The 43,573-nt window shown below is 72.0% G+C and carries 41 protein-coding genes and 1 pseudogene (1 of these 42 only partly in view); 27 read left to right on the plus strand and 15 right to left on the minus strand.

From position 1 onward, the window contains the following. The 10 genes from ACS5RC_RS19965 to ACS5RC_RS20010 all read right to left on the minus strand — a co-directional run. On the minus strand, positions 1-577 hold the 5' portion of the coding sequence (locus ACS5RC_RS19965; protein WP_478345649.1) for a GNAT family N-acetyltransferase. The gene continues 296 nt to the left of window position 1, outside the view; only the first 577 of its 873 coding nucleotides appear in the window; it begins with the start codon at positions 575-577; its stop codon lies off the left edge, out of view. Between the two features lie 457 nt (positions 578-1,034). Further along, positions 1,035-1,238, minus strand: a complete 204-nt coding sequence (locus ACS5RC_RS19970) for a hypothetical protein (RefSeq protein ID WP_478345650.1) — start codon at positions 1,236-1,238, stop codon at positions 1,035-1,037. A gap of 123 nt (positions 1,239-1,361) precedes the next feature. Continuing rightward, the gene (locus ACS5RC_RS19975) at positions 1,362-2,090 is read right to left on the minus strand and encodes a DUF3750 domain-containing protein (RefSeq protein WP_478345651.1); all 729 of its coding nucleotides are present in this window, start codon (positions 2,088-2,090) and stop codon (positions 1,362-1,364) included. A gap of 181 nt (positions 2,091-2,271) precedes the next feature. Then, the gene (locus ACS5RC_RS19980; protein WP_478345652.1) at positions 2,272-2,448 is read right to left on the minus strand and encodes a hypothetical protein; all 177 of its coding nucleotides are present in this window, start codon (positions 2,446-2,448) and stop codon (positions 2,272-2,274) included. A 77-nt stretch (positions 2,449-2,525) separates the two neighbouring features. Next, positions 2,526-4,250 carry an AMP-binding protein gene (locus ACS5RC_RS19985; protein ID WP_478345653.1) on the minus strand — a complete coding sequence of 575 codons (1,725 nt, stop codon included), beginning with the start codon at positions 4,248-4,250 and terminating at the stop codon, positions 2,526-2,528. A 95-nt stretch (positions 4,251-4,345) separates the two neighbouring features. Then, a complete protein-coding gene (locus tag ACS5RC_RS19990; protein WP_478345654.1) occupies positions 4,346-5,119 on the minus strand; it encodes an enoyl-CoA hydratase in 774 nt (257 codons plus the stop codon). After that, positions 5,119-6,018: a 3-hydroxyisobutyrate dehydrogenase gene (mmsB, locus tag ACS5RC_RS19995; protein WP_478345655.1), complete on the minus strand. Its 900-nt coding sequence runs from the start codon at positions 6,016-6,018 to the stop codon at positions 5,119-5,121. The genes ACS5RC_RS19990 and mmsB overlap by 1 nt, the downstream gene beginning before the upstream one ends. A gap of 79 nt (positions 6,019-6,097) precedes the next feature. Further along, positions 6,098-7,156, minus strand: a complete 1,059-nt coding sequence (locus tag ACS5RC_RS20000; RefSeq protein ID WP_478345656.1) for an enoyl-CoA hydratase/isomerase family protein — start codon at positions 7,154-7,156, stop codon at positions 6,098-6,100. Then, complete coding sequence (locus tag ACS5RC_RS20005; protein ID WP_478345657.1) at positions 7,156-8,298, minus strand: acyl-CoA dehydrogenase family protein; 1,143 nt, start codon at positions 8,296-8,298, stop codon at positions 7,156-7,158. Before ACS5RC_RS20005 ends, ACS5RC_RS20000 begins: the two co-directional genes overlap by 1 nt. A gap of 332 nt (positions 8,299-8,630) precedes the next feature. Beyond that, a complete protein-coding gene (locus ACS5RC_RS20010; protein WP_478345658.1) occupies positions 8,631-10,127 on the minus strand; it encodes a CoA-acylating methylmalonate-semialdehyde dehydrogenase in 1,497 nt (498 codons plus the stop codon). Between the two features lie 104 nt (positions 10,128-10,231). Between ACS5RC_RS20010 and ACS5RC_RS20015 the strand changes: the two genes are divergently transcribed. Continuing rightward, on the plus strand, positions 10,232-11,221 hold the full coding sequence (locus ACS5RC_RS20015) for a LysR family transcriptional regulator (protein WP_478345659.1): 990 nt from the start codon (positions 10,232-10,234) through the stop codon (positions 11,219-11,221). A 376-nt stretch (positions 11,222-11,597) separates the two neighbouring features. Continuing rightward, positions 11,598-12,761: an iron-containing alcohol dehydrogenase gene (locus tag ACS5RC_RS20020; RefSeq protein ID WP_478345660.1), complete on the plus strand. Its 1,164-nt coding sequence runs from the start codon at positions 11,598-11,600 to the stop codon at positions 12,759-12,761. A 42-nt stretch (positions 12,762-12,803) separates the two neighbouring features. Here ACS5RC_RS20020 and ACS5RC_RS20025 read toward each other — a convergent pair whose 3' ends face one another. Continuing rightward, positions 12,804-14,048: an ABC transporter substrate-binding protein gene (locus ACS5RC_RS20025; protein ID WP_478345661.1), complete on the minus strand. Its 1,245-nt coding sequence runs from the start codon at positions 14,046-14,048 to the stop codon at positions 12,804-12,806. A gap of 332 nt (positions 14,049-14,380) precedes the next feature. Here ACS5RC_RS20025 and ACS5RC_RS20030 point away from each other — a divergent pair, with 332 nt between their 5' ends. From ACS5RC_RS20030 to ACS5RC_RS20050, 5 genes are all read left to right on the plus strand, one after another. Continuing rightward, positions 14,381-15,034 (plus strand): protein-L-isoaspartate O-methyltransferase family protein, encoded by a 654-nt coding sequence (locus ACS5RC_RS20030; RefSeq protein ID WP_478345662.1) that lies wholly within the window; start codon positions 14,381-14,383, stop codon positions 15,032-15,034. A 377-nt stretch (positions 15,035-15,411) separates the two neighbouring features. Continuing rightward, positions 15,412-16,818, plus strand: coding sequence for a TolC family outer membrane protein (locus ACS5RC_RS20035; protein WP_478345663.1), 1,407 nt, complete (start codon positions 15,412-15,414; stop codon positions 16,816-16,818). A 130-nt stretch (positions 16,819-16,948) separates the two neighbouring features. Continuing rightward, the gene (locus tag ACS5RC_RS20040) at positions 16,949-17,563 is read left to right on the plus strand and encodes a PopZ family protein (RefSeq protein WP_478345664.1); all 615 of its coding nucleotides are present in this window, start codon (positions 16,949-16,951) and stop codon (positions 17,561-17,563) included. Positions 17,564-17,719: 156 nt separating this feature from the next. After that, a complete protein-coding gene (locus ACS5RC_RS20045; protein ID WP_478345665.1) occupies positions 17,720-20,434 on the plus strand; it encodes a valine--tRNA ligase in 2,715 nt (904 codons plus the stop codon). Beyond that, the gene (locus ACS5RC_RS20050) at positions 20,431-21,168 is read left to right on the plus strand and encodes a DUF2459 domain-containing protein (protein WP_478345700.1); all 738 of its coding nucleotides are present in this window, start codon (positions 20,431-20,433) and stop codon (positions 21,166-21,168) included. Before ACS5RC_RS20045 ends, ACS5RC_RS20050 begins: the two co-directional genes overlap by 4 nt. 60 nt (positions 21,169-21,228) lie before the next feature. Here ACS5RC_RS20050 and sugE read toward each other — a convergent pair whose 3' ends face one another. Beyond that, a complete protein-coding gene (gene sugE / locus ACS5RC_RS20055) occupies positions 21,229-21,543 on the minus strand; it encodes a quaternary ammonium compound efflux SMR transporter SugE (RefSeq protein WP_478345666.1) in 315 nt (104 codons plus the stop codon). Positions 21,544-21,738: 195 nt separating this feature from the next. Between sugE and ACS5RC_RS20060 the strand changes: the two genes are divergently transcribed. The 10 genes from ACS5RC_RS20060 (at position 21,739) to ACS5RC_RS20105 (ending at position 31,948) form a co-directional block, all read left to right on the plus strand. Further along, the gene (locus tag ACS5RC_RS20060) at positions 21,739-23,280 is read left to right on the plus strand and encodes a Do family serine endopeptidase (protein ID WP_478345667.1); all 1,542 of its coding nucleotides are present in this window, start codon (positions 21,739-21,741) and stop codon (positions 23,278-23,280) included. Positions 23,281-23,667: 387 nt separating this feature from the next. Further along, on the plus strand, positions 23,668-24,579 hold the full coding sequence (locus ACS5RC_RS20065) for an OmpA family protein (RefSeq protein ID WP_478345668.1): 912 nt from the start codon (positions 23,668-23,670) through the stop codon (positions 24,577-24,579). Next, entirely contained in the window at positions 24,576-25,850 is a 1,275-nt protein-coding gene (locus ACS5RC_RS20070) for a hypothetical protein (protein ID WP_478345669.1), read from the plus strand. Before ACS5RC_RS20065 ends, ACS5RC_RS20070 begins: the two co-directional genes overlap by 4 nt. Before the next feature lie 21 nt (positions 25,851-25,871). Next, positions 25,872-27,134, plus strand: coding sequence for a hypothetical protein (locus ACS5RC_RS20075; protein ID WP_478345670.1), 1,263 nt, complete (start codon positions 25,872-25,874; stop codon positions 27,132-27,134). A gap of 69 nt (positions 27,135-27,203) precedes the next feature. Next, entirely contained in the window at positions 27,204-27,698 is a 495-nt protein-coding gene (locus ACS5RC_RS20080; RefSeq protein ID WP_478345671.1) for a hypothetical protein, read from the plus strand. A 50-nt stretch (positions 27,699-27,748) separates the two neighbouring features. Further along, positions 27,749-28,246: a hypothetical protein gene (locus tag ACS5RC_RS20085; protein ID WP_478345701.1), complete on the plus strand. Its 498-nt coding sequence runs from the start codon at positions 27,749-27,751 to the stop codon at positions 28,244-28,246. A 9-nt stretch (positions 28,247-28,255) separates the two neighbouring features. Further along, entirely contained in the window at positions 28,256-29,110 is an 855-nt protein-coding gene (kdsA, locus tag ACS5RC_RS20090; protein WP_478345672.1) for a 3-deoxy-8-phosphooctulonate synthase, read from the plus strand. 98 nt (positions 29,111-29,208) lie between these two features. Continuing rightward, on the plus strand, positions 29,209-30,108 hold the full coding sequence (locus tag ACS5RC_RS20095; protein WP_478345673.1) for a LysR family transcriptional regulator: 900 nt from the start codon (positions 29,209-29,211) through the stop codon (positions 30,106-30,108). Positions 30,109-30,261: 153 nt separating this feature from the next. After that, positions 30,262-31,224, plus strand: coding sequence for an alpha/beta fold hydrolase (locus ACS5RC_RS20100; protein WP_478345674.1), 963 nt, complete (start codon positions 30,262-30,264; stop codon positions 31,222-31,224). A gap of 109 nt (positions 31,225-31,333) precedes the next feature. Next, entirely contained in the window at positions 31,334-31,948 is a 615-nt protein-coding gene (locus ACS5RC_RS20105) for a pyridoxamine 5'-phosphate oxidase family protein (protein WP_478345675.1), read from the plus strand. 27 nt (positions 31,949-31,975) lie between these two features. On the opposite strand, the gene ACS5RC_RS20110 is transcribed toward ACS5RC_RS20105, so the two are convergent. Together ACS5RC_RS20110 and ACS5RC_RS20115 are read right to left on the minus strand one after the other, a co-directional pair. Next, the gene (locus ACS5RC_RS20110; RefSeq protein ID WP_478345676.1) at positions 31,976-32,647 is read right to left on the minus strand and encodes a class I SAM-dependent methyltransferase; all 672 of its coding nucleotides are present in this window, start codon (positions 32,645-32,647) and stop codon (positions 31,976-31,978) included. Positions 32,648-32,705: 58 nt separating this feature from the next. Then, complete coding sequence (locus tag ACS5RC_RS20115; protein WP_478345677.1) at positions 32,706-33,464, minus strand: class I SAM-dependent methyltransferase; 759 nt, start codon at positions 33,462-33,464, stop codon at positions 32,706-32,708. A gap of 267 nt (positions 33,465-33,731) precedes the next feature. On the opposite strand from ACS5RC_RS20115, the gene ACS5RC_RS20120 reads away from it, so the two are divergent. Continuing rightward, a complete protein-coding gene (locus ACS5RC_RS20120; RefSeq protein ID WP_478345678.1) occupies positions 33,732-34,049 on the plus strand; it encodes a hypothetical protein in 318 nt (105 codons plus the stop codon). 107 nt (positions 34,050-34,156) lie between these two features. Here ACS5RC_RS20120 and queF read toward each other — a convergent pair whose 3' ends face one another. Further along, the gene (gene queF / locus ACS5RC_RS20125; protein ID WP_478345679.1) at positions 34,157-34,606 is read right to left on the minus strand and encodes a preQ(1) synthase; all 450 of its coding nucleotides are present in this window, start codon (positions 34,604-34,606) and stop codon (positions 34,157-34,159) included. 201 nt (positions 34,607-34,807) lie between these two features. On the opposite strand from queF, the gene eno reads away from it, so the two are divergent. From eno to ACS5RC_RS20170, 9 genes and pseudogenes are all read left to right on the plus strand, one after another. After that, positions 34,808-36,094 (plus strand): phosphopyruvate hydratase, encoded by a 1,287-nt coding sequence (gene eno, locus ACS5RC_RS20130; protein WP_478345680.1) that lies wholly within the window; start codon positions 34,808-34,810, stop codon positions 36,092-36,094. Positions 36,095-36,222: 128 nt separating this feature from the next. Further along, positions 36,223-36,540 carry a DUF3574 domain-containing protein gene (locus tag ACS5RC_RS20135; protein WP_478345681.1) on the plus strand — a complete coding sequence of 106 codons (318 nt, stop codon included), beginning with the start codon at positions 36,223-36,225 and terminating at the stop codon, positions 36,538-36,540. A 34-nt stretch (positions 36,541-36,574) separates the two neighbouring features. Next, positions 36,575-36,886, plus strand: a complete 312-nt coding sequence (locus ACS5RC_RS20140; protein ID WP_478345682.1) for an FtsB family cell division protein — start codon at positions 36,575-36,577, stop codon at positions 36,884-36,886. A 121-nt stretch (positions 36,887-37,007) separates the two neighbouring features. After that, entirely contained in the window at positions 37,008-38,069 is a 1,062-nt protein-coding gene (pdhA, locus tag ACS5RC_RS20145) for a pyruvate dehydrogenase (acetyl-transferring) E1 component subunit alpha (protein ID WP_478345683.1), read from the plus strand. 172 nt (positions 38,070-38,241) lie between these two features. After that, the gene (locus ACS5RC_RS20150) at positions 38,242-39,690 is read left to right on the plus strand and encodes a pyruvate dehydrogenase complex E1 component subunit beta (protein WP_478345684.1); all 1,449 of its coding nucleotides are present in this window, start codon (positions 38,242-38,244) and stop codon (positions 39,688-39,690) included. A gap of 70 nt (positions 39,691-39,760) precedes the next feature. Then, complete coding sequence (locus ACS5RC_RS20155) at positions 39,761-40,036, plus strand: DUF5076 domain-containing protein (protein ID WP_478345685.1); 276 nt, start codon at positions 39,761-39,763, stop codon at positions 40,034-40,036. Between the two features lie 58 nt (positions 40,037-40,094). Continuing rightward, entirely contained in the window at positions 40,095-41,501 is a 1,407-nt protein-coding gene (locus ACS5RC_RS20160) for a pyruvate dehydrogenase complex dihydrolipoamide acetyltransferase (protein ID WP_478345686.1), read from the plus strand. A 26-nt stretch (positions 41,502-41,527) separates the two neighbouring features. Next, positions 41,528-42,967: a dihydrolipoyl dehydrogenase gene (gene lpdA / locus ACS5RC_RS20165; RefSeq protein WP_478345687.1), complete on the plus strand. Its 1,440-nt coding sequence runs from the start codon at positions 41,528-41,530 to the stop codon at positions 42,965-42,967. A 270-nt stretch (positions 42,968-43,237) separates the two neighbouring features. Beyond that, positions 43,238-43,451 (plus strand): annotated as a pseudogene (locus ACS5RC_RS20170) (ISL3-like element ISMex26 family transposase); the annotation flags it as partial. Between the last annotated feature and the right edge of the window lie 122 nt (positions 43,452-43,573).

A 43,573-nucleotide genomic window follows, 5' to 3' on the forward strand; every position in this document is an offset into this window, starting at 1 on the left:
GGCTTCCGGCCGGCACACCCTGCGCCCGGCGCGGCGCGGCGCCGGCGAGAGCCGCGCTCGGCCGCGCGGCCTCGACGCGCGGGCCGGCGGGCGGGCGGCCGGCCGGAGCCGAATCGGAGAGCCCGAGGGGCCGGTCGAGGCAGGCGAGGCGGGTCCGGATCGCGATGAGGATCTCGACGGCGCGGTCGTGGTCGATCAGGGCGGGTGCCTGCGGCCCGTTCGGCTGCCAGGTGGCGGCGTGATCGCGACCGACGAGCGGATAGGCGATCGCCAGCGGCACGACACCCCGGAGGACCGGATGGTCCCCGCACCCGTCCCAGGCGAGGGCGAAGGCGATCTGACGCCCGGCGGATTGGTGACGCGCCGCGGTCAGGAGGTAATCGGGATCGCTGAACGGATCGACGATGCCGTTGCGGGTCATCAGGGCGCGCCAGGCGGCTATGGCCTCGGCATCGACGGCGCGCGCCGGATGCAGCTCGACCCGCCACGCCTGGGCCGGAGGCGCGGCGACCGGGCGCTCGGTGGCGGCCGCCTGTTCCGAGAGGCCACCCTGGATCAGTGTGAACCGACGCGTCATCGTTTCGTTACCGCTCCCCGACAGGTCCGTCCCGATCCGGGACGACGGCGCCCCCTCGGCGCGTCCTGCGGCGAGGCCGCTTCAAGGACGATGCCGGATCGCGAGGATCGGGGAGGCGGGCCGGGCACGGCATCCGCCCGGAGGACGGGCGGCCGGTCGTCGACCGCAGCGCCGCGTCGCCAGGGATGCGGCCGCCCGGACGCTCGACGCGCCGAGGGAGCGGGTTTGCGGGGCGGTTCGGGGCGGAGGACAAGGCGCCGCAGCGGGTCCGGCTCCGATCCGGGCGCCGCCGAGGGAAATTGGCGCGGTCGGCGGACTCGATCCGCGGGGGCAACGGCCCAGCGGCGACAGGGTCAGATCCGCCCGACCACCGGCCGTTCGGGGTGCCTGGGCGGGGTCGGGGCCGGCGCGGTCGCCCGTGACCCGGGGCTCCCGTGTCGGGCGGACGAACCCGGCCTCAGAGATAATGCCGGAAGACGACGCGGCTCTGCGAGGCGCCGGCGAACAGGGCGCTGAACTCGGCGGCCCCGCGCCAGGCCGTCAGCACGCCCGCAAGGATCAGGCAGACGGAGAGCAGCAGCGGGTTCGCCAGCGGAACGACGATCAGGCCGGCCGCGGCCAGCAGGGCCGAAAGGGTCCGGAACGGGTGTGCGAGCGTCATGGGGCGCCTCCGCGCTGCGATCGACCCGAACCCTGAGGCTCGACGGTTTCGCCCATGTTTCGTGCCCTGGCCCGGCGCGGAGGGGCGTGCGGGGGCGCACATGCGGGCCCTAGCCCCCGCTCTTCAGAGGCCGAGGCGTCCCACCGCGGGCAGTTTCAGGGCCGGGCGGCGCAGGTCGAAGCCGGCCACCGCGCCCAGGATGTTCAGCTCGACGCCCTCGACCCAGCCGACGGTCAGCCCGACATAGCCGCCGAGATTGATCCGGATCCCGGTGCCCGACGGCGTGGTGCCGTACCAGCGCCCGTCATACGGAAAGTCCTTGCCGATCGCGGTCGCCGGAAGGGTCGCGCGCATCTCCGGCACCGCCGCCATCACCGCCGCCACGAAGGTGTTCGAGTTCGGCCCCGGCCAGACGCTGTAATCGCCGGGCGCCGCGTAGCGGTAGCTCGCGATCACCCTTCGGATCCGCGGGATCAGGGGCGCGGCCTCGGCTCCGTCGGCGCTGAACACGGTCTCGGGCAGGCTGCCGAACCAGCGCCCGTCCGGGACGAAGCGGTCGGTCCAGATCGGGTTGCCCCAGGCGGTGTAGTCGAAGCGGCTGTAGGAGCGGGCGCCGGCCTCCTTCACCACGATCCAGCTGTGGGTCGCCAGGATCCCGCGCCAGCTGACGGTCCGCGCCGAGAAGATCCGGACCACGGCGGCCTCGTGCTGCCTCGGATCGGGGAGCAGCCCGGCGCTCGACCGATCCGCCGAGCGCCAGTCGCCGCGGGCGCGGGCCGCGTAGAGCAGGGCCGAGACGGCGATGGGTGCGAGATAGACGAGCAGGAGCGCGAGGATGACGAGTCTGAGCACGCGACGAAGGGATTGTCGGGGAGGGCCAGCCCGATATGGTCGATTGTGGGCCAGGCTTCCAGGGGCGCCGGCCCGCGTCGAAACGGCCCCCAGGCCAAGCCCGGATCATCGCTTCGGCAGGTGGATCCGGACTTTGCGCGCGTTGCGCAGGCTCGGCTGACCGAGATCCCGACCCGATCGATCAGGCCCGGATGTCGAGGCGCTGGCCCTGGCCCGGAGGGGCCGCGGGCACGCTCTGCGCCACGAGGTCGGCAACCGCGCGATCGGCGGCGATCTGCTGGCGCGCGACGGCGACGCCGATCTGCTGGGAGACGGCGGCGCCCGTCATCTGGACGGCGGTGGCGAGGGTCGCGGACATGCTGGAGCCTCGCAGCCGCGGATGAATCCCCGGTTACGCCGATCGCGCGGAATCGCGCGATCGGACGCAGTGGCGGTTCAGGCCGGTTTGCGCTCGCCGTCGTGGCGCAGTTCCGGAAAGTCCGTCTGCGCGAAGCTCCGGCCGCGATAGGGATCGTCAATCCGGCCGTCATGCTCCAGGCGGCGGAGCTGGACCCGGCGGATCTTGCCCGAGATGGTCTTGGGCAGCTCGGTCACGAACTCCACGCCGCGCAGGCGCTTGAAGGTGGCGAGCCGCGCATTGGTGAAGCGGAAGATGTCGAGGGCGGTCTCCGGGCTCGGCTCATACCCGGCGACCAGGGAGACGTAGGCCTTCGGCACGGTGTGGCGGATGGCGTCCGGCGCCGGGATCACCGCCGCCTCGGCGATGGCGGGGTGCTCGATCAGCACGCTCTCCAGCTCGAACGGGCTGATCCGGTAGCCCGAGGACTTGAACACGTCGTCGGCCCGCCCGACGAAGGTGAGGCGGCCGTCGGGGTCGACGAAGGCCACGTCGCCGCTGCGGTAGAGCGCGCCGTCGGCGCCCGAGAGGCGGCCGGTGCCGTCGTCGTAGCCCTGCATCAGCCCGGCCGGGCGCTCGCCGTCGAGGCGCAGGCAGACCTCGCCCTCGGTGGCCGGGTTGCCGTCGGGATCGAGCACCGCGATCGGGTAGCCCGGCAGCGGCCGCCCCATCGAGCCCGGCTGCACGGCCTCGCCGGGGCTGTTGGCCACCAGCGCGGTCGTCTCGGTCTGGCCGTAGCCGTCGCGGATGGTGACGCCCCAGGCGGCGGCGACCCGGTCGATCACTTCGGGATTGAGCGGCTCGCCCGCCGCGCAGACCTCGCGCAGCGCGAGGTCGTAGGCGCCGAGGTCCTCCTGGATCACCAGCCGCCAGACGGTCGGCGGGGCGCAGAGGGTGGTCACGCCGCAGCGCTGGATCACGCCGAGCAGCGCCGCGGCGCTGAACGGCGCCTGATTGACCACGAAGATGGTGGCCCCCGCGTTCCAGGGCGCGAAGAACGAGCTCCAGGCGTGCTTGGCCCAGCCGGGCGAGGAGACGTTGCAGTGGATGTCGCCGGGCTTGAGCCCCAGCCAGTACATGGTCGAGAGGGCGCCGACCGGATAGGAGCGGTGGCTGTGGCGCACCAGCTTCGGCTTCGCGGTGGTGCCGGAGGTGAAATAGAGGAGCAGCGGGTCGTCGGCCGCGGTCGCCGCATCCGGCGCGAACGCCTCGCTCGCCGCGAAGGCCTCGTCGTAGGCCCGCCAGCCGGCCGCCGCCGGCCCCGTGACGACGCGGACGATCCCGTCGGTGGCGAGCCCCTCGAAGCGGGCGATCTGCTCGGGCCCCGCCACGATGAGGCGGGGGCGCCCGCGCTCGAGCCGGTCGGCGAGCTCGTCGCCGGTGAGCAGCGTGGTCGCGGGGATCACCACGGCCCCGAGCTTCATCGCCGCCAGCATGGTCTCCCACAGGGCCGGGACGTTGCCGAGGAGCAGGAGCAGATGATCGCCGCGGGCGAGCCCCAGGCTCCGCAGGTGGTTGGCGACCTGATTCGAGCGCCGGCTCAGCTCGGAGAAGCTCAGCCGGGTCTCGGCGCCGGTGCCCGCCTCGACGATCCAGAGCGCGGTGCGGTCGCGGCTCTCGGGCGCGGCGGCGAGGTCGGCGTCGAACCAGTCGAGCGCCCAGTTGAACGGCACCGGATCGGGCCAGCGGAAGGCCGACACCGCCGCCGCGTGGTCGCTGCGGTGCGCGAGCAGCAGGTCGCGGGCCTCGCGGAAACTCGGCATCGGCGTCTCTCCCAACCCTTCTTCCTCCGTCCCCTCTGCGGGGGCGCGGCGGGCGATCTCATACCCTGCGTCGCGGCTGTCGAGCGAGGCCGGACTCAGCCGTTCCGGAACACGGGCGGCCGTTTCTCGACGAAGGCGGCCATGCCCTCCTTCTGGTCCTCGGTGGCGAACATGGCGTGGAAGACCCGGCGCTCGAAGCGCACGCCCTCGGTGAGGGTGGTCTCGTAGGACCGGTTCACCGCCTCCTTGGTCATCATGGCGATGGGCAACGACATCGACGCGATGGTCTCGGCCGTCCTGAGGGCCTCGTCGAGGAGACCGTCGGCCGGGATCACCCGCGCAACGAGGCCGGCGCGCTCGGCCTCGGCGGCGTCCATAGTGCGACCGGTCAGGCACATCTCCATCGCCTTCGACTTGCCGACGAAGCGGGTGAGGCGCTGGCTGCCGCCGATGCCCGGCATCACCCCGAGCTTGATCTCGGGCTGGCCGAACATGGCGGTGTCGGCGGCGAGGATGAAGTCGCACATCATGGCGAGCTCGCAGCCGCCGCCCAGCGCGTAGCCCGCCACGGCGGCGACGATCGGCGTCCGCACGGCCGTGAAGCGCTCCCAATCGGCGAAGCGGTCGCCCGCATACATCTCGGCGTAGGTCGCCGACTGCATCTCCTTGATGTCGGCGCCCGCCGCGAAGGCCCGGGCCGAGCCGGTGATCACGATGCAGCCGATCTGCGGGTCGGCATCGGCCTCCACCGCCGCCGCGATCAGCTCGGCGGTGAGCTGCCGGTTGATCGCGTTCAGGGCCTTGGGACGGTTCAGGGTGATGAGCCGGACGCGTCCGCGCGTCTCGGTGAGGATCGTCTCGGTGTCCATCAGGCCGCGTCTCCGCTCTCGCGCCCGCGCAGCATACGGATGATGCCGGAAAAGTCCTCTCCGCCGTGCCCGAGGGCGTCGAACAGGGCGTAGAGCTGCGCGGCCTCCGCGCCGAGCGGCGTCGTCGCGCCCGAGGCCGCCGCCGCGGCCTGGGCGAGGCGCAGGTCCTTCAGCATCAGGGCGGCGGCGAAGCCCGGGCGGTAATCGGCGTTGGCGGGCGAGGTCGGCACCGGGCCCGGCACCGGGCAGTAGGTCGTCAGCGACCAGCACTGGCCGGAGGAGACCGAGGCGACGTCGTAGAGCGCCTGCCGGGTCAGGCCGAGCTTCTCGCCGAGGGCGAAGGCCTCGCAGACGCCGATCATCGAGATGCCGAGGATCATGTTGTTGCAGATCTTGGCGGCCTGGCCGGCGCCCGCCTGCCCGCAATGGAACACCGACTTGCCCATCGCCTTGAGGATCGGCTCCGCCCGGGCGAAGGCCGCCTCGGCGCCGCCCGCCATGAAGGTGAGCGTGCCGGCCTTGGCACCCCCGGTGCCGCCGGAGACCGGCGCGTCGATCGCCGGGCAGCCCCGCGCCTCGGCGAGCGCGTGGGCGCGGCGCGCGCTCTCGACGTCGACGGTGGAGGAATCGATCAGGAGGGTGCCGGCGGGAACGGCTTCGGCGACCTGGGTCCAGACCTCGACGACGTGGCGCCCGGCCGGCAGCATGGTGATCACCACGTCGGCGCCCTCGGCCGCGGCGAGGGCCGAGTCCGCCACCGTCACGCCCGCCTCGCGCGCCGCGTCGAGGGAGGCGGGCACGAGGTCGAAGCCCCGGACCGCGTGCCCGGCCTTGACGAGGTTGGCCGCCATGGGCCCGCCCATGTTGCCGAGCCCGATGAATCCGATGGTCTGCGCCATGTGGCTTCTCCCCTGTCGCGCCGGGCCCTCACGGGGCCCGGTCCTGGTCTCGCTCGACGCCCCGGCGCGTCGCGATGGCTCACGCAAAGACGGGCTCGGCCCGGCGCTCGAGCCAGCGCGCGATGCGGGCCGGATCGACCGCATTCAGCGTGGCCGGCGACCAGCGCGGCTGGCGGTCCTTGTCGATCACCGCGGCACGCACGCCCTCGCGGAAATCGCCCTCGGCGAGCACGGCGAGCGAGGCGTGGAACTCGCGCTCCAGGCAGGTCTCGAGATCCGGCGCCGTGCGGCCGAGCCGCAGCAGGCAGAGGGTGAGGACGAGGCTGGCGGGCGCCTTCTCGCGGAGCGTCGCCGCGGTGCGGGCGGCGAAGTCCGAGCCGTCCGCGTCGAGCGCGGCCAGGATCTCCTCCACCATGTCGAAGCCGAAGCAGCGGTCGATCACCCCGCGGTCCCGGACGAGGGAGGCGGGGCCCGGCGCCTGCGCCAGCGCCTGGATCGCCACGGCGACGTCGTCGGAATCGGCGCCGGGCTCGAGGCCCTCCAGCGCCTCGGCCAGGCGGGGGAGGGCCGCGACCGGCACGAGGCTGTCGGCGAAGCCCGCGTAGAGCGCGTCGGCCGCGTCCATCGGCGCGCCGGTCAGCCCCAGATAGGTCCCGGTCTCGCCGGGGGCCCGCGGCAAGAGCCACGTTGCCCCGACATCCGGCAGGTAGCCGATGCCGGTCTCCGGCATGGCGACGCGGGAGCGCTCGGTGACGACGCGGTGGCGGGCATGGCCGGCGAGGCCGACGCCGCCCCCCATGGTGATGCCGTCCATCACCGCCACGACCGGCTTCCCGAACCGGGCGATGCGGGCGTCGAGGCGGTACTCGTCGCGCCAGAAGGTCTCGGCGAAGCCGGTGCCCGTGCTCTCGTAGAGCGAGCGCACGTCGCCGCCCGCGCAGAAGCCGCGCTCGCCCTCGCCGCTGAGCATCACGACGGCGATCGCCGGGTCGGCGGCGAAACGGTCGAGCGCGGCGTCGATGGCGCCGACCATGCCGTGCGTGAGGGCGTTGAGGGCCTTCGGACGGTCGAGGCGGATGCGTCCCAGGCCCCCCCGGGACTCGACGCGGATCTCGCCGCCTGCTTCGGGGCCGGCCATCAGCGCTCCCCGATGAGCTGCCGGGCGATGATCACCCGCATGATCTCGTTGGTGCCTTCGAGGATCTGGTGCACGCGCAGGTCGCGGACGATCTTCTCGATGCCGTACTCGGCGAGGTAGCCGTAGCCGCCGTGGAGCTGGAGCGCGTCGTTCGCCACCCGGAAGGCGGCATCGGTGACGTGGCGCTTGGCCATGGCGCAGAGTGTGGTGGCCTCCGGCGCCTTGGCGTCGAGCGCGCTCGCGGCGTGGCGCAGGAAGGCGCGAGCCACCTCGAGTTCCGTGCCCATGTCGGCCACGCGGAATTGCAGCGCCTGGAAGTCGGTGAGCACCCGCCCGAAGGCGCGCCGGTCGCGCATGTAGGCGAGCGTGCGGTCCAGGGCGTTCTGGGCGCCGCCGAGCGCGCAGGCCGCGATGTTGAGGCGCCCGCCGTCGAGCCCGGCCATCGCGATGCGGAAGCCCTGGCCCTCGGCGCCGATCCGGTTGGCGACGGGCACGCGCACGCCGTCGAAGCGCACCGCCCGGGTGGGCTGGGCGTTCCAGCCCATCTTGCGCTCGTTGGCGCCGAAGGAGAGACCGGGCGCGTCCTTCTCCACCAGCACCGCCGAGATGCCGTCGGGACCGGGACCGCCGGTGCGGACCATGCAGAGATAGAGGTCGCTTGCGCCCGCGCCCGAGATGAACTGCTTCTCGCCGGTGAGGACGTAATGGTCGCCGTCGCGCTCGGCGCGGGTGCGGAGCGCCGCCGCGTCGGAGCCCGAGCCGGGCTCGGTCAGGCAGTAGCTCGCGATCCGGTCCATCGTGGCGAGGCCCGGCAGCCAGGTCCGCCGCTGCGCGTCGCTGCCGAAGCGGTCGACGATCCAGGCGGTGAGATTGTGGATCGACAGGAAGGCCGCGACGGTGGGGCAGCCCTCGGCCAACGCCTCGAAGATGATGGCCGCGTCGACGCGGCTGAGCCCGGATCCGCCGACATCCTCCCCGACGGTGATCGCCGCCATGCCGAGCCCGGCCGCCGCCCGCAGGGTCTCGACCGGGAAGTGCTTGCGCTCGTCCCAGTCGAGGGCGTGCGGCGCGATGTGCTCGGCCGCGAAGCCCGCGGCCATCTCGCGGATGGCGGCCTGATCCTCGTTGAGTCCGAAGCGCATGGCGTGTCCTTCCGGTCTTTCTGGCCGCGGTCGCGCCCGCCATTCCTCTCACCGCTTGCGGGGAGAGGCCTGCCTGCACCCCGTCGTGCAGGCAGGAAGCGTAGGCGCAGCCGAAGCGGCGGTGAGGGGGCGCAAACGAGTCAGGCTCCTCCGTTCGCGCCCCCTCACCCGCGGCTGCCGCCTCGCCGCGCTCCCCGACGAGGGGGAGACGCGGCCCTCTCCCCGCAAGCGGGGAGAGGGGATAGCCCGCGCCCGCGATGTGTGGGTACTGCGGCCCGCAGAGGGGGAAAGAGCAGAGTTCGGCAGATCTCTGCGCGGACCGCGATCCCGCCCTACCGCATCGTCGGGATCGAGAACTCCGCGCCGCTCTTGATGCCCGAGGGCCAGCGCTGGGTCACGGTCTTGGTCTTGGTGTAGAAGCGGATCGAGTCCGGCCCGTGCTGGTTGAGGTCGCCGAAGCCCGAGCGCTTCCAGCCGCCGAAGGTGTGGTAGGCGATCGGAACCGGGATCGGCACGTTGACGCCGACCATGCCGACATTGACCCGCGCGGTGAAGTCCCGCGCCGCATCGCCGTCCTGGGTGAAGATGGCGACGCCGTTGCCGTACTGGTGGGTCGAGGGCAGGGCCAGCGCCTCCTCGTAGTCCTTGGCCCGCACCACCGAGAGCACGGGGCCGAAGATCTCGTCCTTGTAGATCGACATCTCGGGCGTCACCCGGTCGAACAGCGATCCGCCGAGGTAGAAGCCGTTCTCGTAGCCCTGAAGCGAGAAGCCGCGGCCGTCGACGGCGAGCTCAGCGCCCTCGCGGATCCCCGTCTCGATGTAGCCCTTCACCCGCTCCACCGCCTCGCGGGTGACGAGGGGGCCGTAATCGGCCGAGCCGTCGTGCGACGGGCCGATCTTGAGGGATTCGACGCGCGGGATCAGCCGCTCCATCAGCCGGTCCGCCGTGCCCTCGCCGACGGGCACCGCCACCGAGATCGCCATGCAGCGCTCGCCCGCCGAGCCGTAGCCCGCGCCGATCAGGGCATCGACCGCCTGACCCATGTCGGCGTCGGGCATCACGATCATGTGGTTCTTGGCGCCGCCGAAGCACTGGGCGCGCTTCCCCGTCTGGGCGGAGCGCACGTAGATGTACTCGGCGATCTGCGAGGAGCCGACGAAGCCGACCGCCCGGATGTCGTCGTCGTCCAGGATGGCGTCGACCGCCTCCTTGTCGCCGTTGACCACGTTGAGGATGCCCGGCGGCAGGCCGGCTTCGAGGAACAGCTCGGCGATGCGCATGGGCACGCCCGGATCGCGCTCGGACGGCTTCAGGATGAAGGCGTTGCCGCAGGCGATGGCCGGCGCGCATTTCCAGAGCGGGATCATCGCCGGGAAGTTGAAGGGCGTGATGCCCGCCACCACGCCGAGCGGCTGGCGCAGGGAATAGACGTCGATGCCGGGCCCCGCGCCCTCGGTGTACTCGCCCTTCAGGAGGTGCGGGATGCCGCAGGCGAATTCCACCACCTCGACGCCGCGCTGGATGTCGCCCTTGGCGTCCGGCACGGTCTTGCCGTGCTCGGAGGCGAGCAGCTCGGCCAGCGGCTGCATCTCGCCGCGGATCAGCTCGAGGAAGCGCATCATGACGCGGGCGCGCTTCTGCGGGTTCTGCGCCGCCCAGGCCGGCTGCGCGTCGCGGGCGTTCTCCACGGCCGCGCGCACTTCCGCTCGGCTCGCCAGCGCCACCCGGCCCTGGACCTCGCCGGTGGAGGGATGGAACACGTCGGCGAAGCGTCCGCTCTCGCCCGCGACGGTCTTGCCGCCGATGAAATGTCCGATGGTGCGCATGCGGCGCCTCCTGTCCGTTTCCTCGTGATTTTGGCGGGACCCTAGCGGCCCGCGTCTGCACGATAAAGTTGGACGGGCTCGCAGCCGTTGTGCATGGATGCACAATGTCACGGTGGCCGAGCAACCGCGGCGGCGCCCGGAGCAGGGCGGGCCGCAACTGGGACGACCTGCGCTTCTTCCTGGCGGTGGCGCGCACCGGCACGCTCACGGCCGCGGCCGAGCTGACCGGAACGGAGCACACCACCGTCGCCCGCCGGATCCAGGCGCTGGAGCAGGGCCTCGACCGCAGCCTGTTCCACCGGAGCAACCTCGGCTACGCGCTGACCGAGGCGGGGGAGGGGCTGCTCGCCGCGGCGGAGGCGATGGAGAGCGCGTTTCTCGGCGCCCACCTGCGCGCCGAGGATGGGGCCCGCCCGCTCTCCGGCACGGTGCGGATCGGCGCGCCGGACGGGTTCGGCAGCGTCTTCCTGGCCCCGCGGGTGCACCGGCTCGGCCGGCTGCATCCGGGCCTGCAGATCGAGATCATGGCGACCGCCCGGATCTTCAGCCTGTCGAAGCGCGAGGCCGACCTCGTCATCAGCCTGTCGAGCCCGCAGCAGGCGCGGGTGGTGGCGCGGCGCCTCACGGATTACCGGCTCTTCGTCTACGCCGCGCCGGCCTATCTCGCCGAGGCCGAGCCGATCCGCAGCGCCGCCGACCTGCGGCGCCACCCCTTCGTCGGCTATATCGAGGACATGCTGTTCGCGCGGGAGCTGAACTATCTCAGCGTGATCGGCCCCGAGACCCAGGCTCGCATCCGGAGCACGAACCTCCTGGCGCAGGTCCACGCGACCCTGGCGGGCGCCGGCCCCTGCATCCTCCCGGCCTTCATCGCCGCCGCCTATCCGGCCCTGGTGCCGGTCCTGCCCGAACAGGTCTCGCTGAGGCGGGCCTTCCACATGCACATCCACGAGGACCACCGCGACGCGGCCGAGATCCGCGCCGTCGCAGCCTTCATCGCCCGCGAGGTCGCCGAGTCGCGGGCCCTGTTCCAGGGCGGGCAGCCAGCGGGCGAGGGGGAGACCGGCGCGCCGCTGGCCGCCGGCAGATCCTGAGGCCCCGGAGCGGCGAAGAGAGGACCGCGGAGAACTCGAGGCGCGTCCTGACAGGCCGGACCCGGATCGCCCCGATCGAGCCGGGCCCGCCCCACCCGGATGACGGCCGGACCGAAAGACATCCGCCCGCTCCGTTCGCCGCTCCGATGCGACCGGACGCCTGCGCCCATCGGCTGGCGGATCGCCGCCGCCGAGACCGTCGGGGCCGTCGCCGACAAGTCCTCACGGGACCGGTCGGGATCGAGCCTCCGCCCGTGCCGGCCGAGCAAGGAGGGGCTCCGCTCCGCGACGAGCCCGCCGCGCGTTTTCAGCCGCGACCGCGACCGGCCTGTCGGGTTAGTCTGGCGGGGACCGGACATTCTGACGGACAATTATCATGATCGCCTCCATCGCCCTGCCACGCCTGATGCGGATCGGCGCCGGCGCCTCCGGCCTTCTGGCCGAGGTCCTGGCGCAGCTCGGCCTGTCGCGGCCCTTCATCGTCACCGACCCGTTCCTCGCCGGCAGCGGACGGGTTCAGGCCCTGACGGACGGGCTCGCCGCGGCGGGCATCGCGTCCGCCGTCTTCAGCGAGACCGTGCCCGACCCCACCGTCGCCGCGGTCGAGGCGGCGCTCGCCGCGCTCCGGGGGGGCGAGCACGATTGCGTCGTGGGCTTCGGCGGCGGCAGCCCGATGGACACCGCCAAGGCGGTCGCGGTGCTCGCCCGGCACGGGGGCCCGATGGCGCGCTACAAGGCGCCCCACCTCCAGGACGAGGCCGGGCTGCCGATCCTCGCCATCCCCACCACCGCGGGCACCGGCTCGGAAGCCACCCGCTTCACCATCGTCACCGACGAGGCCAGCGACGAGAAGATGCTCTGCATCGGGCTCGCCTATCTGCCGGTGGCGGCGCTCGTGGATTACGAGCTGACGCTGAGCAAGCCGCGCCGTCTCACCGCCGATACCGGCATCGATGCCCTGACCCACGCGATCGAGGCCTACGTCTCGAAGCGCGCGAATCCGTTCTCGGACGGGCTGGCGCTCTCGGCGATGCGGCTGATCGCGCCGAATCTGCGCCGGGTCTGGTCGGATCCCGGCGACCGGCCGGCCCGCGAGGCGATGATGATCGGCGCGACCCAGGCCGGCATCGCCTTCTCGAACAGCTCCGTCGCCCTGGTGCACGGCATGAGCCGGCCGATCGGCGCGCATTTCCACGTCGCCCACGGGCTCTCGAACGCGATGCTGCTGCCGGCGGTGACGGCGTTCTCGGCGCCCGCCGCGGAGCAGCGCTACGCCGCCTGCGCCCGCGCCATGGGCGTGGCGGGGGAGGGCGATGCCGACGGGACGGCGGTGGCGCGGCTGATCGAGGCGCTGCGCGGCTTCAACGCCGATCTCGAGGTGCCGGGACCCGGCCGTTACGGGCTCGATGCGGCGCGCTGGACCGAACTGATCCCCCTGATGGCGCGGCAGGCCCTGGCCTCGGGCTCGCCCGGCAACAATCCCCGCGTGCCCGAGGCCGCGGAGATCGAGGCGCTGTACCGGGAGGTCTGGAACGCCTGAGAAACGACCGGCGCGGCACGCGCCGCGCCGGCCGTGGACGCGTCAGCGCGAGGCGATCAGCGGGCAGCCGCTCTCCTCGGGCTTGGCATAGGCATCGGCCCCCGGGATCGTCGCGAGCAGCTTGTAGAGGTCCCACTCGCCCTTCGAATCGGCGGGCTTCTTCACCTCGAAGAGGTACATGTCGTGGACCATGCGCCCGTTCGGCAGCACCTTGCCGCCGCGGGCGAAGATGTCGTCCACCGGCAGGGAATGCAGCTTGTCGTTGACGGCGTCGGTCTCGTCGGTGCCCGCCGCCTTGACCGCCTTGAGATATTGCAGGACCGCGGAGTAGGTGCCGGTGTGGATCATGTTGGGCATCTTGCCGGTGCGCTTCATGAAGCGCTGGCCGAAGGCCCGGGTCTCGTCGTTGAGATCCCAGTACCAGCCCTCCGTCAGCGTCAGGCCCTGCGCCACCTTCAGGCCGAGGCCGTGCACCTCGGCCAGGGTGAAGAGCAGGGCGGCGAGGCGCTGGCCGCCCTCGACGATGCCGTACTCGGCCGATTGCTTGATCGCGTTCGCCGTATCGAGGCCGGCATTGGCGAGGCCGATCACCTTGGCGCCGGAACCCTGCGCCTGGAGCAGGAACGAGGAATAATCCTGCGCCGCCAGCGGGTGTCGCACGCTGCCGACGATCTTGCCGCCCTTCGAGGTGACGTAGCGGGTGACCTCGGCCTCGAGGGAATGGCCGAAGGCGTAGTCGGCCGTCAGCATGAACCAGGTGTTGCCGCCCTGCTGCACCAGGGCGCCGCCGGTCCCCACCGCCAGCGCGCGGGTGTCGTAGGCCCAGTGGTAGCCGTAGGGCGTGCAGAGCTTGCCCGTGAGGTCGCTGGTGGCGGCCCCGGTGGTGATCGTGATCTTCTTCTTCTCCTTCGAGAGGCCCTGAACGGCGAGCGCCACCGAGGAGGTCGTCAGCTCCATGATCGCATCGACCTTGTCGCGGTCGTACCATTGGCGCGCGATGCCGGAGGCGATGTCGGGCTTGTTCTGGTGGTCGGCGGAGACGATCTCGATCGGCGCGCCGTTCACGGTCCCGCCGAAATCCTCGACCGCCATGCGGGCCGCCTCGATGGAGGAGCGGCCGCCGAACTCGGCATAGACGCCGGACTGGTCGTTGAGGATGCCGATCCGGACGGCCCCGTCGGAGATCTCGCCGGCGGCGGCGGGCCCGGCGAGAACGGCCGTTCCGGCGAGCGCTCCGGCTGTGACGAGGCCGGCCCAAAGGGCCGCTCCCCTGCGTGGCTTGGTCATGCGTTCCATCCCGTGAGTCGTGTTCTTGCGGCCCTTCGGGCCGAGGCCGACCGTATGCCGAGCGCGGGCCCGAGCGCTACGGGCGGTCGAGACAGGCGAGGCCGATTGAAGGGCGGCGCGTTGCCGCCGGGATCGCGGCACGCGCGGGGGGTGGAGCGCACGAGGCGCGCGCCCTCACGGCCAAGGACCGGTGCGCGTCCGTGCGCGCGCCCTCGCCCGAACCTTGCGTTTCGCCGGCCGATCCGGGAAAAGCCCGGTGTCCCGGAAGCTGCGCCTTGGCCGCCGGGCCGGAATGCCCGGCCTGCGGATCCAGGGCGAGGAAAGACGATCCCATGCTCGATTACGCACAGGCACGCCGCCTCATGGTCGATTGCCAGCTGCGGACCTTCGACGTGAACGACAACGCCGTCCTCGACGCCTTCGACAGCGTCCCGCGCGAGCGCTTCGTTCCGCCGGGGCGGGAGGCCTTCGCGTATATCGACCAGAGCCTGCGGATCGGCGGCACGCCCGACGACGTGCGCGCGATGGCGGCCCCGATGGTGCTGGCGCGCATGATCCAGGCGCTCGTCCTCAAGCCCGGCGACCGCGTTCTCGACGTCGGCACCGGCTACGGCTACGCGGCGGCCCTGATGGCCCGGCTCGGCGCCCGCGTCACGGCGCTCGAGTCGGTGCCCGCGCTGGCCGCGGAGGCCCGGACCCGCCTTGAGGACCGGGCGGAGGTCGTCGAGGGTCCGCTCGAACGCGGCTGCCCCGACCGCGCGCCCTTCGACGCGATCCTGATCAACGGGCGGGTCGAGCTGCGCCCGCAGGCTCTCCTCGACCAGCTCGCCGATGGCGGCCGCCTCGTCTGCGTGCTCGGTCAGGACCGGGCGGCGAAGACCACGGTCTATGTCCGGGCGGGCGACGCCTTCGGAGCCCGCCCGCTGTTCGACGCGGCGCTGCCCGGCCTCTCCGCCTTCGCCGCCGCACCCGGCTTCGCGTTCTAGGGCGCGTTCCGCCGGGTACGGAGGCCGGTCCGGGCAGGGCGCAACGGCAGACCCGGGACGGCCCTCCGGTCCGGGACGCCACCGGGCGCCCCGGCAATCCAGAGCCGAGTGATCTGCACACCCATACAAGCAGGGCGGGAGCGGTTCGTGCCGCCCCGGACCTGCTGCCGCGCCCCTCCGGCGGGGGCCGGACTGTCGCCTTTATGCGCCACCCGCACAGGATTCGATGAATCGAGCCCAGGTCGGACGTCCGAAACGGCAACGTTTCGGCTAAGGTCGAGCCAGGGCGGGCTTGATCGGATGGGTGCGTCGTGGCGTGCCGGGGCCGTCGCAAGACGGCTGTCCGACCAATCGAGAAACCGCAAGGGCTGATCGACGTGAGAAGACGCACACCTGAGACGCGTTCTGCGTTCCGGCTGGCCGGGCTCGCGGTCACCGCCGGGCTCTCGGCGGGGCTGGCCCTCGCCGGACCGGCCGCCGCGGAGACGCTGGAGAGCGCCCTCGCCAAGGCCTATGGCGGAAACCCGCAGCTGAACTCCACCCGCGCCCAGACCCGGGTGCAGGACGAGAACGTGGCGATCGCGCAGTCGGGCTACCGTCCGACGGCGGCGATCAACGTCACCGCCGGGTCGAGCTACTTCCAGGGCCGGCTGCAGGGGGTGAACGTCCGGGGATTGAACACCAACCCGGTCAACGCCGGCCTGACCGTCAGCCAGAACATCTTCAACGGCTTCCAGACCGACAACCGGGTCCGCTCGGCCGAATCGACGGTCTACGGCCAGCGCGAGACCCTGCGCGCCATCGAGATGAACGTCCTGTACAGCGCCGCCCAGGCCTACATGAACGTTCTGAGCAACACGGCGAACCTCGAGCTGAACCGCAACAACGTCGAGGTCCTGGAAGAGCAGCTGCGCCAGACGCGGGACCGCTTCAACGTCGGCGAGGTCACCCGCACCGACGTCGCCCAGGCCGAGGCCCGCCTCGCGCTCGCCCGCTCGCAGGTGAGCACCGCGGAATCGGCCCTGCGCACCAGCATCGGCACCTACCGGCAGGTGGTCGGCGTCGAGCCCCGGCAGCTCGCGCCCGGCCGCCCGCTGGATCGCTACGTGCCGGGCAATCTCGACGCCGCCGTCGCCATCGGCCTGCAGGAGCATCCGCAGATCCTGTCGGCGCTCCACTCCGTCGATGCCGCGCAGGCCCAGGTGAAGGTTCTGGAAAGCGCGCTCTACCCCTCGGTGGCGCTCCAGGGCACCGTGCAGCAGAGCTACGACCAGACGCTTCCGGGCGACAACGGCGTCAACGCGTCGATCGTCGGGCGCATCACCATCCCGCTCTACCAGGGCGGCCAGGAATACGCGCAGATCCGGCAGGCCAAGGAGAACGTCGACGCGCTCCGGATCCAGGCCGAGACCACCCGCGACACGGTGCGGGCCCAGATCGTCGATCTCTGGGGCCGGCTCGAGGCGGCCAAGGCCCAGGTCATCGCCGCGCAGGCCCAGGTCCAGGCCAACGAGGTGGCGCTGAACGGCGTGCGCGAGGAGGCCCGGGTCGGCCAGCGCACCACCCTGGACGTGCTGAACGCGCAGCAGGAGCTGCTGAGCTCGCGCGTCAACCTGATCACCGCCCAGCGCGACCGGGTGATCTTTTCCTACGGCGTGGTTCAGGCGATCGGCCGTCTCACCGCCCGCTACACCGCCGTCCCGGTGGCGCTCTACTCGGCCAAGACGCATTACGATCAGGTCAAGGATCTCTGGTTCGGCGTCCGCAGTCCGGACGGCCGCTGACGATCGGGGACAGACGCGATTTCCAGCGGAACTGTGCTCGGGACGCGCTTGTCCCACCCGGAATGCGTGAAATACTGACGCCGGCCCGACACAGGTCGGCGCCACAGTGACCGTCCCGAGCGCCGTCCGAATGAGTGCAGCCAGCCCCAAGATCGCGGACATGACGGGAGAGAAGGCGCACGAGCCTTCGATGGAGGAGATCCTCGCGTCGATTCGCAGGATCATCGCCGACGATCAGGCCGCCAAACCCGCGGAGGCGCCCAAGAAGGCACCCCCGCCGCCACCGCCGCCGCCGGAGCCCGACGACGTTCTCGACCTCGCGGATTTCGGCGAGCCCGCCGATTTCGAGGAACCCGCGCGCGCTGCGCCCGAGCCCGTGCCGCTCGACCTCGACACCATCGATTTCGACGCGATCAGCATCGAGCCGGACCCCGAGCCGGAGCCCGAGCTTCCCCCGCCGCCTCCGCCGCCTCCGCCGCCGGTCCAGCGCGCGCCGGAGCCGATGCCGATGCACGAGCCGCTGACGACGCACGAGCCGCTGACCTCGGCCTCGACCGACGCCAGCGTCAACAGCGCCTTCAATGCGCTCGCCCACACCGTGCTGTCGCGCAACGCCCGCACCCTCGACGACCTCGTCGCCGACATGCTGCGGCCGATGCTCAAGGCCTGGCTCGACGACAACCTGCCGGTGATGGTCGAGCGGCTGGTGCGCGCCGAGATCGAGCGGGTCTCGCGCGGACGCTGACGGGACGCTTGGCCGGGGGGCTGACGGGGCGCTCCGCCGGGGTGCTTGGTCAGGACGCTTGGCCGGGATGCGGGCGGCCCGTGTTGACGGACGCCGCCCGACAGGTTGAAAGCGGGCGACTCCTCGGTAGACGCCCGCGATCGGCCCGTACGCCCCATGATGGACAAGACCTTCGACCCCGCCTCCGTCGAGGCGCGCATCCGGACCGCCTGGGACGACGCCCAGGCCTTCCGTGCCGGCCGGCCGGAGCGCGCCGGCGCCGAGCCCTACTGCATCATGATCCCGCCGCCGAACGTGACGGGCTCGCTGCACATGGGGCACGCGCTCAACAACACCCTGCAGGACATTCTCTGCCGCTTCGAGCGCATGCGCGGGCGCGACGTGCTCTGGCAGCCGGGCATGGATCACGCCGGCATCGCCACCCAGATGGTCGTCGAGCGCCGCCTCGCCGAGGCCGGCGAGCCCGGGCGGCGCGAGCTCGGCCGCGAGGCCTTCGTCGAGACGGTCTGGGCCTGGAAGACGGAATCCGGCGGCGCCATCGTCGAGCAGCTGAAGCGGCTCGGCGCCTCCTGCGACTGGTCGCGCGAGCGCTTCACCATGGACGAGGGCCTGTCGAAGGCCGTCCTCAAGACCTTCGTGGACCTGCACGCGCAGGGCCTGATCTACCGCGACAAGCGCCTCGTGAACTGGGACCCGAAGTTCCAGACCGCGATCTCGGACCTCGAGGTGCTGCAGGTCGAGGTGAAGGGCCATCTCTGGCACTTCGACTACCCGGTGGTCGACGCCGACGGCGCCGAGACCGGGGCGGTCATCACCGTGGCGACGACGCGGCCCGAGACGATGCTCGGCGACACGGCGGTCGCGGTCCATCCCGAGGATGCCCGCTACACCGACCTCGTCGGCCGGTTCGTGCGCCTGCCCCTCGTCGGGCGCCTGATCCCGATCGTCGCGGACGAGTACTCGGACCCGGAGAAGGGCACCGGCGCGGTCAAGATCACCCCGGCCCACGATTTCAACGACTTCGAGGTCGGCCGGCGCCACGGCTGCGCGCCGATCAACATCCTCGACGGCGAGGCGCGGATCCTGCTCGCGGGCAACGCCGCCTTCCTGGCGGGCGCCGCGCCCGAGCCCGAGGCGCTGGCCCTGCACGGGCTCGACCGCTTCAAGGCGCGCGAGCGCGTCGTCGCCCTGATGGAAGAGCGCGGGCGCCTGCGCCTGATCGAGCCGAACTCCCACGCGGTTCCGCACGGCGACCGCTCGAACGCGGTGATCGAGCCCTTCCTCACCGACCAGTGGTACGTCAACGTCAAGCCCCTGGCCGAGCGCGCGCTGCAGGCCGTGCGCGACGGCCAGACTCGCTTCGTGCCCGAGACCTACGAGAAGACCTTCTTCCAGTGGCTGGAGAACATCGAGCCGTGGTGCATCTCGCGCCAGCTCTGGTGGGGCCATCAGATTCCGGTCTGGTACGACGACGAGGGCGGCATCTACGTGGCGCACGACGAGGCCGGCGCGCGGGCGCAGGCCGCCGAGGCCCGCGGCCGCGAGGTCCCGCTCCGGCGCGACGAGGACGTCCTCGACACGTGGTTCTCCTCGGCGCTGTGGCCGTTCTCGACCCTGGGCTGGCCCGACGCCACGCCCGAGCTCGCCCGCTACTACCCCACCAACACCCTGGTGACGGGCAAGGACATCATCTTCTTCTGGGTCGCCCGGATGATGATGATGGGCCTCCACCTCACTGACCGCGCGCCCTTCGAGACGGTCTACCTGCACACGCTGGTGCGGGACGCCTCGGGCGCCAAGATGTCGAAGTCGAAGGGCAACGTCGTCGATCCCCTCGGGCTGATCGACCAGTACGGCGCGGACGCCCTCCGCTTCACCCTGGCGGCGATGGCGGCGCAGGGGCGGGACATCAAGCTCGCGGTCAACCGCGTCGAGGGCTCGCGCAACTTCGCGACGAAGCTCTGGAACGCCGCCCGCTTCGCCGAGCTCAACGGCTGCCGTCTCGATCCCGCCTTCCGGGCGGAGTCGGTGGTGGAGCCGGTCAACCGCTGGGCCCTCGGCGAGGCCGCCCGCGCGGTCGCCGAGGTCACGGAGGCGCTCGAAGCCTACCGCTTCAACGACGCCGCCACCGCCGCCTACCGCTTCGTCTGGAACATCTTCTGCGACTGGTATCTCGAGCTCGCCAAGCCCGTGCTGCAGGGCGAGGGCGTCGATCCGGCCGCGCGCGCCGAGACGCAGGGGGCGGTCGCCTTCCTGATCGACCAGATAGCCAAGCTCCTGCACCCGTTCATGCCGTTCCTCACCGAGGAGCTGTGGGGGATCAAGGGCGCGGAGATCCCCGGGCGCGGCCTGCTGGCGCTGAGTTCCTGGCCGGATCTCGGGCAGCTCGCCGACGCGCAGGCCGAGGCCGAGGTGGGCTTCGTGGTGGATCTCGTCTCCGAGATCCGCTCGGCCCGCTCCGAGACCAATGTCCCGGCGGGCGCGCAGATCCCGCTCGTCGTCGTCGGCGCGGACGCGACGGCGCAGGCCCGCATCGCGGCGTGGCGCGACACGCTGGTGCGGCTCGCCCGCCTGTCGGAGATCAGCTTCGCGGAGGCCGCGCCGCGCAATGCCGTGCAGCTCCTCGTGCGCGGCAGCGTCGCGGCCCTGCCGCTCGAGGGCATCGTCGATCTGGCGGCCGAGGTCGCGCGCCTGCGCAAGGAGGCGGGCAAGGCCGAGGGCGAGATCGCCAAGATCGACGGCAAGCTCGCCAACGCCGATTTCGTCGCCCGCGCCCCCGAGGAGATCATCGAGGAGAATCGCGAGCGGCGCGAGGCGGAGGCGGCGCGGCTCGCCAAGATCACCGAGGCGCTCACCCGGCTCGAAGCCTGAGCGCTCCCGGTCGCCGGGTTCCGGGCCGCCTCGCCGCGATCGCGGCCGGGCTGCTCGCCATCCTGGGGCTCGCGGTCGCGACCACGGCGCTGCCGGGCGATCCGGCCCTCTATCCGCCCGCGGCGGGGGAGGGGCGGGTGATCCACCTCGTCAGCCACGGCTGGCATTCCGGCCTCGTGCTGCCGCGCGAGGCGCTGGGCGGACCGGGCGCCGGGGCGGCCCTGCGGAACGTCGCCGAGCGCTTCCGCGCCTATCCGCAGATCGAGTTCGGCTGGGGCGACGCCGCGTTCTACCGGGCGACGCCCACGCTCGCCGACGTCGACCTGGGATTGGGGCTCCGTGCCCTGTTCACGCCGGGCGGGCGCCCGGGGGTGGTGCAGGTGGTCGGGCTGCCGGTGGACCTGCGCGCCGCCTTCCCGCAGGCCGAGATCGTGCCCATCCGCGTCTCCGAGGCCGGCCTCGCGCGCCTCCTGGCGCGGCTCGACCGGAGCTTCCGCCTGGAGGGCGGCCAGCCGGTGGACGAAGGGCCCGGCCTGTACGGGCCGAGCCTGTTCTACGCCGGTGGCGGGCGCTTCTCGTACCGCAACGTCTGCAACCACTGGACGGCGCGCCTCCTCAACGCCGCCGGCCTGCCGACCGCGCCCCTCGTCGCCAGCCTCCCCTCGGGGTTGATCCTCGACCTCGGCTGGCGCTCGGGGCTGCGGCCGCTGCCGGCGGTCGGCCGGGCGGAGTGAGCGGGGGCCGCCGCGCCGCCCCGCGGAGGCGGAACCGGCGGGGGCGCCGTCCGGGCCGCCTCACGACACCAGCTTCAGCCCGGCGATCCCGGCGACGATCAGCCCGATGCAGGCGAGGCGCGCGGCGGTGGCGGGCTCGTCGAACAGGACCATGCCGAGGATCGCGGTGCCGACCGCGCCGATCCCGGTCCAGACCGCGTAGCCGGTGCCGACCGGCAGCGTGCGGAGCGCCATCGCCAGCAGGACGACGCTGGCGCCCATCGCCGCGAGCGTCAGCACCGAGGGCACGAGGCGGGTGAAGCCCGCGGTGTATTTCAGCCCGATCGCCCAGCCGGTCTCGAGCAGGCCGGCGACGAGCAGGATCAGCCACGGCATCGATCGGCCTCGAAATGCGCGGAACGGCGCTGGGGCCGCGGATCGGGGTCCTATGACGGAGGCGGGGCCGGGAGGCGAGGGCCGGGACCGCCAACCTGACGAAACCGTAATCCGCCGGACACCGGCGGGTCAGCGGCGGATCTCTAGGACAGTCCCATGCCGCTTCCCGGCGCCGATGTTCCACCGGAGACCCCGATGCCCCAGCCCCACGCCTATAGCCGCCGCGCCCTCGCCTCGGTCGCCGCCGCCTCCCTGATCGCGGGCGGCGCCCTCGGCAGCGGCTACCTGCCCTCCGCCACCCCCGCCTACGCCCAGGCCCTGCCCAAGACCCCGATCGAGGCCCCCGAGCATCCGCCGGGATCCTTCGCCAACATCGTCGACAAAGTGAAGCCCGGCGTGGTCTCGGTGAAGGTGAAGCTCGACGACACGGCCAGCATGGACGACGACGACGGCCCGGGGCAGGGCGGTCGCGGCCTCCAGAACGTGCCGCCGCAGCTGCGCGAGTTCTTCAAGCGCTTCGGCCAGAACGGCGGACCGAACGGCGGCCAGAATGGCGGCCCCGGCATGCCGCAGCAGCGCCAGGGCCAGCGCGGCGCGGTCGGCTCCGGCTTCATCATCTCAGCCGACGGCTACGTGGTGACGAACAACCACGTCGTGGACCACGCCAAGAGCGTGCAGGTCACCCTCGACGACGGCCGCACCCTCGACGCCAAGGTCATCGGCAAGGATTCGAAGACCGACATCGCGCTGCTGAAGATCAAGGACGGCGGCAGCTACCCCTACGTGCAGTTCGGCAAGGGCGCGCCCCGCGTCGGCGACTGGGTGGTGGCGATCGGCAACCCGTTCGGCCTCGGCGGCACGGTGACGGCCGGCATCGTCTCGGCCCGCGGCCGCGACATCGGCGCCGGCCCCTACGACGATTTCCTGCAGATCGACGCGCCGATCAACAAGGGCAATTCGGGCGGCCCGACCTTCAACGTCAACGGCGAGGTGGTGGGCGTGAACACCGCGATCGCCTCGCCGTCGGGCGGCAGCGTCGGCCTCGCCTTCGCGATCCCCGCCGAGACGGTCCAGGCCGTGGTCGAGCAGCTGCGCACCGACGGCAAGGTCGCCCGCGGCTATCTCGGCGTCCAGGTCCAGCCGGTGACGCAGGACATCGCCGAGGGTCTGGGCCTCGACAAGCCCAAGGGCGCCCTCGTCGATCATGCCGAGGACGGCACCCCGGCGGCCAAGGCCGGGATCAAGTCGGGCGACGTGATCGAGTCGGTCAACGGCACCGCGATCAGCGACGCCAAGGAGCTGTCCCGCAAGATCGCCGGCCTGAAGCCGGGCGCCAAGGTCGAGGTGGCCTATCTCCGCGGCGGCAAGTCCGACACCGCGACGATCACGCTTGGCGCCCTGCCGACCGACACCGGCAAGGTCGCGACCCGCGACAGCGAGGGGGCGAACGGCCAGCCGCGGCTCGGCCTCAGCCTCGCCCCGGCGGCCGAGGTCGGCTTGTCCGACCAGGGCGTCGCGGTGGTCGAGGTCGACCCGGAGGGTCCGGCCGCGGCCAAGGGCATCGAGCAGGGCGACGTCATCCTCGACGTCGCCGGCCAGAGCGTCACCAAGCCCTCCGAGGTCGCGGCCCAGATCCGCTCCGCGGAATCGGCGGGCCGCAAGGCGGTCCTGATGCGGGTCAAGAGCAGCAAGGGCGTGACCCGCTTCGTGGCGATCTCCCTCGCCAAGGCGGGCTGAGGCGGCCCGGACGCTGCGGCCCTCGCGGGCCGCGGCGCCGCCGACCCACACTGCGCGAGGCCGGTCTCGGACGGGGCCGGCCTCGTTCGCGTTCGGAACGGCGTGCTCCCGGGCTCGCGTTCTGCCCGGCCGGATGCGCGGCACGGTCGGGATGGCATTCCGGCAACACATCGCCCGCGCCGTGACTAAACCTCAGGTAAATTATCAGCCATTCGTTGACGGATAATTAACCTCAGATTTAGATGCCCCAGAATGTGGCGTCCGGGGCAACGCGTGATGAGAGGTCGGTCGGCAATCGACGATGTGGTGTGGTGCGCCCTCATCCTGGCCGCCACTCCCTTGCCGGCCGCCTCACAGGCGCAGACCGCTCCGCCGAAGCCCGGGCCGGTGCGCATCCTGAAGTGGTACGAGACCGTCGGCCTCGAGCACGACGACCGGGTTCAGCGCCTGAAGCGGCTCTCGCAGGAGCGGTTCGGCTCGGCGCCGCGCCTGTCCACCTATCGGATCGAGCCGCCGGACCTTCCGTCGACGATTCCGGTGGCGATTCCCGTCGATCGGGTGGTGATCGACCAGCGCGTCTTCTTCGACACCGATTCCGACGCCGTCCGGCCCGAGGCGCAGGCGATCCTCGACTGCGTCGCCGACGTCCTGCGGGGCGATGCGAGCGATACCGCTCTGGTTGTGGCCGGCCACACCGACAGCCGCGGCAGCGACGACCACAATTATCGGCTCTCGGTGCGCCGGGCCCACAGCGTCGCCGTCGCCCTCCGGGCCCGGAAGGTCCCGCAGGCCCATATCTGGCAGACGGGCTTCGGCGAGTGGCTGCCGCTGGCGCCCAACACCACCGAAGCGGGGCTGGGGCAGAACCGGCGGGTCGAGTTCCTGTTCGCCCGCAAGGTCGAGGCGATCGCGGTGTGGATGTCGCGCCAGCGCGACATCGTCTGCCTGAACGCGAACCCGGACGAGCGCCTGACCTGCCAGCGCGATGCCGCCGGCCTGCCCGCGACGATCCTCACGCCGGTCGAGACGGCCCCCGTGGTGAGCGTGCCGCAACTGCCGGTGCCCCCGTTCGGGCCGACGCAGACCGTTCGGCTGCCCGCCGCGCCGAGCAAGCTCACCGTCGAGGGCAGCGTCTTCGAGGATATCGGCCGGCCGGTCTCGATCCCGCCGGGGGCGCCGCCGGTGCCGGTCGCGGTGCCGGATCCGCCGGCGCGCGTCGCGGTGCCGGTGCCCAACGACGCGAAGATCCTGATCGACCTGAGAGCGCAGCGCGTCCTCGTGGAGAAGCTTGAGCGATGAGTCTCGCCGAGTACCAAGCCCTCGATCTCGGCAGCGAGAGCCCGCTCGCCCGGACGCTCGACGCCGCGCTCGCGGCCGAGGCGATGCAGCCGGTGCTCTCGCTCTCGGCCCCGCACGGGGCGAGCGCCGAGAGCCCGGCGCTGCTCACCACCGCGATGCGCGCCTGGTATCAGCAGCACGTCGCCTCCGCGCGGCAATCGGCGCTCGCCGAGGTCCGGCGCGCCTATGCCGAGGAGCGCCTGCCGTCGGGCAACGAGGGCTTCCTGATCGAGGCCGAGCGCGACCGGATCGAGCAGGGCAAGCAGGTCCATCTCAGCACCGAGCGGGCGGGCTTCTTCCAGCGCAAGGAGATCCGCGACCTGATCACCGAGATCGAGCGGCTGCGCACGGAGTACGAGCGCAAGCGCGCCGATCACGGGCGCGACGCGCAGCTCTGGCGGCCGGGGACCTACTATTTCGTGCTCGCGCTGTTCGTGCTGGCCGAGTACCCGGTCAACCTGCAGGCCTTCCTCAAGATCGAGTTCCTGACGCCGGCCTTCGCGACGATCAGCGTCACCTTGATCGCCTTCGGGCTCGCCTTTTCCAGCCACCTGATCGGCCAGGTGGTGCGCCAGTGGAGCGAGCGCTTCGGCGACAACGTCACCGGGCGCCTCAAGGCGGAGAGCGTCCGCTTCCTCGGGCTGGGCCTGCTGCTCCTCGCGATCGGCGGGACCGCGATCGTGTTCAGCCGCTCCTACCTCGTGGCCGAGGCGATCGCCCGGGCCGAGGCTCTGGGCGAGCAGGGTGCCAGCACGGTCTCGATCTACGGCCTCGCGCTGATCATGAACGTCTTCGTCTACGCGATCGGACTCGCCTGGGCGATCGTGTTCCACGATCCGGTGCCGGAGTTCCAGGAGGAGCGCCACCGCCTCGACCGGCTGCGGCTCACCCTGCGCAAGCGCTACCGCACCCTGCTGGAGGGCCGGCAGCGCCAGCGCATCGAGGAGGCGCAGCGCCTGCGCGAGCAGGCGGAGCGGCGCGAGGCCGATCAGGTGAAGACCCTGCGCAATTACGGGCTGCACCGCGCCCGCTTCAACGAGGTCCAGCGCCTCGACGCCCGCGTGCTGGCGCTGCTCGAGGGCTATCGCAGCCGGCTGATCGCCAGCGCGCGCAAGGGCGGCATCCAGACCCGCTTCGTCTACGAGGATCTCGCCTCCGGCGACGTCGACACCAAGCGCGAGATGGAGGGCGACGATTACCTCAGCCGCCGCCTCCACCTCGGCTACCTCTGATCCCGCGCCCGAGGCAGACCGATGCAGCCCGTCCGACGCCCGCTCCTCCGCGCCGCCTTGGCGGCGGCTCTGGCGGCGGCTCTGGTCGCCCCCTGGCCCGCCGCCGCCTACGAGGTCGTGCGCCAGGAAGCGAGCTGCCCGCGCGAGCGCGAGCCGCGCCCGCTGCGCCAGACCGTGGTCGTGCTCGACGAGGCGATGGTCGAGGCCAAGCCGGAGGCCAACCAGCTCTGGAAGCGCATCGTCGTGGATGCCGCCGATGCCCGCGAGATCGGGGTCGGCACGCTGGCGCCGCGCGAGCGGCTGACGGTGCTGGTCGCCCGGCGGGACGGGCGCGAATTGCTGCCGCTCTTCGTCGGCTGCTCGCCTAACCTGCCGGCCGAGGAGATCGAGCGGGCGCGCGGCGCCGACACCCGCTGGGACGTCTTCCTCGGCGGCGGCTCGGACGCGCAGATGAAGAAGGCCCGTGACGGCTTCTCGGGCGGGATCGCGCGGGCGCTGGCGCAGGTCGCCAAGCGCGCCGAGGCGATCGCGGCCCAGCCCCAGAAGGCCGGCTCGATCCTCGGCGCCCTACAGAACGCCGGCCGGCTCGCCGACCCGAATTACGGCCTGCCGCGCTTCGTCCTGGTGAGCCCGTTCCAGGTCGCGCCGGCGTCCGAGGGCGGCGACGTCCCGGCCGCGCGCCAGCGCGGCTTCGCGCTCGCCGAGCACGGCGGCGTCGATTTCGGGCGGGCGGAGGTCTATCTCGCGGGCGCCGCTCCCGGGGACAGCGCCAGCCTCGAATTCGCCCGCGCCCTGATCCTCGGATCGAGGGGCGTGCTGGCCGGCACCCGTTCCGACGGATTGCCGCGGCTCCAGCCGGTGCCGGTATCCCTGCGGGTCTACGCGGGCTTCATCCGCTACGTCGACCAGCGCGCGCCGATGCAGCTGCGCCTGGCCGCGACCGCGCAGGGCGAGCTCGTCAACAGCTGGGTCGAATCGACCTTGTCGAAGACGGTGGCCACCCCGGTCGGCGGCAAGATGCTCTGCCGGGGCGAGACCTGCGAGGTCCGCTCGGACGGGATCTTCGCCCAGCTCTGGCTGCCGGATGCGCAGAACCCGCCCAAGGACGGTCGCGAGCGGGCGAAATACCCCTTCGGCGGCTCGCGCAATCTCGAGCTCGCGATCAAGGGCGGCACCGCCTCCGGGCGAATCTCCGATCCGCTGGTGAGCTTCCTCGGCGTCACCGCGACGAAGACCGACGAGATCCGCTTCGAGATCGAGCGCGTCGAGGACAGCCAGTTCTGAGAGGCGCCGTTCCCCGCGCGGCTCGGGCCGCGCCGCGCGGGCGCACATTCACCGGCCGGGGGACCGAGGATGACGATCAGGGGGAACTGGCCGGCCGGCGGCGCTGCACTGGGTGTGGCGCTCCTCGTGGGCGGCTGCATGGGCGGGGGCGGCGCGGGCGGCCAGGCCGGGCCGGTGGAGAATGCGGTGCTGCGCTGCACGGCGACGACGCTGATCGGCACGGCGATCGGCGCAGCGGCGGGGGGACAGCGCGGAGCTCTGATCGGCGCCGCGGTGGGAAGCGTCGGCTGCGCCGTGCTCACCGCCCTCGACGAGCAGGATCGCGCGCGCATCCGCCGGGCCCAGGTCGTGGCGGCGGCCACCAACCGCACGCAATATCTCAGCTATGTCGGCGCCGACCGGCGGCGGCGCGAGATCACCGTGAAGCCGAAGCCCGCGGTCGCGGAAGCCGGGCGCGTCTGCCGCCGATCGGACAGCGACGTCGTGCTCGAGGGCGCGGGGACGGTGGCCGTGTCCGGCGGCCTCGTCTGCCGCAGCCCGAGCGGCGAGTGGCTGCCGGCCTGATCGGCGGGGGCGGTTCACGCCGGGCCGGCGGCGGAGTAGTGGTCGTGACCATGCGCGCCTGCCTGCTCCTGCCCCTTCTGCTCCTGATCCTGCCCGCGCCCGCGCGGGCAGGATCCTGCGACGCGCTGACCGCGCGGGTGATCCGCGTCACCGGCGCCTCGCTCGCCGGGCGGGCCGAGCCCGGCGCGGTGTTCCGCGCGGCCGATGCCGACCGGATGAGCCTCGATTGCCGGGCGCCCGCCCGGATCGTGATCGGCTCGCTCGATCGGCAGCCGGCCCGGGGGTTCTTCACCCTGGTCGGGCTCGCCGCGCAGGCCCTCGGGCGGGCGGGCCTCGCGGATGCGCAGACCCTGGCCCTGCGCCTCCACCAGGATTCGCTCCTCGCCGCGGCGCCGCGGCAGGACGGGACCGGCCGGGTGCGGCTGCGCTGCGAGACGGGGCCGCGGGCGGACAGCCTCGCGGGCCTCCTCAGCGTCTGCGTCGTCGAGGCGGGCCGGGCGGCACCGGTCCGCAAGGCGGATCTTCCGCGCGGGCGCCGGCTCGGGTAGACCGCCGGGATGTCGAGCCATCCCGCCAACGCTCCCGCCACCGTCACGGTCGGCGCCGCCGTCTTCGGCAACCACCTGCCGCTCGCCCTGATCGCCGGGCCGTGCCAGCTCGAGAGCCGCGCGCACGCCCTGGAGATCGCCGCCGCGCTGAAGGCGATGACGGCGCGGCTCGGGATCGGCCTCGTGTTCAAGGCCTCCTTCGACAAGGCGAACCGGACCTCCGGCAGCGCCGCGCGCGGCGTCGGGCTCGCGGGCGCGCTGCCGATCTTCGCCGAGATCCGCGAGAGCCTGGGCCTGCCCGTCCTCACCGACGTGCACGCGGCCGAGCAATGCGGCCCCGTCGCCGAGGTCGTCGACGTGCTGCAGATCCCGGCCTTCCTCTGCCGGCAGACCGACCTGCTGCTGGCCGCCGCCGCGACGGGGCGCGCCGTCAACGTCAAGAAGGGGCAGTTCCTGGCGCCCTGGGACATGGCGCATGTCGCCGCCAAGATCACCGAGGCCGGCAACCCGAACGTGATCGTCACCGAGCGCGGCGCCTCCTTCGGCTACAACACCCTGGTCTCGGACATGCGCAGCCTGCCCATCATGGCGCGGGTCACGGGGGGCGCCCCGGTGGTGTTCGACGCGACCCACTCCGTGCAGCAGCCGGGCGGCCAGGGCGCGAGCTCGGGCGGCCAGCGCGAGTTCGTGCCGGTGCTGGCCCGCGCCGCGGTGGCGGTGGGCGTGGCGGGCGTCTTCATCGAGACCCACCAGGATCCCGACCGGGCGCCCTCGGACGGGCCCAACATGGTGCCGCTCTCCGAGATGCCGGCGCTGCTCGCCGATCTCGTCGCCTTCGACCGCTTGGCCAAGGCAGCCCGCTAGGCCTCCCTCCGGCCCGCGCGGCTTGCGCATCGTCGCTTCCGGAAACCGGCCGCATCCCGGATAGTCGGCCCACAGGGTCCCGGATTGCGGAAGGCGCGATGGATCGCTTGGACGCCATGTCGGTTCTGCTCGCCGTGGTCGAGGCGGGCAGCCTCTCGGCGGGGGCGCGCCGCCTGCGCCTGCCGCTGACCACCGTGAGCCGCAAGGTCGCCGACCTCGAGCGGCACCTGCGCACGCGCCTCCTGACCCGTACGAGCCGGCGCATCGCCCTGACCGAGGCGGGACAGGCCTACGTCGCGGCGGCGAGGCGCATCCTCGATCAGGTCCAAGAGGCCGAGCGCGCCGCGAGCGGCGAGTACAGCGCGCCGCGGGGCGAGCTGACCCTTACCGCGCCGGCGGTGTTCGGCCGGCGCCACCTCCTGCCGATCGTGACCGGCTTCCTCGAGGCCCAGCCGGAGATCGCAGTTCGCCTGGTCCTGAGCGACCGAAGCGTGAACCTCGTCGATGACCAGATCGACGCCGCGCTCCGGATCGGGCCGCTCGCCGACAGCGCCCTGGTGGCAACGCGGATCGGCAGCGTGCGCCGCATCGCCTGCGCCAGTCCGGACTACCTCGCGCGCCGCGGCACGCCGACCGAGCCCGAGGATCTCGCCGCGCACGACGCCGTCACCTTCGAGGGCTTTCCGGCGACCGCCGACTGGCGCTTCCGGCGCGCGGGCGCACCGCTGACGATCCCGATCCGCCCGCGACTCGCGGTGAACGGGGCCGAGGCCGCCGTCGATGCGGCGCGGGGCGGCCTCGGCGTCACGCGGGTGCTCTCCTACCAAGCCGCCGACGAGATCCGGGCCGGGACGCTGCGAGTGCTGCTCGACGCCTTCGAGCCGGAGCCGCTGCCGGTGAGCTTCATCCATCCCGAGCGCGGCCTGCTGCCGCTGAAGGTCCGGGCCTTCCTCGACTGGGCCGTGCCCCGTCTGCGGACCCGCCTCGCCGCGCTGTAGTGCCGGCGCCGGCCTTCCAATCTCCGGAAGGAAGCTTCTCAAAAGCGACGGCTTATGCCGGGATCAGGGCAGGTCTACCTCAGAGCCCATGGCCGAACCGCAGTCTGCGCGGCCCCGCGAGGGCCGGCGACGGCGCCCCTGAGGAGAGACCCGATGCGCCCCCTGATCATCCCGCTCCTGCTTGCCGCCACCGCCCTGGCGACCCCCGCCCGGTCCGCGGAGCCGGCCGCCGCGCCCGCGCGGTCGGGCGGCGTGACCCATCACCGGACCGCCGAGGTCGACGGCGTGCGCGTGTTCTACCGCGAGGCCGGCCCAAAGGACGCGCCGGTCGTGCTCCTGCTGCACGGGTTCCCGACCTCCTCGCACATGTTCCGCAACCTCATCCCGCTCCTCTCGGACCGCTACCACGTCATCGCGCCGGATTATCCGGGCTTCGGCCAGAGCGACGCGCCGGACCACACGGCCTTCGCCTACACGTTCGGGCATTTCGCCGACATCGTGGACGGGCTGCTCGGTCAGCTCGGCGCGACCCGCTACGCGCTGTACGTGATGGATTACGGCGCGCCCGTCGGATACCGGCTCGCCCTCAAGCATCCCGAGCGGGTCAGCGCGCTGATCGTCCAGAACGGGAACGCCTACGCGGAGGGCCTGACGGCATTCTGGGACCCGATCAAGGCCTATTGGCGCGAGGACATTCCGGCCCGGCGCGAGGCCCTCGGCGTCCTGCTCGAACCGGCATCGACGAAGTTCCAGTACGTCGACGGGGTCAAGGACGTCTCGCGGATCGATCCCGACAACTGGGTCCACGATCAGGCTCTGCTCGACCGGCCGGGCAACCGGGAGATCCAGCTCGACCTGTTTCGCGATTACGGCACCAACGTCGCGCTCTATCCGGCCTTCCAGGACTTCTTCCGCACGCGCAAGCCGCCGACGCTGATCGTGTGGGGCCGGAACGATACGATCTTCCCGGCCGAGGGCGCCCATCCCTACCGGCGCGACCTGCCCGACGCGGAGATGCACTTCATCGACACCGGCCATTTCGCCCTCGAGGACAAGCTCGACGAGATGGGCCCGCTGATCCGCGGCTTCCTCGACCGCACGCTGACCGGCCGCTGAGCCGGCCACGGGCCGGTTCCCCCCGCCCACGCCTCCGCGTTCGGCCGCCCGGCCGGCCGCGCATCCGCGCGGGATCCCCCGATCCCGCGCCGCCCGACGGGAGATCGCCATGAGACACCGATTCTTCGACCTCGCCTTCACACCCGCCGTCCAGGCCGAGCAGGCCCGCAGAGGCTCGCGCGCCGCCTACGCGCAGGCCGGTCAGGGCGGCCACGCCGAGGAAGACGGGCTCTCCGAGGCGGAGGCCGGCTTCATCGCCGAGCGAGACAGCTTCTATCTCGCCAGCGTCTCGGAGACGGGCTGGCCCTATGTCCAGCACCGCGGCGGACCGGCCGGCTTCGTGCGCCGCCTCGACGCGCGCACGATCGGATGGGCGGAATTCGCGGGCAACCGCCAATACGTCTCGGCCGGCAACACGGCGGCAGACGACAGGGTCTCGCTGTTCTTCATGGATTATCCGCACCGGCGGCGCCTCAAGCTGCTCGGGCGCCTGCACGCCCACGAGCCGGATGCGCGGCCGGACCTCGCGGAACGGCTCGCCGTGCCGGGCTACCGCGCCCGGATCGAGCGGCTCGTCACCGTCACCGTCGAGGCGTTCGACTGGAACTGCCCGCAGCACATCACGCCCCGCTTCACGGCCGCCGAGATCGAGGCCGCGGTGGCCCCGCTCCACGAACGGATCGCCGAACTGGAGGCGCGTCTGGCCGCGCGCGGCGGCGCGTGAGCCGGCATCCCGGCGCGGATGGCCGGATCAGCCCATGGGCGTGACGAGCACGTGCGCCCGCAGCGGCTGCACCAGCGCGTAACCGGTCTCGGCCGGCTCGGCCGCCTCGGCGAAGGCGGCGCGGATCGCGTCGGCGTTGTCGCGGAACGCGGTGCGGCGAGCCGGGTCCACCGTAGCGACGCGCTCCAGGAACGCCTCCAGATCCGGGAAAAGCTCGCGGCGCGCGAAGGTAATGTCGCGCGCGCAAGCCAGCCGGCCCGCCTCGACGGCCGCCGCGATCGCGGCCTGCGCCGCGCGCCGCACCGCGGTCTCGTCCTCGATGGGCCGGAGCGCGGCGAAGAAGCTGCCCTCGGCCAGGGGTTCCACCACCACGATCGCCGAGCCGGGGCTGAGCGCGCGGGCGGCCTCCGCGAGCCCGGCGCCCGGGTCCGGCACGTGGTGGAGCGCGTTCAGGAAGACCGCGCCCGCGAAGCTCGCATCCGGCACCGGCAGCGACTCCGCGGAGCCGAGGACGAAGCGCGCACCCGGCACCCGCGCGGTCGCCGCCGCGATCGCTTCCGGACCGGGGTCGATCCCGGTCACCGCCGCGCCCGCCTCGGCGAGGATCGCCGCGAGCGCGCCCGGCCCGCAGCCGATATCGAGGATGCGGCGGCCCGCGACCGGCGCGAAGGTCTCGAGGATGAGGGTCTGTGCGTTCACGGCTGGGATCCCTGTGGCGGGCGAGGGGTGGTCCGGCCAGGGCCGGAAACGGGCGGCGTCACAGGCGCAGGGCGTGATAGGCCGCGGTCTCGTACGGGAAGGTCACGCTGTCGCGGCCGGCGAGCTCGGGCGTCTCGGTGATCAGGGCGCGCACGCGGGCCGCGAGCGCCGCGCGCTCGGGTTCGGGCAGGGCCGCGATGAAGCTCACCGACAGGGTGCGATCGACGATCACCGCCTCCGGCGATCCGCGATGGGCGTTCGGGAAGCGCGCCTCCCGCAGCGGCCCGAATCCCGGCGCCGGGAAGACCTCGGCCCAGGTGCCGGTGTGGAAGCGCGGGGCGTCGCCCTCGTAGGGCGCCATCAGGGCGCCGAGCGCGGCGACCCAGGGCACGCGCTGGTCCCGGATGTTCCAGACGAGGCCGAGGGCACCGCCGGGCCGCAGGACGCGGGCGATCTCGGCGAGGGCGGCCGGGGTGGCGAACCAGTGGAAGGCCTGGGCGCAGACCACCGCGTCGAGGCTGGCATCGGGCAGCGGGATCGCCTCCGCGGTGCCGGCGAGCGCGGTCGCGTCCGGGTGGGCCGCGACGAGCGCGGCGCGCATCGCCGCCTCGGGCTCGACCGCCAGGAGGCGCGCCCCGGTGGCGCGCAGGTTCGGCAGGAACTTGCCCGTGCCTGAGCCGAGATCGAGGACGCTGCGTCCCGGGCCGAGCGCCAGCGCCTCGCCGAGCCAGGCCGTCAGGCCGGGCGGATAATCGGGCCGGCCGGAGCGGTAGACCTCCGGGGCCCGGAACCCCGTCGCCGCCGTCCTGTGGATCATTCCGCGGCGCTCCCGATCCTCTGCGCGTCGCGGCTCATCGACCACGCCCGGGCCGGGGCCGCAAGGGCGGCCCGTCCCCGATCCGCGGCCCGGCGCAGGTCTCGGACAGGCGCTGCGGTGCTGCGCGACCGTCCAGCGGAAGCTCATCCGCGTCGAAGCGGCGGACGGGACGGTCCTCGATTCTATAGCGCGCCGGGCTTTCTTGGAACGGCTTGGCCGCTCTCGCGTTGAACCCGCAATCCGATCGATGATCGAGAAAGGGATTCTATGCGCAAGTTCGCCATCATCTCCGCCGCCGCCCTGAGCATCGGCGCCCTGTCCGTCACCGCGGCCGACGCGCGTCCGCGCGGCTATTACGGCCACGGCTACGGCAACCATTACGGCGCCGGCTACGGCTATCGCGGCGGTCGGCGCGGCATCGGCACCGGCGCGGCCGTGGGCCTCGGCATCGCGGGCCTCGCGGCCGGTGCGATCGCGGCCGGCGCGGCGCGCGACGCCTATTACCGCGACGGCTACGCCCGTCCGGCCTACGGCTACGGTGGCGGCTACGGCTACGGAGCCCCGGCCTACGGCTACGGCTACTGAATAACGCAGCCCGCGCTGCAGACGAGAGGGGATCGGCTCAGGCCGGTCCCCTTTTTCATGGGCGGAGCAGGGGTGCGGGACGTGTGCTCAGGGGCTCGAACGGGCAATCAGCGTCCGCGATAGGGCGGCACGCCGGGATCGGGCAGCCAGACTGTGCGGGGCGGCTCACCGGTCTGCCAGAACACGTCGATGGGGATGCCGCCCCGCGGGTACCAGAACCCGCCGATCCGCAGGTAGCGCGGCTCCAGCAGCGTCGCGAGGGTCTTGCCGATCGCCACCGTGCAATCCTCGTGGAAGGCGCCGTGGTTGCGGAACGCCCCGAGATAGAGCTTCAGCGACTTCGACTCGACGAGCCAGCGATCCGGCACGTAGTCGATCACCAGGATCGCGAAATCCGGCTGCCCGGTGACGGGGCAGAGCGAGGTGAATTCCGGCGCGGTGAAGCGCGCGCAGTAATCCGTGTCCGGATGCGGGTTGGGCACCCGGTCGAGCCGGGCCTCGTCGGGGGTGGCGGGCAGGGCGGTCGCCTGCCCGAGTTGCAGGGTCTCGGTCGTCATCGGGCCCCTATAGCCCGGCCGCGGCGGCCTTGCATCCGGCCCGGGCTCAATGCAGCGTCGCAGGCGCGACAGGGCACCGGCATCCGGGCCCTGCGGGCGCTTGCCGCGCGGCCACGGTTGGCCGATAAGCCGCGCGAGCGCGCCGCGCCCGGATTCGACGGGGCGCCCGCAGACGGCCGGACGGAACCTGAGGGGATTTCCATGACCGCGATCACCAACATCGCCGCCCGCGAGATCCTCGACAGCCGCGGCAATCCCACCGTCGAGGTGGATGTGCTGCTGGAGGACGGCTCCTTCGGCCGCGCCGCCGTTCCCTCGGGCGCCTCGACCGGCGCGCACGAGGCGGTGGAGCTGCGCGACGGCGACAAATCCCGCTACGGCGGCAAGGGCGTGCTCCAGGCGGTCGAGGCGGTGCAGACCGAGATCCTCGACACCATCGGGGGCATGGACGCCGAGGATCAGGTCGCCGTCGACGAGGCGATGATCCACCTCGACGGCACCCCGAACAAGGCGCGGCTCGGCGCCAACGCGATCCTCGGCGTCTCGCTCGCCGTCGCCAAGGCCGCGGCCGAGACCGCCGGCCTGCCGCTCTACCGCTACGTCGGCGGCGTGCAGGGCCGGGTGCTGCCGGTGCCGATGATGAACATCATCAACGGCGGGGCGCATGCCGACAACCCGATCGACTTCCAGGAATTCATGATCATGCCGGTCGGCGCCGATTCGATCGCCGAGGCGGTGCGGATGGGCTCGGAGGTGTTCCACACCCTGAAGGGCCGCCTGAAGAAGGCCGGCCACAACACGAATGTCGGCGACGAGGGCGGCTTCGCCCCGAACCTCCCCTCGGCCGAGGCCGCCCTCGACTTCGTGATGGAATCGATCCAGGCCGCGGGCTTCAAGCCCGGCACCGACATGGTGCTCGCGCTCGACTGCGCGGCCACCGAGTTCTTCAAGGACGGCGCCTACCATTACGAGGGCGAGGGCAAGACCCGCTCGATCGAGGCCCAGGTCGATTACCTCGCCGAGCTGGTGGCGAAGTACCCGATCCTGTCGATCGAGGACGGCATGTCCGAGGACGATTGGGCGGGCTGGAAGCTGCTCACCGACAAGATCGGCGCCCGCTGCCAGCTCGTCGGCGACGACCTCTTCGTGACCAATGTCGAGCGCCTGTCGCGCGGCATCGCGGAGGCCACCGGCAACTCGATCCTGATCAAGGTCAACCAGATCGGCTCGCTCACCGAGACGCTGGCCGCCGTCGATATGGCCCAGCGCGCCGGCTATACCGCGGTGATGTCCCACCGCTCCGGCGAGACCGAGGATTCGACCATCGCCGACCTCGCGGTCGCCACGAATTGCGGGCAGATCAAGACCGGGTCACTCGCCCGCTCGGACAGACTGGCCAAGTACAACCAGCTGATCCGGATCGAGGAGGGCCTCGGGCCCCAGGCGCTCTACGCCGGCCGCACCGCGATCAAGCAGTTCGGCCGCTGAGGCGCGGCCTGCGCCGGCGGACCCGGGCCGCCGGCATCCTGCTCTGCGGGCTGGGATCCGCCCTGGTCTGCACCCTCCGATCCGCGCCGCTCGCGCGGGCGGAGGCGCTCTGCGCGGGGGCCGAGCCGGTGATCTCCGCGCAGCTCCTGCTCGGATTGCGGCGGCCCGACGGGCGCCGCATCCCGGACCGGGCCTGGCGCCGCTTCCTCGCCGAGCGCATCACGCCGCGCTTCCCGCAGGGCCTCACCGTCCTGAACGGCGCGGGCCAGTGGCGCCGCGCGGACGGGCGCCCGATGCACGAGCCGGCCCGCATCGTCCTGATCGTCGCCCCGGACACGCAAGAGGTGCTCGCCGCGCTCCGGGAGATCCGCGCCGAGTACCAGGCGGGATTCGCCCAGGAGGCCGCCGGCCTCGTCCTCGCCCATGGCTGCGCGCAGTTCCGTTAAGCCCTTATCAACCCTGTGCGGCGATGGTCGCCCCATGGTCGTCCGTCGCCGCGTCAGAATGGTCGTGCTCCCGCTCGGTCTTTGGACCCTGTCGGCGCTCGTCGTGGGCTACTTCGTCTACCAGGCGGAGAACGGGAATCGCGGCCTGGAGGCCAAGAAGGCCCTGAAGATCCAGGCCTACGGGTTGTCGCAGGAACTGGCGGCGGCCAAGGCCGAGCGCGCCACCTGGGAGCACCGGGTCGCCCTGCTGCGCAGCGAGCAGATCGACCGCGACCTCCTGGAGGAGCGCGCCCGCGTCGTCCTCGGGCGCGTGCACGCCAACGACGTCGTCGTCATCAACCCCTGATGAAACTGGCGGTTGCACCGTCCTGACAACGGCAGGTCCCTGTCAGAGGAGCGCCCCTCGCAATCCGCCGCAAGCTGGCCTAAACCGACCCCGGAACGGATAATTTTCGGGGAGCTAGCCGATGGATGCCGCCAAGGATGCGGGCGAGCCGACGCCGAAATCCGTAACCCCCGACGCGGAAGCCGAGCACCGGCCGGCGCCCAACGCGCCCCAGTTCACCCGCGAGGAAGACCTTCACGCCTATCACGAGATGCTGCTGATCCGCCGTTTCGAGGAGAAGGCGGGGCAGCTCTACGGCATGGGCCTGATCGGCGGCTTCTGCCACCTCTATATCGGCCAGGAAGCCGTGGTGATCGGCATGCAGATGGCCTCGGTCGACGGCGACCAGGTCATCACCGGCTACCGCGACCACGGCCACATGCTCGCCTGCGGCATGGACCCGAAGGGCGTGATGGCCGAGCTGACCGGGCGCCGCGGCGGCTACAGCCGCGGCAAGGGCGGCTCGATGCACATGTTCTCCCGCGAGAAGCAATTCTTCGGCGGCCACGGCATCGTCGGCGCCCAGGTCTCGCTCGGCACCGGCCTCGCCTTCGCCGACGCCTACCGCGAGAACGGCAAGGTCAGCCTGACCTACATGGGCGACGGCGCCGCGAACCAGGGCCAGGTCTACGAGAGCTTCAACATGGCCGCGCTGTGGAAGCTGCCGGTCGTCTACGTGATCGAGAACAACCGCTACGCCATGGGCACCTCGGTCGCCCGGGCCTCGGCGCAGACGGACTTCTCGAAGCGCGGCCTCTCCTTCGGCATCCCGGGCGAGCAGGTCGACGGCATGGACGTGCGGACGGTGCGCGAGGCGGCGACCCGCGCCATCGAGCATGCCCGCTCCGGCCAGGGCCCCTACATCCTCGAGATGCAGACCTACCGCTATCGCGGCCACTCGATGTCCGATCCGGCCAAGTACCGGTCGAAGGACGAGGTCTCGAAGATGCGCGACGAGCACGACCCGATCGAGATGGTGCGCAAGCGCCTGATCGAGCTGCACGGCGTGCCCGAGGCCGAGCTGAAGGCGACGGACGCCAAGGTGCGCGAGACCGTCAACGACTCCGCCGAATTCGCCACCAACGATCCCGAGCCGGATCCGTCCGAGCTGTGGACCGACATCCTGCTCGAAGCGAGCGCCTGAGCCGGGCTCCGGTCGATCCGGCCGGAGACCGTACCCGATCAAGCCGGCGCGGCGCTCGAGCGAGGCCCGGATCCACCCTCCCGAAGGGATCGACCGGATCCGGACCGAGCCGGCGCCGCCCCGCAAGACCCCGCCTTCCAGGCCGCCCCGCCGCCCCACGACAGAGCAAGACATGGCGACCGACATCCTGATGCCCGCCCTCTCTCCGACCATGGAAGAGGGCAAGCTGTCCAAATGGCTCAAGAAGGAGGGGGACTCGATCAAGTCCGGCGACGTGCTGGCCGAGATCGAGACCGACAAGGCCACGATGGAGGTCGAGGCCATCGACGAGGGCGTGCTCGCCAAGATCCTCGTGGCCGAGGGCACCGAGGGCGTCGCGGTCAACACCCCGATCGCGATCATCGCGGGCGAGGGCGAGGACGTCGCGGCGGCCGCGGCCTCGGGCGGGGGCAAGAAGCCGAACGGCTCGGCCGAGGGCCATCCCGCCCCGACGCCGGACATGCAGGCTGAGGGCCTCGCCCAGGCCCCGGCGCCCGCCGCCAAGACCGGCGACGACGCGCCCCGCGCGCCGGCCGCGCCCGCCACCATCACCAACAAGGCCCCGGCCCCGGTGATGGAGGAGTTCCCCGCCGACACGCCGATGGTCACCATGACGGTGCGCGAGGCGCTGCGGGACGCCATGGCGGAGGAGATGCGCCGCGACGGCGACGTCTTCGTCATGGGCGAGGAGGTCGCCGAGTACCAGGGCGCCTACAAGGTCACGCAGGGGCTGCTCCAGGAGTTCGGCGCCCGGCGCGTGGTCGACACCCCGATCACCGAGCACGGCTTCGCCGGCATCGGCGTCGGCGCGGCGCTCTCGGGCCTCAAGCCCGTGGTCGAGTTCATGACCTTCAACTTCGCCATGCAGGCGATCGACCACATCATCAACTCGGCCGCCAAGACCCTCTACATGTCGGGCGGCCAGCTCGGATGCCCGATCGTGTTCCGCGGCCCCAACGGCGCGGCCGCCCGCGTCGGCGCCCAGCACAGCCACGATTACTCGGCGTGGTACTCGAACGTGCCGGGCCTCAAGGTGATCGCGCCCTACACGGCCTCCGATGCCAAGGGCCTGCTGAAGGCCGCGATCCGCGACCCGAACCCGGTGATCTTCCTCGAGAACGAGATCCTGTACGGGCAGTCCTTCCCGGTGCCGAAGCTCGACGACTTCGTGCTGCCCATCGGCAAGGCCAGGATCCACCGCCCGGGCACCGACGTGACCATCGTGTCCTTCGCCATCGGCATGACCTACGCCCTGAAGGCCGCGCAGGCGCTGGCCGAGCAGGGCATCGAGGCCGAGGTGATCGACCTGCGCACGATCCGCCCGATGGACACCGACACCGTGGTCGAATCGGTGAAGAAGACCGGGCGCTGCATCACCGTCGAGGAGGGCTTCCCCCAGAGCGGCATCGGCGCCGAGATCGTCGCCCGCCTGATGGTCGACGCCTTCGACTACCTCGACGCCCCGGTCCTGCGCATCACCGGCAAGGACGTGCCGATGCCCTACGCGGCCAATCTCGAGAAGCTCGCGCTGCCGAACGTGGCCGAGGTGGTCGAGGCGGCCAAGAGCGTCTGCTACAAGTGAGGCGCCGCCGCGCGCCTCGTCTCCCATCCCAACCCCACTCCGCCGAGGGGTGGGCAGCGTGCAGCGCCCGATGAGCCAGAGCTTCGAGGAACTCGCCATTCCGCCCGACGCCGTCGAGCACGGCGGCGTCGAGGTGCTGCGCTGCGCGGTGGTCGACGGCGCGGTGAGCGTGGCCTTGCGGCGCGCCTTCGACGATCCCGCCACCTGGGGCCGCCTCCTGATCGATCTCGCCCGGCAGGCGGCCCGCGCCTACGCGCTGGAGACCGAGATGTCGGAGGAGGAGGCGTTCCAGCGCATCCGCGCCGGGCTGGAAGCCGAGAGCCTCGATCCGGACAGCTTCAACTGACCGCCCCGCCACCCCGACCGACCCCCGCAGCCGAACGGCCGATCAGGATCCAACGCCCATGCCCATCAACGTCCTGATGCCCGCCCTCTCTCCGACGATGGAGAAGGGCAACCTCGCCAAGTGGCTGAAGAAGGAGGGCGACGCGATCAAGTCCGGCGACGTGCTGGCCGAGATCGAGACCGACAAAGCCACGATGGAGGTCGAGGCCATCGACGAGGGCGTGCTCGCCAAGATTCTGGTGCCCGAGGGCACGGCCGACGTGCCGGTCAACGACCTGATCGCCATCATCGCCGCCGAGGGCGAGGATCCAGGCAGCGTCCAGGCGCCGGGCGGCGGCGCCCCGAAGGCGGAGGCGGCGCCCGCGCCCGCGCAGACGGAGGCCCCGGCGGCCGGGCAGAACACCACGCCGGGTGGCGGGCACATGTCGTACGAGCGGGTGAACGTGGCGCCGGAGGGGGCGACGCCCGCCGCCGCGCCGCAGGAGACGGGCGGGCGCGTCTTCGCCTCGCCGCTGGCGCGCCGGATCGCCAAGCAGGAGGGCGTCGCGCTCGACTCCGTCCAGGGCTCGGGCCCCCACGGCCGCATCATCGCCCGCGACGTCCAGGCCGCCAAGGCCGCCGGGCCGGCCAAGCCGGCGGCTCCCGCTGCCGAGGCGCCCAGAGCCGCCGAGGCCCCGAAGGCTGCGGCGCCCGCGCCGAAGGCCGCGGCCGGCGCGCCCGCCGGGCTCACCACCGACCAGGTGCGGGGCTTCTACGAGAAGGGCAGCTTCGAGGAGGTGCCCCTCGACGGCATGCGCAAGACCATCGCCAAGCGCCTCACCGAGGCGATGCAGGTGGCCCCACACTTCTACCTCACGGTGGATTGCGAGCTCGACGCGCTGATGAAGCTGCGCGAGACGCTGAACGCCGCGGCCGGCAAGGACAAGGACGGCAAGCCGCTGTTCAAGCTCTCGGTTAACGACTTCGTCATCAAGGCGATGGGCCTCGCGCTCACCCGCACGCCCGCCGCCAACGCGGTCTGGGCCGAGGACCGGATCCTGCGCTTCAAGCACGCCGAGGTCGGCGTGGCGGTGGCGATCGACGGCGGCCTGTTCACGCCGGTGATCCGCAAAGCCGACCAGAAGACGCTCTCCACCATCTCGAACGAGATGAAGGACTTCGCCGGCCGGGCGCGGGCCAAGAAGCTGAAGCCCGAGGAGTACCAGGGCGGCGTCACCTCGGTGTCGAACCTCGGCATGTTCGGGATCAAGCACTTCACCGCGGTGATCAACCCGCCGCAATCCTCGATCCTGGCGGTGGGTGCGGGCGAGAAGCGCGTCGTGGTGCGTGACGGCGCGCCGGCCGTGGCGCTGGTGATGACCGCGACGCTCTCCTGCGACCACCGCGTGCTCGACGGGGCGCTCGGCGCCGAGCTGATCTCGGCCTTCAAGGCCCTGATCGAGAACCCGATGGGCATGCTGGTCTGAGGACGGCAGAGAGCGCGGAGCATTCCATGTCCGACACCTACGACGTCCTCATCATCGGCGCGGGCCCCGGCGGCTACGTCACGGCGATCCGCGCGGCCCAGCTCGGGTTCAAGACCGCGGTGGTCGATCGCGAGCACCTGGGCGGCATCTGCCTGAACTGGGGCTGCATCCCCACCAAGGCCCTGCTGCGCTCGGCCGAGATCTACCATTACCTGCAGCACCCCGGCGATTACGGCCTCACCGCCGAGAAGGTCGGCTTCGACACGGCCGCCATCGTCAAGCGCTCGCGCGGCGTCTCGAGCCGGCTCAACGGCGGCGTCGGCATGCTGCTGAAGAAGAACAAGGTCGACGTGATCTGGGGCGAGGCCGCGGTCGATTCCGTCGCCAAGGGCAACCAGCCGGGCCAGGTCACCGTGAAGGAGACCAAGCGCGCCGAGGCCCCGAAGGGCGCCAAGGGCGCGGGCACGTATGCGGCCAAGCACATCATCGTGGCGACCGGGGCGCGCCCGCGCGCGATCCCCGGCATCGAGCCCGACAAGAAGCAGATCTGGACCTATTACGAGGCGATGGTGCCCGAGGCGATGCCCAAGAGCCTGCTGGTGATGGGCTCGGGCGCGATCGGCATCGAGTTCGCCTCGTTCTACCGCACCATGGGCGCGGAGGTGACGGTGGTGGAGCTGCTGCCGCAGATCCTGCCCGTCGAGGATGCGGAGATCGCCGGCCTCGCCCGCAAGCGCTTCGAGAAGCAGGGCATCAAGATCCTCACCGGCGCCAAGGTGACGAAGGTCGAGAAGGGCGCGAACGCGGTGACCGCGACGATCGAGGGCGCGGACGGCAAGGCGCAGCAGATCACGGCCGAGAAGCTGATCTCGGCGGTCGGCGTCGTCGGCAACATCGAGGGGATCGGCCTCGAGAAGCTCGGCGTCACGATCGAGCGCGGCATCGTCGTCACCGACGGGCTCGGGCGCACCAACGTGCCGGGCCTCTACGCCATCGGCGACGTGGCCGGGCCGCCGATGCTCGCCCACAAGGCCGAGCACGAGGGCGTGATCTGCATCGAGACCATCAAGGGCCTGCACACCCATCCGATGGACAAGGGCAAGATCCCGGGCTGCACCTATTGCCAGCCCCAGATCGCCAGCGTCGGCCTCACCGAGGCCAAGGCCAAGGAGCAGGGCTTCGCGGTCAAGGTCGGCCGCTTCCCCTTCGCGGGCAACGGCAAAGCCATCGCGCTCGGCGAGCCGGACGGCCTGATCAAGACGGTGTTCGATGCAAAGACCGGCCAGCTGCTCGGCGCCCACATGGTCGGCGCGGAGGTGACCGAGCTGATCCAGGGCTACGTCGTGGCGATGAACCTCGAGAGCACCGAGGAAGAGCTGATGCACACGGTCTTCCCGCACCCGACGCTCTCGGAGATGATGCACGAGAGCGTGCTCGACGCGTACGGGAAGGTGATCCATACGTAATCCTGAAGAAGTCTGAAAGCCTCGCTAGAACAAGCTGTTAGGGGCTTTTAGTCTAGCGAAGCGTTCGGCTGTTGGTCAAGCCTCCGTGGCTCTCGGGAGGGTTGCTTGGGAGCGTCCCATTTTGGCTGTGGTGTGGCAGGGTGTGGTCGGCAGAGTTCTAGATTGGTCCCCCTGCCTTCACGACATCGATCCCAGTGCCGATGCACCATAATCAAGCATAATATCCTATGTTGATAGCTCGCACAGATGCAAAGGTGACTCAAGCAGCCAGAGATGTTCCGGGCTCGCCAGAGCAGCCTAGAAGTCTTTCTGCTCAGGTTTGACGCTGAACGGATGGCCGGGTGCCGAAACGGTGCCGAACTATGGCGACGCCTGCGCGCGGCCGGTTTTACCGGCAGCCTTCGCATCGTTGGAGAATGGGCGACCCGCCGCCGACGCCATGATCAGCCCCAGAGGTGCGCCCAGCAATTCCGTCTGCGCCCGTGGTCGGCCCCCACGAGGTGGTCCAAGGGTAAAGTTAGTGCGCGGTAGGCCGCTCCGCCACGAGTAGCTTGGCCGGCGGAGCTGGTCGGGCGAGCGCAGCCGGCCAAGCGGAGAAGGCTGGCA

The sequence above is a fragment of the Methylobacterium sp. HJ2 genome (assembly GCF_056431005.1).

What these genes read in the sequence shown, in the direction of transcription:
- ACS5RC_RS20070 (WP_478345669.1), top strand. Translation starts at nt 24,576, where the DNA reads ATGAGTCTCGCCGAGTACCAAGCCCTCGATCTCGGCAGCGAGAGCCCG.
- queF (WP_478345679.1), bottom strand. Translation starts at nt 34,606, where the DNA reads ATGACGACCGAGACCCTGCAACTCGGGCAGGCGACCGCCCTGCCCGCC.
- ACS5RC_RS20010 (WP_478345658.1), bottom strand. Translation starts at nt 10,127, where the DNA reads ATGCGCACCATCGGACATTTCATCGGCGGCAAGACCGTCGCGGGCGAG.
- ACS5RC_RS20045 (WP_478345665.1), top strand. Translation starts at nt 17,720, where the DNA reads ATGATGGACAAGACCTTCGACCCCGCCTCCGTCGAGGCGCGCATCCGG.
- ACS5RC_RS20000 (WP_478345656.1), bottom strand. Translation starts at nt 7,156, where the DNA reads ATGGCCGGCCCCGAAGCAGGCGGCGAGATCCGCGTCGAGTCCCGGGGG.
- sugE (WP_478345666.1), bottom strand. Translation starts at nt 21,543, where the DNA reads ATGCCGTGGCTGATCCTGCTCGTCGCCGGCCTGCTCGAGACCGGCTGG.
- ACS5RC_RS20060 (WP_478345667.1), top strand. Translation starts at nt 21,739, where the DNA reads ATGCCCCAGCCCCACGCCTATAGCCGCCGCGCCCTCGCCTCGGTCGCC.
- ACS5RC_RS20025 (WP_478345661.1), bottom strand. Translation starts at nt 14,048, where the DNA reads ATGACCAAGCCACGCAGGGGAGCGGCCCTTTGGGCCGGCCTCGTCACA.
- ACS5RC_RS19970 (WP_478345650.1), bottom strand. Translation starts at nt 1,238, where the DNA reads ATGACGCTCGCACACCCGTTCCGGACCCTTTCGGCCCTGCTGGCCGCG.
- ACS5RC_RS20030 (WP_478345662.1), top strand. Translation starts at nt 14,381, where the DNA reads ATGCTCGATTACGCACAGGCACGCCGCCTCATGGTCGATTGCCAGCTG.
- ACS5RC_RS20140 (WP_478345682.1), top strand. Translation starts at nt 36,575, where the DNA reads ATGGTCGTCCGTCGCCGCGTCAGAATGGTCGTGCTCCCGCTCGGTCTT.
- ACS5RC_RS19990 (WP_478345654.1), bottom strand. Translation starts at nt 5,119, where the DNA reads ATGGACACCGAGACGATCCTCACCGAGACGCGCGGACGCGTCCGGCTC.
- ACS5RC_RS20100 (WP_478345674.1), top strand. Translation starts at nt 30,262, where the DNA reads ATGCGCCCCCTGATCATCCCGCTCCTGCTTGCCGCCACCGCCCTGGCG.
- kdsA (WP_478345672.1), top strand. Translation starts at nt 28,256, where the DNA reads ATGTCGAGCCATCCCGCCAACGCTCCCGCCACCGTCACGGTCGGCGCC.
- ACS5RC_RS20120 (WP_478345678.1), top strand. Translation starts at nt 33,732, where the DNA reads ATGCGCAAGTTCGCCATCATCTCCGCCGCCGCCCTGAGCATCGGCGCC.
- ACS5RC_RS20105 (WP_478345675.1), top strand. Translation starts at nt 31,334, where the DNA reads ATGAGACACCGATTCTTCGACCTCGCCTTCACACCCGCCGTCCAGGCC.
- ACS5RC_RS20155 (WP_478345685.1), top strand. Translation starts at nt 39,761, where the DNA reads ATGAGCCAGAGCTTCGAGGAACTCGCCATTCCGCCCGACGCCGTCGAG.
- ACS5RC_RS20115 (WP_478345677.1), bottom strand. Translation starts at nt 33,464, where the DNA reads ATGATCCACAGGACGGCGGCGACGGGGTTCCGGGCCCCGGAGGTCTAC.
- mmsB (WP_478345655.1), bottom strand. Translation starts at nt 6,018, where the DNA reads ATGGCGCAGACCATCGGATTCATCGGGCTCGGCAACATGGGCGGGCCC.
- ACS5RC_RS20040 (WP_478345664.1), top strand. Translation starts at nt 16,949, where the DNA reads ATGAGTGCAGCCAGCCCCAAGATCGCGGACATGACGGGAGAGAAGGCG.
- ACS5RC_RS20075 (WP_478345670.1), top strand. Translation starts at nt 25,872, where the DNA reads ATGCAGCCCGTCCGACGCCCGCTCCTCCGCGCCGCCTTGGCGGCGGCT.
- ACS5RC_RS20160 (WP_478345686.1), top strand. Translation starts at nt 40,095, where the DNA reads ATGCCCATCAACGTCCTGATGCCCGCCCTCTCTCCGACGATGGAGAAG.
- ACS5RC_RS20095 (WP_478345673.1), top strand. Translation starts at nt 29,209, where the DNA reads ATGGATCGCTTGGACGCCATGTCGGTTCTGCTCGCCGTGGTCGAGGCG.
- pdhA (WP_478345683.1), top strand. Translation starts at nt 37,008, where the DNA reads ATGGATGCCGCCAAGGATGCGGGCGAGCCGACGCCGAAATCCGTAACC.
- ACS5RC_RS20150 (WP_478345684.1), top strand. Translation starts at nt 38,242, where the DNA reads ATGGCGACCGACATCCTGATGCCCGCCCTCTCTCCGACCATGGAAGAG.
- ACS5RC_RS20015 (WP_478345659.1), top strand. Translation starts at nt 10,232, where the DNA reads ATGTCACGGTGGCCGAGCAACCGCGGCGGCGCCCGGAGCAGGGCGGGC.
- ACS5RC_RS20080 (WP_478345671.1), top strand. Translation starts at nt 27,204, where the DNA reads ATGACGATCAGGGGGAACTGGCCGGCCGGCGGCGCTGCACTGGGTGTG.
- ACS5RC_RS19985 (WP_478345653.1), bottom strand. Translation starts at nt 4,250, where the DNA reads ATGCCGAGTTTCCGCGAGGCCCGCGACCTGCTGCTCGCGCACCGCAGC.
- eno (WP_478345680.1), top strand. Translation starts at nt 34,808, where the DNA reads ATGACCGCGATCACCAACATCGCCGCCCGCGAGATCCTCGACAGCCGC.
- ACS5RC_RS20020 (WP_478345660.1), top strand. Translation starts at nt 11,598, where the DNA reads ATGATCGCCTCCATCGCCCTGCCACGCCTGATGCGGATCGGCGCCGGC.
- ACS5RC_RS20005 (WP_478345657.1), bottom strand. Translation starts at nt 8,298, where the DNA reads ATGCGCTTCGGACTCAACGAGGATCAGGCCGCCATCCGCGAGATGGCC.
- ACS5RC_RS20085 (WP_478345701.1), top strand. Translation starts at nt 27,749, where the DNA reads ATGCGCGCCTGCCTGCTCCTGCCCCTTCTGCTCCTGATCCTGCCCGCG.
- lpdA (WP_478345687.1), top strand. Translation starts at nt 41,528, where the DNA reads ATGTCCGACACCTACGACGTCCTCATCATCGGCGCGGGCCCCGGCGGC.
- ACS5RC_RS19980 (WP_478345652.1), bottom strand. Translation starts at nt 2,448, where the DNA reads ATGTCCGCGACCCTCGCCACCGCCGTCCAGATGACGGGCGCCGCCGTC.